Annotated in this window: 58 protein-coding genes and 2 riboswitches (1 of these 60 running past the window's edge); of the genes, 17 read left to right on the top strand and 41 right to left on the bottom strand. The window is 62.2% G+C overall.

Annotated elements, in window-relative coordinates:
• The 4 genes from ACINK1_RS11650 to glyS all read left to right on the top strand — a co-directional run.
• Positions 1–723, top strand: partial view of a glycine--tRNA ligase subunit alpha gene (locus ACINK1_RS11650; protein ID WP_376801952.1) — the 3' portion only. Its footprint begins 198 nt before the window's first position; only the last 723 of its 921 coding nucleotides appear in the window; the start codon falls outside the window, past its left edge; the stop codon is at positions 721–723.
• A 2-nt stretch (positions 724–725) separates the two neighbouring features.
• The gene (locus ACINK1_RS11645) at positions 726–1124 is read left to right on the top strand and encodes a glyoxalase/bleomycin resistance/extradiol dioxygenase family protein (protein WP_376801951.1); all 399 of its coding nucleotides are present in this window, start codon (positions 726–728) and stop codon (positions 1122–1124) included.
• A 64-nt stretch (positions 1125–1188) separates the two neighbouring features.
• On the top strand, positions 1189–1428 hold the full coding sequence (locus ACINK1_RS11640) for a CDGSH iron-sulfur domain-containing protein (protein ID WP_376801950.1): 240 nt from the start codon (positions 1189–1191) through the stop codon (positions 1426–1428).
• Between the two features lie 80 nt (positions 1429–1508).
• Positions 1509–3647, top strand: coding sequence for a glycine--tRNA ligase subunit beta (glyS, locus tag ACINK1_RS11635; protein ID WP_376801949.1), 2139 nt, complete (start codon positions 1509–1511; stop codon positions 3645–3647).
• 2 nt (positions 3648–3649) lie between these two features.
• On the opposite strand, the gene ACINK1_RS11630 is transcribed toward glyS, so the two are convergent.
• Complete coding sequence (locus ACINK1_RS11630) at positions 3650–4615, bottom strand: polyprenyl synthetase family protein (RefSeq protein WP_376802066.1); 966 nt, start codon at positions 4613–4615, stop codon at positions 3650–3652.
• 176 nt (positions 4616–4791) lie between these two features.
• Here ACINK1_RS11630 and ACINK1_RS11625 point away from each other — a divergent pair, with 176 nt between their 5' ends.
• From ACINK1_RS11625 to ACINK1_RS11615, 3 genes are all read left to right on the top strand, one after another.
• The gene (locus tag ACINK1_RS11625; RefSeq protein WP_376801948.1) at positions 4792–5022 is read left to right on the top strand and encodes a DUF2007 domain-containing protein; all 231 of its coding nucleotides are present in this window, start codon (positions 4792–4794) and stop codon (positions 5020–5022) included.
• Complete coding sequence (locus ACINK1_RS11620) at positions 5009–5749, top strand: tRNA1(Val) (adenine(37)-N6)-methyltransferase (protein ID WP_376801947.1); 741 nt, start codon at positions 5009–5011, stop codon at positions 5747–5749. The genes ACINK1_RS11625 and ACINK1_RS11620 overlap by 14 nt, the downstream gene beginning before the upstream one ends.
• A 62-nt stretch (positions 5750–5811) precedes the next feature.
• Positions 5812–6684 (top strand): neutral zinc metallopeptidase, encoded by an 873-nt coding sequence (locus ACINK1_RS11615; RefSeq protein WP_376801946.1) that lies wholly within the window; start codon positions 5812–5814, stop codon positions 6682–6684.
• A 6-nt stretch (positions 6685–6690) separates the two neighbouring features.
• Here the strand turns inward: ACINK1_RS11615 and ACINK1_RS11610 are convergent, their stop codons facing one another.
• From ACINK1_RS11610 to ACINK1_RS11570, 9 genes are all read right to left on the bottom strand, one after another.
• A complete protein-coding gene (locus tag ACINK1_RS11610) occupies positions 6691–7560 on the bottom strand; it encodes a 4-(cytidine 5'-diphospho)-2-C-methyl-D-erythritol kinase (RefSeq protein WP_376801945.1) in 870 nt (289 codons plus the stop codon).
• A gap of 7 nt (positions 7561–7567) precedes the next feature.
• Entirely contained in the window at positions 7568–8062 is a 495-nt protein-coding gene (locus ACINK1_RS11605) for an ATP F0F1 synthase subunit B (protein ID WP_376801944.1), read from the bottom strand.
• Positions 8059–8649, bottom strand: a complete 591-nt coding sequence (locus ACINK1_RS11600) for a F0F1 ATP synthase subunit B' (protein WP_376801943.1) — start codon at positions 8647–8649, stop codon at positions 8059–8061. Before ACINK1_RS11600 ends, ACINK1_RS11605 begins: the two co-directional genes overlap by 4 nt.
• A 58-nt stretch (positions 8650–8707) precedes the next feature.
• Positions 8708–8935: a F0F1 ATP synthase subunit C gene (locus ACINK1_RS11595; protein WP_376801942.1), complete on the bottom strand. Its 228-nt coding sequence runs from the start codon at positions 8933–8935 to the stop codon at positions 8708–8710.
• 48 nt (positions 8936–8983) lie between these two features.
• Positions 8984–9730, bottom strand: a complete 747-nt coding sequence (locus ACINK1_RS11590) for a F0F1 ATP synthase subunit A (protein WP_376801941.1) — start codon at positions 9728–9730, stop codon at positions 8984–8986.
• 45 nt (positions 9731–9775) lie between these two features.
• Positions 9776–10183 carry an AtpZ/AtpI family protein gene (locus ACINK1_RS11585; protein WP_376801940.1) on the bottom strand — a complete coding sequence of 136 codons (408 nt, stop codon included), beginning with the start codon at positions 10181–10183 and terminating at the stop codon, positions 9776–9778.
• Positions 10184–10344: 161 nt separating this feature from the next.
• The gene (gene smc, locus ACINK1_RS11580; protein WP_376801939.1) at positions 10345–13803 is read right to left on the bottom strand and encodes a chromosome segregation protein SMC; all 3459 of its coding nucleotides are present in this window, start codon (positions 13801–13803) and stop codon (positions 10345–10347) included.
• A 42-nt stretch (positions 13804–13845) separates the two neighbouring features.
• On the bottom strand, positions 13846–14493 hold the full coding sequence (locus ACINK1_RS11575; RefSeq protein WP_376802065.1) for a DsbA family protein: 648 nt from the start codon (positions 14491–14493) through the stop codon (positions 13846–13848).
• Between the two features lie 255 nt (positions 14494–14748).
• Positions 14749–15294 carry a DUF721 domain-containing protein gene (locus ACINK1_RS11570; RefSeq protein ID WP_395760134.1) on the bottom strand — a complete coding sequence of 182 codons (546 nt, stop codon included), beginning with the start codon at positions 15292–15294 and terminating at the stop codon, positions 14749–14751.
• Positions 15295–15376: 82 nt separating this feature from the next.
• Between ACINK1_RS11570 and mutY the strand changes: the two genes are divergently transcribed.
• A complete protein-coding gene (gene mutY, locus ACINK1_RS11565) occupies positions 15377–16492 on the top strand; it encodes an A/G-specific adenine glycosylase (RefSeq protein ID WP_376801937.1) in 1116 nt (371 codons plus the stop codon).
• A 46-nt stretch (positions 16493–16538) separates the two neighbouring features.
• The gene (locus ACINK1_RS11560) at positions 16539–17519 is read left to right on the top strand and encodes a hypothetical protein (protein WP_376801936.1); all 981 of its coding nucleotides are present in this window, start codon (positions 16539–16541) and stop codon (positions 17517–17519) included.
• A 12-nt stretch (positions 17520–17531) separates the two neighbouring features.
• On the opposite strand, the gene ACINK1_RS11555 is transcribed toward ACINK1_RS11560, so the two are convergent.
• Entirely contained in the window at positions 17532–18647 is a 1116-nt protein-coding gene (locus tag ACINK1_RS11555; RefSeq protein WP_376801935.1) for a site-specific DNA-methyltransferase, read from the bottom strand.
• 98 nt (positions 18648–18745) lie between these two features.
• Positions 18746–19384: a ribonuclease HII gene (locus tag ACINK1_RS11550; protein ID WP_376801934.1), complete on the bottom strand. Its 639-nt coding sequence runs from the start codon at positions 19382–19384 to the stop codon at positions 18746–18748.
• An 84-nt stretch (positions 19385–19468) separates the two neighbouring features.
• Between ACINK1_RS11550 and aroQ the strand changes: the two genes are divergently transcribed.
• A complete protein-coding gene (aroQ, locus tag ACINK1_RS11545) occupies positions 19469–20047 on the top strand; it encodes a gamma subclass chorismate mutase AroQ (protein WP_376801933.1) in 579 nt (192 codons plus the stop codon).
• Between the two features lie 13 nt (positions 20048–20060).
• Here aroQ and ACINK1_RS11540 read toward each other — a convergent pair whose 3' ends face one another.
• The gene (locus tag ACINK1_RS11540) at positions 20061–21170 is read right to left on the bottom strand and encodes a PA0069 family radical SAM protein (RefSeq protein WP_376801932.1); all 1110 of its coding nucleotides are present in this window, start codon (positions 21168–21170) and stop codon (positions 20061–20063) included.
• A gap of 91 nt (positions 21171–21261) precedes the next feature.
• Between ACINK1_RS11540 and ACINK1_RS11535 the strand changes: the two genes are divergently transcribed.
• A complete protein-coding gene (locus tag ACINK1_RS11535; protein WP_376801931.1) occupies positions 21262–21957 on the top strand; it encodes a TIGR04283 family arsenosugar biosynthesis glycosyltransferase in 696 nt (231 codons plus the stop codon).
• Positions 21954–22577, top strand: coding sequence for a DUF2064 domain-containing protein (locus ACINK1_RS11530; protein ID WP_376801930.1), 624 nt, complete (start codon positions 21954–21956; stop codon positions 22575–22577). The genes ACINK1_RS11535 and ACINK1_RS11530 overlap by 4 nt, the downstream gene beginning before the upstream one ends.
• A gap of 5 nt (positions 22578–22582) precedes the next feature.
• Here ACINK1_RS11530 and ACINK1_RS11525 read toward each other — a convergent pair whose 3' ends face one another.
• From ACINK1_RS11525 to ACINK1_RS11515, 3 genes are all read right to left on the bottom strand, one after another.
• Positions 22583–22744, bottom strand: a complete 162-nt coding sequence (locus tag ACINK1_RS11525; RefSeq protein ID WP_376801929.1) for a Flp family type IVb pilin — start codon at positions 22742–22744, stop codon at positions 22583–22585.
• Between the two features lie 258 nt (positions 22745–23002).
• A complete protein-coding gene (locus tag ACINK1_RS11520) occupies positions 23003–23161 on the bottom strand; it encodes a Flp family type IVb pilin (RefSeq protein ID WP_376803094.1) in 159 nt (52 codons plus the stop codon).
• 180 nt (positions 23162–23341) lie between these two features.
• Complete coding sequence (locus ACINK1_RS11515) at positions 23342–24175, bottom strand: uracil-DNA glycosylase (RefSeq protein ID WP_395760133.1); 834 nt, start codon at positions 24173–24175, stop codon at positions 23342–23344.
• A 98-nt stretch (positions 24176–24273) separates the two neighbouring features.
• On the opposite strand from ACINK1_RS11515, the gene ACINK1_RS11510 reads away from it, so the two are divergent.
• Positions 24274–25959: an electron transfer flavoprotein-ubiquinone oxidoreductase gene (locus ACINK1_RS11510; RefSeq protein ID WP_376802077.1), complete on the top strand. Its 1686-nt coding sequence runs from the start codon at positions 24274–24276 to the stop codon at positions 25957–25959.
• 13 nt (positions 25960–25972) lie between these two features.
• Here the strand turns inward: ACINK1_RS11510 and ACINK1_RS11505 are convergent, their stop codons facing one another.
• The 5 genes from ACINK1_RS11505 to thrB form a co-directional block, all read right to left on the bottom strand.
• Positions 25973–26689: a cytochrome c biogenesis CcdA family protein gene (locus ACINK1_RS11505; protein ID WP_376802078.1), complete on the bottom strand. Its 717-nt coding sequence runs from the start codon at positions 26687–26689 to the stop codon at positions 25973–25975.
• 18 nt (positions 26690–26707) lie between these two features.
• The gene (locus tag ACINK1_RS11500) at positions 26708–27106 is read right to left on the bottom strand and encodes a thioredoxin family protein (protein WP_376803093.1); all 399 of its coding nucleotides are present in this window, start codon (positions 27104–27106) and stop codon (positions 26708–26710) included.
• A gap of 109 nt (positions 27107–27215) precedes the next feature.
• On the bottom strand, positions 27216–28214 hold the full coding sequence (locus ACINK1_RS11495; RefSeq protein ID WP_376802080.1) for a threo-3-hydroxy-L-aspartate ammonia-lyase: 999 nt from the start codon (positions 28212–28214) through the stop codon (positions 27216–27218).
• Between the two features lie 80 nt (positions 28215–28294).
• Positions 28295–28750, bottom strand: coding sequence for a ribonuclease HI (gene rnhA, locus ACINK1_RS11490; protein WP_376802081.1), 456 nt, complete (start codon positions 28748–28750; stop codon positions 28295–28297).
• A 2-nt stretch (positions 28751–28752) separates the two neighbouring features.
• Positions 28753–29715, bottom strand: a complete 963-nt coding sequence (gene thrB / locus ACINK1_RS11485; protein ID WP_376802337.1) for a homoserine kinase — start codon at positions 29713–29715, stop codon at positions 28753–28755.
• Positions 29716–29811: 96 nt separating this feature from the next.
• Between thrB and ACINK1_RS11480 the strand changes: the two genes are divergently transcribed.
• Positions 29812–30711 (top strand): DMT family transporter, encoded by a 900-nt coding sequence (locus tag ACINK1_RS11480; RefSeq protein WP_376802082.1) that lies wholly within the window; start codon positions 29812–29814, stop codon positions 30709–30711.
• Between the two features lie 9 nt (positions 30712–30720).
• On the opposite strand, the gene ispH is transcribed toward ACINK1_RS11480, so the two are convergent.
• A complete protein-coding gene (gene ispH / locus ACINK1_RS11475; protein ID WP_376802083.1) occupies positions 30721–31701 on the bottom strand; it encodes a 4-hydroxy-3-methylbut-2-enyl diphosphate reductase in 981 nt (326 codons plus the stop codon).
• Positions 31702–31905: 204 nt separating this feature from the next.
• Between ispH and ACINK1_RS11470 the strand changes: the two genes are divergently transcribed.
• The gene (locus ACINK1_RS11470; protein WP_376802084.1) at positions 31906–32625 is read left to right on the top strand and encodes a hypothetical protein; all 720 of its coding nucleotides are present in this window, start codon (positions 31906–31908) and stop codon (positions 32623–32625) included.
• A 26-nt stretch (positions 32626–32651) separates the two neighbouring features.
• Here ACINK1_RS11470 and gcvPB read toward each other — a convergent pair whose 3' ends face one another.
• The 6 genes from gcvPB to ACINK1_RS11440 all read right to left on the bottom strand — a co-directional run bounded on the left by gcvPB (position 32652) and on the right by ACINK1_RS11440 (position 38815).
• Positions 32652–34220, bottom strand: coding sequence for an aminomethyl-transferring glycine dehydrogenase subunit GcvPB (gene gcvPB / locus ACINK1_RS11465; RefSeq protein ID WP_376802085.1), 1569 nt, complete (start codon positions 34218–34220; stop codon positions 32652–32654).
• Complete coding sequence (gene gcvPA / locus ACINK1_RS11460; RefSeq protein ID WP_395760132.1) at positions 34217–35566, bottom strand: aminomethyl-transferring glycine dehydrogenase subunit GcvPA; 1350 nt, start codon at positions 35564–35566, stop codon at positions 34217–34219. Before gcvPA ends, gcvPB begins: the two co-directional genes overlap by 4 nt.
• Before the next feature lie 8 nt (positions 35567–35574).
• A complete protein-coding gene (gene gcvH / locus ACINK1_RS11455; RefSeq protein ID WP_376802087.1) occupies positions 35575–35952 on the bottom strand; it encodes a glycine cleavage system protein GcvH in 378 nt (125 codons plus the stop codon).
• A 46-nt stretch (positions 35953–35998) separates the two neighbouring features.
• Complete coding sequence (gene gcvT, locus ACINK1_RS11450; RefSeq protein WP_376802088.1) at positions 35999–37129, bottom strand: glycine cleavage system aminomethyltransferase GcvT; 1131 nt, start codon at positions 37127–37129, stop codon at positions 35999–36001.
• A 52-nt stretch (positions 37130–37181) separates the two neighbouring features.
• Positions 37182–37270: riboswitch (glycine riboswitch) on the bottom strand.
• Positions 37271–37273: 3 nt separating this feature from the next.
• A riboswitch (glycine riboswitch) is annotated at positions 37274–37369 on the bottom strand.
• Positions 37370–37451: 82 nt separating this feature from the next.
• Positions 37452–37937, bottom strand: coding sequence for a peroxiredoxin (locus ACINK1_RS11445; protein ID WP_395760131.1), 486 nt, complete (start codon positions 37935–37937; stop codon positions 37452–37454).
• A gap of 56 nt (positions 37938–37993) precedes the next feature.
• Complete coding sequence (locus ACINK1_RS11440) at positions 37994–38815, bottom strand: protein-disulfide reductase DsbD domain-containing protein (protein WP_376802090.1); 822 nt, start codon at positions 38813–38815, stop codon at positions 37994–37996.
• Positions 38816–38986: 171 nt separating this feature from the next.
• Here ACINK1_RS11440 and ACINK1_RS11435 point away from each other — a divergent pair, with 171 nt between their 5' ends.
• The gene (locus ACINK1_RS11435) at positions 38987–39574 is read left to right on the top strand and encodes a YqgE/AlgH family protein (protein WP_395760136.1); all 588 of its coding nucleotides are present in this window, start codon (positions 38987–38989) and stop codon (positions 39572–39574) included.
• 7 nt (positions 39575–39581) lie between these two features.
• On the opposite strand, the gene ACINK1_RS11430 is transcribed toward ACINK1_RS11435, so the two are convergent.
• From ACINK1_RS11430 to coxB, 13 genes are all read right to left on the bottom strand, one after another.
• Positions 39582–40559, bottom strand: coding sequence for a bifunctional helix-turn-helix transcriptional regulator/GNAT family N-acetyltransferase (locus tag ACINK1_RS11430; protein ID WP_376802092.1), 978 nt, complete (start codon positions 40557–40559; stop codon positions 39582–39584).
• Between the two features lie 85 nt (positions 40560–40644).
• Positions 40645–43530, bottom strand: a complete 2886-nt coding sequence (locus ACINK1_RS11425) for an EAL domain-containing protein (RefSeq protein WP_376802093.1) — start codon at positions 43528–43530, stop codon at positions 40645–40647.
• Between the two features lie 249 nt (positions 43531–43779).
• Positions 43780–44355 carry a GNAT family N-acetyltransferase gene (locus tag ACINK1_RS11420; protein WP_376802094.1) on the bottom strand — a complete coding sequence of 192 codons (576 nt, stop codon included), beginning with the start codon at positions 44353–44355 and terminating at the stop codon, positions 43780–43782.
• Positions 44356–44370: 15 nt separating this feature from the next.
• Positions 44371–45654 (bottom strand): pitrilysin family protein, encoded by a 1284-nt coding sequence (locus ACINK1_RS11415; protein WP_376802095.1) that lies wholly within the window; start codon positions 45652–45654, stop codon positions 44371–44373.
• The gene (thrC, locus tag ACINK1_RS11410) at positions 45651–47060 is read right to left on the bottom strand and encodes a threonine synthase (protein ID WP_376802096.1); all 1410 of its coding nucleotides are present in this window, start codon (positions 47058–47060) and stop codon (positions 45651–45653) included. Before thrC ends, ACINK1_RS11415 begins: the two co-directional genes overlap by 4 nt.
• A 49-nt stretch (positions 47061–47109) precedes the next feature.
• Entirely contained in the window at positions 47110–47787 is a 678-nt protein-coding gene (locus ACINK1_RS11405) for an SURF1 family protein (protein WP_376802097.1), read from the bottom strand.
• Between the two features lie 47 nt (positions 47788–47834).
• Entirely contained in the window at positions 47835–48200 is a 366-nt protein-coding gene (locus tag ACINK1_RS11400) for a DUF983 domain-containing protein (RefSeq protein WP_376802338.1), read from the bottom strand.
• A gap of 100 nt (positions 48201–48300) precedes the next feature.
• Complete coding sequence (locus ACINK1_RS11395) at positions 48301–49164, bottom strand: cytochrome c oxidase subunit 3 (protein WP_376802098.1); 864 nt, start codon at positions 49162–49164, stop codon at positions 48301–48303.
• A gap of 31 nt (positions 49165–49195) precedes the next feature.
• Positions 49196–49819 (bottom strand): cytochrome c oxidase assembly protein, encoded by a 624-nt coding sequence (locus ACINK1_RS11390; protein ID WP_376802099.1) that lies wholly within the window; start codon positions 49817–49819, stop codon positions 49196–49198.
• Between the two features lie 3 nt (positions 49820–49822).
• Entirely contained in the window at positions 49823–49972 is a 150-nt protein-coding gene (locus ACINK1_RS11385; protein WP_376802100.1) for a CoxF protein, read from the bottom strand.
• A complete protein-coding gene (locus ACINK1_RS11380) occupies positions 49972–50952 on the bottom strand; it encodes a heme o synthase (protein WP_376802101.1) in 981 nt (326 codons plus the stop codon). Before ACINK1_RS11380 ends, ACINK1_RS11385 begins: the two co-directional genes overlap by 1 nt.
• A 39-nt stretch (positions 50953–50991) precedes the next feature.
• Complete coding sequence (gene ctaD / locus ACINK1_RS11375) at positions 50992–52602, bottom strand: cytochrome c oxidase subunit I (RefSeq protein WP_376802102.1); 1611 nt, start codon at positions 52600–52602, stop codon at positions 50992–50994.
• A gap of 50 nt (positions 52603–52652) precedes the next feature.
• On the bottom strand, positions 52653–53489 hold the full coding sequence (gene coxB / locus ACINK1_RS11370) for a cytochrome c oxidase subunit II (RefSeq protein ID WP_376803732.1): 837 nt from the start codon (positions 53487–53489) through the stop codon (positions 52653–52655).
• Positions 53490–53952: 463 nt separating this feature from the next.
• On the opposite strand from coxB, the gene ACINK1_RS11365 reads away from it, so the two are divergent.
• Positions 53953–54524 (top strand): invasion associated locus B family protein (locus ACINK1_RS11365; RefSeq protein ID WP_395760130.1); only part of this gene is annotated, 572 nt, incomplete at its 3' end.

Raw genomic sequence — 54524 nt, 5'->3', positions numbered from 1 at the left:
TCGCGCCGTCCCAAGGACGGGCGCTATGGCGAGAACCCCAACCGCCTTCAGCATTATTATCAATTTCAGGTGATCTTGAAGCCGAACCCGCCCGATCTGCAGAAACTCTATCTCGCCTCGCTGGCGCAGATCGGCATCGACATGGGAATCCACGATGTGCGATTCGTCGAGGATGACTGGGAAAGTCCGACGCTGGGTGCCTGGGGCCTTGGCTGGGAGTGCTGGTGTGATGGCATGGAAGTCTCGCAATTCACCTATTTCCAGCAGGTGGCGGGCTTTGAATGCGCGCCGGTGGCAGGCGAGCTGACCTATGGGCTGGAGCGCCTGGCCATGTATGTGCAAGGCGTCGAGAACGTCTACGATCTCAATTTCAACGGCCTCGAGGGCGCCGACCGGATCAGCTACGGCGACGTCTTCCTGCAGGCCGAGCAGGAATATTCGCGGCACAATTTCGAGCATGCCGATACCGGCATGCTGTTCAAGCAGTTCGAGATGGCCGAGAGCGCCTGTCACAGCTATCTGGCGGCGGGGCAAGCGGGAGACAAGCATCTGATGGCGCTGCCCGCCTATGACCAGTGCATCAAGGCAAGCCATGTATTCAACCTGCTGGATGCGCGCGGCGTCATCTCGGTGACCGAGCGGCAGGGCTATATTCTGCGGGTGCGGGAACTCGCCAAGGCGTGCGGGACGGCATACCTGCAGACGAGGGATGGTGGCAGGTGAAGATGCCTGAAATCAGTGGGCAGGCAACGGTCCTTCTGTCGCAAGATGTACCCCGCGCACTGGCTTTCTGGGAACGCATTTTTGGATTCAGCGTTGGCAACAGTTGGGGTGATCCGGTGAGTTTCACCATTCTCCGTCGCGATTCGGCACGAGTGATGATCGGTGCGGCGGCACCCGGCTACAACATCCCTCACATCCGGGAAGGACGGGCGGGTCTGTGGGATGCCTATTTCTGGGTCAATGATGCGAGAGGCCTGTTTGCCGACATCAAAGCGCGCGGCGCCGCTTTCGATCATGAACTTTATGAGGCGGAGTACGGCGTGCTCGAATTCACCGTGCGCGATCTGGATGGTCACAATATCGGTTTTGGCGAAGTCCTGCGCCTGACTGAGACTCAGTGAAAATCTGATACTTGCCTTCACCACCTTCAACGCCCATGTTGGCGCCGCTTCAGGAGAGAACCAGATGGACAAACCGGTCTGCGCCCAAAAAGAGCCCTTCCCCTATGATGTCGAAGCGGGAAAAGCCTATTTCTGGTGCTCGTGCGGGCGCTCGAAAAACCAGCCGCTGTGCGATGGCTCGCACATGGGCAGCGGCTTCATGCCGGTCAAATTCGAGGCCGCGACAAGTGAAACCGTCTATTTCTGCGGCTGCAAGGGCACCTACAAGGCGCCGCTTTGCGATGGATCGCACAAGCTTCTCTGAGCCAATCGCAAACTCAGGCTCGACAGGCAGCGAGGCGGGCTTTAGGGCTTTGGCCCCCGTGTTTTTCGTGAAGTCAAACGATGCCTGATCTTCTCCTCGAACTCTTCAGCGAAGAAATTCCCGCCCGCATGCAAGGCAAGGCGGCGGAGGATCTGCGAAAAGGTATCACCGACGGGCTGGTCGCGGCAGGCCTCACCTATGACAGCGCCAAGGCGTTTGCCACACCGCGCCGGCTGGCGCTGGTGGTGGGCGGCCTGCCGCTATCCTCGCCCGATCAGCGTGAGGAAAAAAAGGGGCCGCGCGTCGGCGCGCCCGATGCCGCCATACAAGGCTTCCTGAAAAGCGCCGGCCTTACCTCGATTGATCAGGCGACCATCCAGTCCGACGGGAAGAAGGGCGAGGTTTATATCGCGCTTATCAACCGGCCAGGCCGCGCCACCGTCGATATTCTGAGCGAGTTGATTCCGAATGTGATCCGCAGCTTTCCGTGGCCGAAATCAATGCGCTGGGGGAGCGCCTCGGTCTCTTCGTCGTCGCTTCGCTGGGTGCGGCCGCTGACGTCGATCCTGTGCACGTTCGGGCCGGAGACGGAGGCAACCGAGATCGTGCCGCTCGATGTCGACGGCATCGTTTCCGGCAATATCACCTATGGCCATCGCTTCATGGCGCCGCAGCCAATCATGGTGAGCCGCTATGAGGATTACGTCGACAAGCTTTTGAAAGCGAAGGTCGTGCTCGATGCCGAGCGCCGCAAGGCCATCATTCTGGCTGAAGCGCGCACGCTGTGCACAGCGCAGAACCTCGAATTCATCGATGATGAGGGGCTGGCGCAGGAAGTGGCGGGGCTGGTTGAGTGGCCGGTGGTGCTGATGGGGCGCTTCGATGAGGCCTTTCTCACCATTCCCGGCGAGGTCATTCGCGCCACCATCCGCGCCAACCAGAAGTGTTTCGTGGTGCGCCAGCCGGACACCGGAGCACTCGCCAACCGCTTTATGCTCACGGCCAATATCGAGGCGAGCGATCATGGCGCCGCCATCATCGGTGGTAATGAGCGGGTGGTGCGGGCGCGCCTGTCGGATGCGCGCCATTTCTGGCAGACGGATTTGGGAGCGCTGCCGGACGCCGGCGATTATGCGCAAGAGGCGGCGGCGCTCGGACTTGATCTTGCAAAGTCGCTCGATCAGCGCATGGGCAAGCTTGCCCATCTCAATGTGGTGTTCCATCAGAAGCTCGGCACGCAGGGCGAGCGGGTGCAGCGTATCGTGGCGCTGGCACGCCAGCTGGCGCCGCTTGTGGGGGCCGATCCCGATCTGGCGGCACGCGCGGCAAGCCTCGCCAAGGCCGATCTCACATCCGAGATGGTGGGGGAATTCCCGGAATTGCAGGGGTTGATAGGCCGGCGTTATGCCGAGCTGCAGGGCGAGCACCCGTCGGTTTGCGCGGCGATCGAGGATCATTACAAACCGCTGGGGCCGGGCGACCGGGTGCCGAGCGACCCTGTCGCGATCACGGTGGCCCTTGCCGACAAGCTCGACACGCTGGTGGGCTTCTGGGCGATTGACGAGAAGCCCACTGGTTCGAAAGACCCTTACGCGCTGCGCCGCGCGGCACTTGGCGTGATCCGGCTGGTGGTCGAAAATGGTATTCATCTTCGCCTGACTGACGCCGTGCCGCGCTTCGGCGAAGACCTCCTCTCCTTCTTTTATGACCGCCTGAAGGTGCAGCTCCGCGATTCCGGCGCACGACACGATCTGGTGGATGCGGTACTGGGCGCCGGCGGCGCGAGTGACGATCTCCTCCTCATCGTGCGCCGTGTCGAGGCGTTGGCTGCATTTCTCAAGAGCGATGACGGAACGAATTTGTTAGCCGGCTACAAGCGTGCGGCGAACATCCTCAAGGCGGAGGAAAAGAAAGACGGCACGACGTTCGACGGCGTGGTCGACGAGGCGCTGATCGCAGCGCGCGGCGCACCGGAAGAACAGGCTCTCGCCGCTGCTATTGCTGTTGCCCGGCAGGCGGTCAGCGACAAAATCACTGCTGGCAATTACGCCGGCGCACCCACCGCGCTCGCCGCACTTCGCCCTGCGGTCGATGCCTTCTTCGAGAAAATCCTGGTCAATGATCCCGACCCGGCGATCCGCGCCAGCCGCCTCAACCTGCTGGCGCGTTTTCGCGCCGCCACCTTGCCGGTTGCCGATTTCGGGTTGATCGCAGGCTGAGACTAAAACGCCCGCTCGACGGTGAAGTCGATGACTTCCTCAAGCGCCAGACGATGCTCGCCGACCGGACAGGATGCCAGAGCCGCGCGGGCGGAACTGGCATAAGAGCGGGCGCGGGCGATGGTCTCTTCAATCGCCTGGTAGCGGCGTATCAGGTCGGCGGCAATTTCAAGATCTCCCTCGCCTGCCTCGCCACCCTCGATGGCGCGCTGCCAGAAGGCACGCTCGCCCGGCGTTCCGCGCGCGAAGGCAAGGATTACCGGTAGCGTCACCTTGCCCTCGCGAAAATCATCGCCGATGCGCTTGCCCAGCATCGCCTCATGGCCGGAATAATCGAGGGCGTCATCGACAAGCTGGAAGGCCAGGCCAAGATCGGTACCAAATTGCGCCAGCGGGGCGCGCATATGGGGAAGGCCGGCAATCGTCGGGCCTACCTCGGCAGCCGCAGAAAACAGCGCCGCTGTCTTGGCGCCGATCACGGTCAGGTATTTGTCCTCGGTCGTGGTCATGCTCTTGGCAGCGGCAAGCTGCAAGACTTCGCCCTCGGCGATCACGGTGGCGGCGGAGGAGAGAATATCGAGGGCGTCGAGGGAGCCTACCTCGACCATCATCTTGAACGCCTGGCCGAGCAGGAAATCGCCAACCAGAACGCTTGCCTGATTGCCCCATACCTTGCGGGCGGTCGCCTTGCCGCGGCGCAGATCGGATTCGTCCACCACATCGTCATGAAGCAGTGTCGCGGTGTGCATGAACTCAACGGCTGCCGCGAGCTTTATGTGCCCCTCGCCGCGATAGCCGAACATCTGGGCTGCCACCAGCGTCAGCATCGGGCGCAGGCGCTTGCCGCCTGAATTGATCAGGTGCTTGGCAACCTCCGGGATCATCGCCACGTCGGAGCCGGTGCGTGACAGGATCATGGCATTGACGCGCGCCATGTCGGCGCCAACCAGGGCCACCAGACGGTCCATTCCGGTCAGTGATTGCTTTTCGAGAGGCAGCGCTAGGTTCAAGTCGACGATCTCCGGCGCTTGTGAAGCGCATCGAACTCAGCATAGAGAGGTGACAGCGCCGTCACAAGTCAACAGGCTGGCGCCATTTACCACGTCGGCTACGTGTTCCTGCCAAGCGATAAGGATACCGCGACATGCTTGAATTGCTGCGCAGCAATGACCCAGTGTTAATATCCGCCGCCCAGGCGCTGCTCGACGCGGCAGAGATCGGGCATTTTCTGTTTGATCAGCATGCAAGCATCGTCGAGGGTTCGCTGGGCGTGCTGCCACGGCGGCTGATGATTGATCGCGACGATGAGACGGCGGCACGACGCCTGCTGACGCAAGCAGGGCTCGGGGCGGAACTGCGCCATGGAGGTCAGTAAGGATCATCTGCTGGGCGGGCGCGTGCGCCTCAGGCAGGCTGTCGACGGTTATCGCGCCGGGCTCGATGCGGTGCTGCTTGCCGCATCCATTCCGGCCATGAGCGGCGAGCGTGTGCTCGATCTTGGCTGCGGCGCTGGCGCTGTGAGCCTTTGCCTGCTGGCGCGGGTGGGTGATTGCCATGTAACCGGCGTCGAGATCGATCATGACATGGCGCAGCTTGCGCAGGATAATGCCGCGCTTAATGGCTGGGAGGCGCGGCTGAGCATTGTAGCGGGCGACATCAGCCGGCGCGGGCTTCTGTCCGACCAGACCTTCGATCACATCATGGCAAACCCGCCCTTCCATGACAAAAGGCGCCATCGCCTGCCGCGACTGGAGCAAAGGGCGCAGGCGCTGGTTGAGGGAGAGGCTGGCGTGGACAAATGGTTCGCTGTCGGCCTGCGACGGGTGAAGCCCGGCGGCAGCCTGACCTTCATCCTGCGCGCTGATCGGCTCGATGAGGCTTTGGCGGCGCTTGGTGGACTTGCCGGGCGGATCACCGTTCTGCCGGTGCATTCGCACGCCGGCAAACCGGCGATCCGGGTGATCGTGCAGGCGATCAAGGAGAGGCGCACACCGCTATCGCTTCTGCCGGCGCTGGTTCTGTTTGACGAGAAGGGTGAGCAGAGCGGCGCGGCGCGGGATATTCTTGCCAATGGCGCGCGCCTGTCGCTTGAGGGCGGATGATCACCAGGCTTTCAGTGAGTGGCGAAAGCGGATAGGTTGCAGCCTGTTTTGGGAGACCATCGATGAAATGGGATGATTATCGTCAATCCGACAATGTCGACGATTACCGTGGCGGCGGTGGCGGCGGACTTGGCCGGGCGACGGGCGGCATCGGCATCGGTGGCATGCTGCTGATGGGTGTCCTTTATTTCGGCTTTGGTATCGACCCGAGCTTCCTGCTCAATAGCGGCCTGATCGGCGGGGGCGGGCAGGCGCCCACGCAGCAGAGCGCGCCGCGCCACGCCGACCCCAATGACCCGCTGTCACGCTTCGTATCGACGGTGCTGGCGACAACCGAGGATGCGTGGACGCAGGTGTTTCGTGAAAACGGCCAAATTTACGAAAAGCCGCGTCTCACTCTTTTCAGCGATGAGATCGCTTCGGGGTGCGGAGACGCTGAATCGGCCATGGGCCCGTTCTATTGCCCCAATGACCGGCGCGTCTATCTCGACATGGCGTTCTTCAACGAGCTTGCCACCAAATTCAAGGCGCCGGGCGAATTCGCCAATGCCTATGTGATTGGCCATGAGATCGGCCATCATGTGCAGAATTTGCTTGGCATTCTGCCCAAGGTGCAGCAGGCGCAGCGCGGTCTCGACAAGGCCTCAGCCAATGGCCTGCAGGTGCGTGTCGAACTGCAGGCTGATTGTTTTGCCGGGGTATGGGCCAACCGGGTCAATCGCATCAAGCCGGGTTTCCTCGACCAAAACGACATTGCGGCGGCCATCCGCGCTGCCTCGGCGGTGGGTGATGACACCATCCAGCGCCGCACCATCGGCCGTGTCGTGCCGGAGAGCTTCACCCATGGCTCGGCGCAGCAGCGCGCCTCATGGTTCCAGCAGGGCCTGAAGGCCGGCAAAATCGAGGCGTGCAACACGTTCCAGCAATCGCGTTAGGTGTCCTCAGCCGGACGCCAGCTTCACCACTTCGACCCACCAGTCGGCATGCGGTTGGCACACATGCTGTGAAGCCTGGTGCGCGGCAGCGCTCGTTTCGTAAAGCGCAACAACGCTGGCGCCCGAGCCGGACATGCGCACGAGAAGCGCACCTGTTGCCTGCAGCGCGGCGATAACCTCGCCGATCGCCGGCTCAATCCGGCATGCCGGCGGTTCAAGATCGTTGCGGGCAAGCTTGAGGCGGGCGATAAGGTCGCTGGCGTCGGCAATCGACGTCAGGTCGGGGTGGGCCTCGCCCGAACGGTCGCTTCCCGGCGCCAGACCAAGGGCTGAAAAGACAGCACGCGTCTCCACCGGCTTTCCCGGATTGACCAGGATGCCGGCGAGCGGCGGCAAATTGTCCAGGCGCTCAATCCTGTCGCCGATGCCGCGCATCATGGCCGGGCGCGGATCGAGGCACACCGGGACATCGGCACCGGTGGCGCGCGCCGCTTCAATCAGGCGCGGATCATCGAGCGCGAGATGATTGAGCCGGGCGAGCAGACGGAGGGCTGCGGCAGCGTCGGAGGAGCCGCCACCAAGCCCGGCTGCCGCCGGCAGATGCTTTTCAAGCGAGAAATGACCAAGCGTCAGCCCGTCAACACGCGCGACAAGGTTTCGCGCTGCTTTGATGACAAGGTTGTCAACGTCCGGACCGACAGCGCCAGCGCGCGGGCCGCTCACCGTAATGGCGAGAGGCAGACCCGGCGCCAGATGCAGCGTGTCATGGCAGCTTGCAAAGACCACCAGGCTTTCAAGGAGGTGATAGCCGTCAGCGCGCCTGCCCACAACATGAAGGCTGAGATTGACCTTGGCCGGCGCGCGTTCGCTCAGCATCGCTTGATCAGTTGAGGCGCGCCTTGACCTCGGCAATGGATCTGTCCATCAGCTCGTTTGACACCGCGCCCTTGAGCCGCCCGCTCAGCACTTTTTCAGCAGCGGCAATGGCGACATCGACGGCGACCGAGCGCACATCAGCGATGGCGCGGGCCTCCGCCTGGGCGATCTTGGCCTCGGCAGCCTTGGTGCGGCGCTGAATAGTGTCGACGAGCTGGGCTTCCGCCTCGACCTTGAGACGTTCCGCATCACGTCTGGCGCTTGACACGATCTCGCCCGCCTCACGCTCGGCATCGCGGGCTTTACGCTGGAAATCAGCGAGCAGTGCCTGCGCTTCCTCCCGCAGCCGGCGGGCGTCATCGAGATCACGCGCAATCGTCGCGGCGCGATCATCCAGCGATTTGGCAATGGTGCGATGGACGCCGGCTTTCAGTGCAATGGCAATGAAGATCACCAGCGCCACGCCGGTCCAGAACACCGGATCCTTGATGAATTCGATCATCGTCTTGTTCCCGGCAGATGCATGGAGCTGGCGACCGCCGCACCGATTTCGTCGCGTGTCGGTGCGCCTGTGAGCTTGGCCACAATCGCCTCGGCGCAGTCGGTGGCAATGGCGCCGACCTCGCCCAGCGCCTTGTCGCGCACCGCAGCGATGCGCTTTTCGGCGACAGCCAGATGCTGGGCGAGCTTTGCCTCTTCCATATCCTTTTTGCCGGCAAAGTCAGCGGCCATAGTCTGGCGCGCTTCATCAGCCAGTTTGGCGGCGCTGCGACGGGCATCGGCAAGCGCTTTTTCATAAGTCTGTTCGGCGGCACTCGCTTCATTCCTGAAGCGTTCCGCCTCGCTCAGATCACCGCTGATGCGCCCGCGACGCTCAGAGAGGATGCCGCCCACACGTGGTGCCCCCACTTTGGCCATGAACAGCCACAGCAGGCCAAAGGCGATCGCCAGCCACAAAAGCTGAGAGCCGAAGCTGTCAGGCTTGAAGGGCGGGAAAGAGCCATGGCCCGCATCATGCGCGACCTCGGAGTGAGGCGCGGCACGTGCCGCCCCCGCTGCCGGTGTCACATTTGTCGTCGGCGTTGCCATCAAAGGCCTCCGTCAGGGCGCATATCCGGCGCGGGTCGATGATCCGCGCCCCAGGAACTCAGAGCGCGAAGAGAAGCAGGAGCGCAATCAGCAGCGAGAAGATGCCGAGCGCTTCGGTCACCGCGAAGCCGAAGATAAGACGGGCGAACTGGCCATCAGCGGCAGACGGGTTGCGCAATGCCCCCGACAGGAAGTTACCAAAGATATTGCCGACGCCAACGGCGGCCCCCGCCATACCGATACATGCAAGGCCTGCACCGAGATATTTGGCTGCAATCGGATCCATAATCGTCACTCCTGTTGGAAGAAAAAGGTTGGAAAATCGATGGGCCGATCAGTGGCCCGGGTGAAGTGCATCGTTGAGATAGATGCAGGTGAGGATGGTAAAGACATAGGCCTGCAGGAAGGCCACCAGAAGTTCAAGAGCGGTGAGACCAACCGCCAGCGCCAGCGGCAATGGTGACAACACCGCCCACACGCCGGCAGCGCCGAGCGAGACCACGAAGCCGGCAAAAATCTTCAGCGCGATATGGCCCGCCAGCATGTTGGCGAAGAGGCGGACCGACAGAGAAATCGGCCGCGACAGGAAGGAAATGACTTCAATCAGCACCACCAGCGGCAGGATATAGCCCGGCACGCCCGAGGGGACGAAGAGTTTGAGAAAATGGAAACCATGACCAAGAACACCGACAATGATCACGGCCAGAAACACCAGCATGGCGAGCGCGAAGGTGACGATGATGTGGCTCGTCACCGTGAAGCCGCCGGGGATCATGCCGAGGAAATTGGTCACCAGCACGAACATGAAGAGCGAGAAGATCAGCGGGAAAAAGCGCATGCCTTCCTGGCCGGCCGACCCCTTCACTGTCGTTTCGACAAACTCATACGTCATCTCGGCCAGCGACTGCCATCGTGACGGCACCAGGGCGCGCGAACCGGTAGCGAGAACCAGGAAGGCCATCGTCAGGCCAACTGCGATGAACATGAACAGAGCCGAATTGGTAAAGGCGATCTCGACATTGCCGATCTTGCCGAGCGTCGCGATCGTCTCGATCTGGAACTGGTGAATAGGATCAGCCACGGTCTACCCTGCCCTTGCCCCGTCAGCCCGCAGGCTGCTCTCCGCTCAATCCTGGCGTGGCGGCCGGCCAGACCCCTTGGGCACAGCCATGCCGAAACCGCGCAGCATGTTCAACACCCCGGCACTGAAGCCGAGAAGCAAAAATACAATCAAGCCCCAGGGGCTTGAACCGGCGATGCGATCAAGGCCAAGACCAAGGATCACACCGACGATGACGCCACCGCTGAGATCGGCGGCAGCTTTGAAACCCTGGCCCATGCCGGCACTATCCGACCCGGTAGCGCCAATGCTGCCGCCGGCCAACCCCGCCTTCGCCGTCTGCGTGTCGAGACGGTCGGACAGATCGGCCATGCGCCTGGCCAGTTCCGCTTCCTGGTTTGAGGATGAGATACCGGTTGACTGAACCGGTGGCATCTCAGACGGCGTCTTCCCCGATTCGGAGCCTTTAGCCATGTTCACACCACGAAGGGCTCCCCCACATATCGACTATGGCGAAGCGCGCGCACCCTACTTAAGCGCCAAGTCCCTGTCAAGAAACGGAGCATTTGAATTAAGTTATTGTTCTTTCAATACAATTACCGTTTATCGAGGCCGGCGGCAGGAAGCGGTCCAGCTCATGCGGCCTCAATCAGGCGCTCAGCGCTTTCCAGATCGACAGAGACGAGCTGCGAGACACCGCGCTCAGCCATGGTGACGCCGAACAGGCGGTGCATGCGCGCCATGGTGATCGGATTATGGGTGATCACCATGAAGCGTGTGGAGGTGATTCGGGTCATTTCGATCAAGAGATCGCAATAGCGCTCGACATTATGGTCATCGAGCGGGGCGTCGACCTCGTCGAGCACGCAGATCGGCGCGGGGTTGGTGAGGAAGACGGCGAAGATGAGTGCGGTCGCCGTCAAAGTTTGCTCGCCACCCGACAACAGGGACAGCGATTGCTGCTTCTTGCCCGGCGGCTTGGCGAAGATATCAAGACCGGCTTCCAGCGGATCGTCTGATTCGGTGAGCACGAGTTCAGCCGCGCCACCGCCGAAGAGCGTCACGAAAAGGCGCTGGAAATGGGTGTTGACCTTGGCAAACGCCGCAAGCAGGCGCTCGCGGCCTTCCCGATTAAGCGTGCCGATACCCGTGCGCAGGCGGCGAATGGCGCCTTCGAGATCTTCCTTCTCGTGCTGCAACCCTTCAAGCTGGGCTTCAACTTCGCTTGCCTCCTCATCGGCGCGCAGATTGACGGCCCCCAGCCGTTCGCGCTCACGCTTCAAATTCTCCAGGCGGGTTTCAAGCTCGCCGAGGGCGGGCAAAGCGCGGTCGGTTGCAAAACCAAATTCAACCGGCAGACGGGCCGCCGGTACTTGCAGCGCGTCGAGAATAGCCACCTCAACCTGAGCGAGCCGCTCGCGAGCGGCTTCGTGGCGGGCTTCGGAGCGAACCCTGCGCTCGCGCATTTCACCAAGCGCCTGGCTGGCGGCGCGTGCCCTGCGGTCACATTCAGCAAGCGCGCTTTCGCCTTCAGCCAGCCGATCAGCGGCAAGGGTGCGGGCTTTCTCGGCGCCGTCGACCTCGTTGAGCAGCGCCAGGCGTTTCTCACGGATGAGGCCGGGCAGACCATCAAGCTCGTCATATTCGCCACGCGCATCGTCAAAGCGGCGGCGCAGATCGGCGACGTGCTCGCCAGAGCGTGCCTCGCGAGCCTGCCATTGCTGCTGTTCGGCGATGACGGCTGTCAGGCGCTGGGCGCGCAGCGCAGCCTCACGCGTCAAGGCCTGATGGCGCGCGCGCGCACTGGCGAGCGTGCCGCGGCAGGCATTGACCGCCAGGCGCAGTTCGGCGACCTCAGCTTCAATGGCAGCCGTGCCCGGCAACGCCGACAGTTCGGCGCTGAGCGCGGCATGACCCTGGCTTCCCTCGTGATGATCGCCAAGGATGCGGCGCCGGGCGTCGCCAAGGGCTGCGAGCTTTGCTGCCAGCGCTGCAGCCGCGCGCTCGGCATTTGCCTCATCCGCCCGGCAGCGATTGAGGTTTGCCTCGGCGGCACGCAGGCCGGCGCGCGCTGCCTGTTCAGCGGCAGCCGCGTCTTTCAGCGCCGCCTCCGTCAACCCATAGGCCGCGCGCACCCCTGCCAGCGTTTCGACAGCCGCAGCCGCAGCCGATTCGACGTCAGCAAGACGATTTTTTTCTGCCAGTCGACGGGCCGCCGCCGACGGCGCCTCAGCGGCGGCGACAAACCCGTCCCAGCGCCACAGATCGCCTTCCCGCGACACAAGACGCTGGCCGCTTTTCAAGCCCGATGCCAGACGCGGCCCCTCGGCGCGTGTCACAAGCCCGATCTGCGACAGGCGGCGGGCGAGCGCAGGTGGCGCGTTGATGTGGCTGGCCAGCGCTTCGACCCCGGCGGGCAGCGCCGGATCGTCCTCACTGAGGGGGCTTCCCGCCCAATGCATGGACGCCGCCGGATCGATTGCCGCATCAAGATCATCGCCAAGGGCAGCGCCCAGAGCTGCCTCATACCCTCTGGCAGCGGTGATCTCTTCCAGAACGGGCCGCCAGCGCCCGCCTGTGGATTGCGACAGGACCTTGCGCAAGGCCTGCGCTTCGCTGCCGAGGCGCGCTGCATCACGCTCGGCATCGCTTAACGGGCCGCGCGCTGCGGTTTCACTGTTGCGGGCCAGCGCCAGGGTAGCTTCGCTCTGTTGCAGTGTGGCTTCGCTGAGCGACACCGCCTCGGCGGCGCGCGCAACGGCAGCCCTGGCAGCTCCAACCTGCCCGTCGGCAGGGGCATTTGCGGTGAGCGCGGCGATGTCGGCGCTCACCCGGTCGCGTTCACCGGCAAGGCGCGCCAATCGCTCGCCCAATTCACGCAGCGAGCGTTCCATCTGCTGGCGTCGCGCCAGCGTGTCGGACAGTGTGGCGACACTTCTGGCGAGCGCCTGCTCACGATCCTCAAGCGCCATTTCCTCGTCTTTGAGTTCAACGCCTGCCGCCGCCTCCGCTTCACTCCCCGCAGCGATCAGCGTCTGCAATTCGTCCCCTTCAGCGGCAAGGCGCGCCAGCGCAACCGCCGTATCAGCGCTGATGGCCGTCTCGCGCGCTATATCAGCCTCAAGCTGGGTGATGCGCTGGAGGGCCGATTCAGCTTTTTCCCGCGCGCGCTTCTCCTCGGCATCAAGCCCCTCGCGGGCAAGCGACAGGCGCTGCAAAGCCGCTGCTGCCCGCGCTTCTGCCTCGCGCAAAGCCGGCAGAGCAAAACTCGCGCGTGCATGCTCGGTCGTGGCTGCGGCTTCCTTCTCGGTTGCTGCCGCAACCGCGCGCACATCCAGCTCGGCAAGCCGGCCAGCCTCGTCGCGCTGTTCCCTTGCCTCGCTATGGCGGCAATAGAACACGAGCGCCTCGCTTTCGCGGATTTCACCCGACAATTGACGGTAGCGGCCCGCCTGACGCGCCTGCTTTTTCAGCCCCTCGAGCTGGCTTGCCATCTGCTGCAGAACGTCCTGCAGGCGTTCGAGATTGGCCTCCGCACCCTTCAGGCGCAGCTCGGTTTCGTGGCGGCGCGCGTGCAGGCCGGCGATCCCGGCCGCCTCTTCGATAAGACGGCGGCGCGATTGCGGCTTGGCACTGATCAGCTCGGCAATCTGCCCCTGGCGCACCAGGGCTGGCGAGCGGGCGCCCGATGAGGCATCGGCAAACAGCAACTGGACATCGCGGGCGCGCACATCGCGGCTATTCACACGGTAGCTTGACCCGCCGTCGCGCTCGATACGCCGCGAGACTTCGAGGTGATCGGCGTCGTTGAAAGCTGACGGCGCGGTGCGGGAGGTATTGTCGAGGTAAAGCGTGACTTCAGCGCTGTTGCGCGAGGGACGCGTGGTGGTACCGGCAAAGATCACCTCGTCCATGCCACCAGCGCGCATGCTCTTGGTGGAGCTTTCGCCCATCACCCAGCGCAATGCTTCCGTGAGGTTCGACTTGCCGCAGCCATTGGGGCCGACGATTCCCGTCAACCCCTGCTCGATCAGGATATCGGTCGGCTCCACGAAGGATTTGAAGCCAGCAAGGCGCAATTTAGTGAATTTCATCGACGCACTCCACTCCCGTCAGGTGCGTCGCAAACAGGTCGGTCAGCCTGCAACCAAGGATCCGACGATCTTGTCCAGTTCGTCAAAACTCAAGGCGCCGCGATAGACCTGCCCGTTGATAAACAGCGTCGGTGTCGAATTCACCCCGAATCGCTGCGATGCACGGTCACGTTCAGCATTCACTCCATCGAGGAGCGACTGATTGCGCAAGCAGGCTTCGAAGGATTCCTGTGTGAAACCGGTCTGGCGGGCAATCTGCAGGAGGGCTGCGACCGGATCATTGGCGCCTGCCCAGTTGCGCTGCAGACGATAGAGCACGTCAATCATCGGAAAATAGCGGTCGCCAGGGGCGCAGCGGGCAAGAATTGACGCACCCGCCGCCAGCGGGTCGAGCGGAAACTCTCGAAAAATAAGCCTCACGAGGCCGGTATCGATATATTTTTCCTTCAGTTTCGGCAGGGTTTCGGTATGAAACGCGGCGCAGTGCGGGCAGGTCATCGAGGCGTATTCGATGATCGTCACCTTGGCGGTTTCAGCCCCAAGCACCTTATCCCCCAGAGGGCCGGGCTTGTTCAATTCCGCCGCATTGATGCCGGCAGCACGCGCGCTGCGCACAACATCAAGGCGCCCCTCGACGACTCTCATATCCGCGCCTCCTGCGAGCGCGAGCCCGCTGGCGGCCAAAACCATATTGCGACGGGTGACTGTCACGTCATCGTTCTCCTCATGAACGCGTTCAGAAAGCCAAAATCAGAGCACCGGCTGACGAAATCGCTCTATTTTAAGAAAAGGAAGGTCGTTTTGCACCCGCTCTCACCAGACTGCGATCAGGTGCTCAGTTAACCTCGACTATAAACAAGACATCTCCCCTGCCAAATCAATTTGGCAGACAAGATGATCACGAACACGGCTTTAATCTATTGAAATCACTTGCAGCCCCTCGCGTCAAGAGCGCTGTGGTCGGGACGCGACGCCTGCCGCCAGACGTCCAAGAGCCCGGCGCAGATCGTCGTCTTCAAGCGAATCGAGGCCGGAAACCATGCGGAGGGGAGCCTGCGGAGGGATGGGCGGAATGGCGGGGGCGGGCTTGCGCTCAACGGGGCCCTGGCGGATCGACACCCGGGTGACGGCCTGCCAGCCAAACAGAAGATTGACCCGCTCGATCAGGACCGGGGCTGCGAATTGCAGGTCAAGCGCCAGCGCGCTTTCACAGGCGATCACCAATGTTGCGCCGAGGCGGCGCGGTGGCAGATCGCTTCCATCGGGCGTGTCACTGCGCCGTGGCCATTGGATACGCAGGGGCCGGGTGGCGCGCGCCAGTTCGGGACCCGCCAGTTCGCTCCAGCGCAAGATGATCTGCGCCGTCGCCAGCCCATGCTTTTCAGCCAGCGGCGCCATTACCTCGCCAGCCAGATCGGCAAGCGAACGGCTGGCGGGTTTCCAGCGCATCGCCTGTTTCTTTTGCTCGGATGAATCGCTTTTTCCCGCCACCTTGTCATTTTGCGCTTTTTACAGCGCGAGGCAAATCAGGCAGCGTGCAATCTCCAGCCAGGTGTCGACGAACAGGATGAAGATGCAACAGGCGGCAATGAGCGATGGTCAGCAGCGCCGTCGCCGGCACGCATCCAGGTCCCTGCTTGCCTGGTATGACCGCCATCGGCGTGTCCTGCCATGGCGGGCGCCAGCGCATGACATTGCCGATCCCTACCGGGTGTGGCTGTCGGAAATCATGCTGCAGCAGACGGTCGTCAAGGCGGTTATTCCCTATTTCGACAGCTTCACCCGGCGCTGGCCCACCCTTGCCGATCTGGCGGCGGCGCGTGACGACGAGGTGATGGCGGCATGGGCGGGGCTTGGCTATTACAGCCGCGCCCGCAAGCTTATCGCCTGCGCCAAAGAGGTCATGGAGCGGTTTGACGGGCGGTTCCCCGACGATGAAGCCGCATTGCTGGCGCTACCGGGCATCGGTCCCTATACGGCAGCGGCGATCAGCGCCATCGCCTTCGGACGGCGCGCTGTGGTGGTCGATGGCAATGTCGAGCGGGTGATCGCCCGGCTGTTTCGGATCACAACGCCCCTGCCGGCGGCGAAACGGGAGATCCGTGAGCGCGCTGCGGACCTGACGCCCGCCGGGCGAGCCGGCGATTATGCCCAAGGCATGATGGATCTTGGCGCCACCATCTGCACACCGCGACGACCGGCCTGCGACCGATGCCCGCTGATGGCGATGTGCGAGGGAGGACAAGCAGGCGATGCAGAAGATTTTCCCCGCAAAACACCGAAGCGGACCAAGCCACAACGGCGTGGCCTCGTCCATGTGGCGTTCAGGGGCGGCGATGTGCTTCTCACACGCCGTCCGCCGCGCGGGCTGCTTGGTGGCATGGTCGCTTTTCCAAGCACCCCGTGGACCGAGCCAGCGGCTGGCGACATTCAGCCCCCGCCTCAGCTCGTACCCTTGACGCACGGCAAGTGGCACGAGGTTCCAGGTGACGTGACCCACGTCTTTACCCATTTCACCCTGTCGCTCACCGTCTGGATCGCGCAGATTGACGGCGATACCATGGCGCCTGCGGATATGTGGTGGTCGCCGATCTCGCAGCTTGAGGAGGCTGGATTGCCAAGCCTCATGCAAAAGGTGGCGCGCCACCCGCACGTCGTGTCGTGGCTGCGTCGTCAATCTGTTACGTAAGCTCTTTAGCCAGATTTCCGCCCCGAACCGCACGGAGAATGATCAGATGACAAAGCGCCTTGCACTCGCGGCCATGATGGCGACATTGCTGGCTGGCGCGGCGCCGGCGGTTGAGGTTGGCAGCAAGGACGCCTTCGATTTCATCGCCTTCGGCGACATGCCCTATTCGCTCCCGGATGATTACCCGGCGTTCGAAAAGGTGCTGGCGCGGATCAACGCCGTGAAACCAAAATTAGCGATCAATGTCGGCGATATCAAATCCGGCTCATCACCCTGCACGGATGAGAACATTCTCAAAATCCGCGATTATTTCGAAACCCTCGAAGTGCCGCTCCTCTATTCGATCGGCGACAATGAATGGACCGACTGCCACCGCGAGCGGGCCGGAAAATTCGACCCGCTGGAGCGTCTGGCGCGGCTGCGCGAATGGTTCTTTGCCAGCGACAAATCGCTTGGCAGGAACAAGGTGACGCTGGTGCGCCAGGCCGACGCCATGCCGGAATTCAAGACCTATGTGGAGAATACGCGCTACGAACTCAACCGCGTTGTTTTCGTGCAACCGCATATTCCGGGCTCTAACAATGGTTTCGAGGCGCAGAACCCCAAGACGGCGCTGGAATATTTCGACCGCGACAAGGCAAATATCGCCTGGATCAAGGCAGGCTTCGACCGTGCCAAAGAGATCAATGCGGCGGGTGTCGTCATCTCGTTTCAGGCCAATCTGTGGGATATTCGCCAGACTTTCCCGACAATTCCACCCGCCTCAGCTTTTCTGCGTTCGATCAGGGCGATCGAGCGTGGCGCGCTCGATTTTGGCAAGCCGGTGCTGGTCATTCATGGCGATGAGCATGAATTCCTGGTGACGCCTTTTCTCGACACGTCATTGAAGCTGGTTCCCCGCGTCACCCGCCTGCAGGTGATGGGCGAGAAGACCATGGGCGGCGTGCGTGTCATCGTCGATCCCAACGACCCGGACGTCTTTGTCGGGTTCAACCCCTTCTACGTCGACAATCCAAAGAAGAAGTAAGCTTTAGCGCGATCAGGCGGCAGCGGCGCGCCTGATCTCGCCGCGAATATCGTCAATCGGGCACAGTTTGCCGGCGCGGTTCACATGCCAGAACGTCCAGCCATTGCAGGCGGCGGCTCCCTGCACATGGGCGCCGACACGGTGAATGGAGCCGGTGAACCCGTCCACCGTCAGATTGCCATCGGCCTTGACGAGGGCGTGGTGGCGTCCCTTGGCGTCGCTGAGCCTGGTGCCGGGGGCGATCAGTCCCGCTTCCACCAGGCAGGCGAAAGCGATGCGCGGCTCGTCGCGTTTGGCGATGGCCGGCTCCAGCGCTTCGTCCGGCGCGGCCTCGACAGCGGCAAGGCGCGCGGCTGCCACCTCGGCATAGGCCGGATCGCGCTCAAGGCCGATGAAATGGCGCCCGAGACGCTTGGCGACAGCGCCCGTCGTGCCTGAGCCGAAGAAGGGATCAAGCACCACATCACCGGGCTTGCTGGCAATCGACAGGATGCGGTGCAAAAGCGCTTCGGGTTTCTGCGTCGGGTGGGCCTTGCGCCCCTCGGCATTTTTGAGGCGCTCGCCACCCGTGCAGATGGGAAAGAGCCAGTCGGAACGCAGTTGCAGATCCTCGTTTCCGGCTTTTGACGCCTCATAATTGAAGGTGTAGCCGCGAGCATTCTGATCGCGGCTTGCCCAGATCATCGTCTCATGGGCGTTCTGCAGGCGCCGGCCACGGAAATTCGGCATCGGATTGGTCTTGCGCCACACCACGTCATTCAAAATCCAGAAGCCTAGATCCTGCATCATGGCGCCGACGCGAAAAATATTATGATAGGAGCCGATGACCCATAGTGTGCCCTGGGGCTTCAAGACCCGCCTGCAGGCAAGCAGCCAGGCGCGGGTGAAGGCGTCATAGGCCTCAAAACTCGAGAAACGGTCCCAGTCATCATCAACCGCATCGACTTTCGAAGCGTCGGGGCGATGCAAATCCTGTGATAACTGCAGATTATAGGGCGGATCGGCGAAGACGATATCTACACTGGCGGGCGGCAAATTGCCCATATGGGCGACGCAATCGCCAAGCAGGATGGTATCGACAGGCAAGGGGGACGAGGACACCGCCTCGCGACGACGCTTTACCGACATGACGCAACTCACCAACGCTTGTTCGCTGCTGACCGCGACGGGCGGGCAACGGCACTTATGGTGAAGGGAAAGAGTCGATGCCCGGTAAAGGAACGCAGTTAACAAGTTGCTGCTGATGATTGACGGAGCCGCAGCGCATCGGCGACGGGGGCAAAGCCTGCGCGGTGGATGGGGGTTGGGCCGAGGCGGCGGAGCGCCTGCAGGTGGCGTTTCGTGCCATAGCCCATATGCTGCTCGAAACCATAGCCCGGATAATCGTTCGCCAGCGTCTGCATGGCGCGGTCGCGGGCGACTTTGGCGATGATGGAGGCAGCGGCGATTGCTGCATATCTGCCATCGCCGCCGATGATGGCGCTGGCAGGCGCATCCAGCCCCGGCGGCACGTCACGTCCATCAACGACGAAGGCGATGGCGGCGCGCGACAGGGCGTGGGCCGCACGACGCATCCCGGCAAGCGTGGCGCCACGGATGTTCAAGGCCGCGATGTCGTCTGTCGACATAAAGACAAGAGATACGGCCTCGCCCTCGGCCATGATGCGCGCGAAGAGTTCGTCACGACGGGACGCGGTGAGCTTTTTCGAATCATCGAGGCCGGGGATGGGCCGGCGAGGATCAAGAAGAACGGCTGCCACCACCAGCGGGCCGGCCAGCGGGCCACGCCCGGCTTCATCAATGCCCGCCACCCCCTCGTCCAGGATGAGCGATATCGGGCGGGCTTGGCGGGCGGGGCGCATCATGCGAGATATTTACCCACACTCTGGTCCTGTCGACAGAAAAAGTTTTGCTCCCCGTCCCATTGTCAGAGACCGAAGGAGGATATCGTGATCGTTCGTGCAAAGATCGGCCGAACGGTGATCATGGCCTTGATCCTTGCTCTGACGGGGCTGGTGCTGCCGGCGCCGCTCGCGCAGGCAAGCGATGATGGCGCGGTGAAAAAGCTCGTTGGTCTCGTGGTTGAGCGGCCGCAGGTGATGCCGGGCGTTGCCATGAATAAATGGAACAGCGGGGCGGCGATTGAAGATGCAGTGCGCGAGCAACTGGTGGTGGAGGCCGCGATCATAGCGAGCCAGGGGCATGGTCTTGATCCGGCATCAATCGGGCACTTCATGCCGGCGCAGATCGAGGCGGCAAGAATCGTGCAGTCGGGCCTTGTCCTGCGCTGGGTCCAGGAGAAGCATGCGGCCTTCGCCGCGCCGCCTGATCTGGCAACCAGCATCCGCCCGGAACTTGACCGTCTGACACCAGCATTGCTGGCAGCGCTTCAGCCAGCCCTCAGCGCATTGCGGCGTGATGGGCTGGACGCCTTGATCACCGTCAGCCATGCCGTACCTGCCACACTTGGCCCGGCGCTGGCGGTGGCGGTGGCGCCGGTGATCGAAGCGGTGCGCAAGGTGCCGTGACGGGATGGTGTTTCTAAAACAGTGAGAGCTGGCCGCCTGCGAGCACAGGCCGGCGGAAATGGCTGGTGTCAAGCCTTGTCCGCGTGCTGCGATAGCCAAGGCGCCGGAGCGCTGCCTGGAAGCGCCGGGCGATCATCCACGCATAGGGGCCCTCGCCGGTCATGCGCTTGCCGAAGGTCGCGTCATAATCCTTGCCGCCGCGCATGGCGCGGATGATGCTCATGACGTGGCGATAGCGGTCCGGTTCGTGCGTCATCAGCCATTCGGTGAACAGGTCGCGCACCTCGCGCGGCAGGCGCAGCATCACCCAACCGGCCTCGCGCGCGCCAGCCTCATAGGCTTTTTCGAGGATCGCCTCGATCTCGTAATCGTTGAGCGCGGGGATCACCGGGGCAATCAGCACCGTGGTCGGGATGCCGGCCGCGCTCAGCCGGCTGATCGCCTCCAGCCGGCGTTTGGGGGTTGAGGCCCGCGGCTCCAGTGAACGGGCGCGGCGATGATCAAGCGTCGTCACCGATATCGCCACCTTGGCGAGATTGCGCGCCGCCATGCGCGCCAGAATATCGATATCGCGGGTCACCAGCGCCGATTTGGTGACGATGCCGACCGGATGGCCGGCGCGCTCGAGCACTTCGAGAACGCTGCGGGTCAGTTTGCGCTCGCGCTCGATGGGCTGATAGGGGTCGGTCGCGGTGCCCAGCGCGATGGTGCGTGGTTCATAGCGCGGATTTGCCAGTTCGCGCTCGAGAAGGTCGGCGGCATTGTCTTTCGCCACCAGACGGGTTTCGAAATCAAGCCCGGGCGACAGCCCGAGAAAAGCGTGGGTTGGCCGCGCAAAACAATAGACGCAGCCATGCTCGCAGCCGCGATAGGGATTGATCGAGCGGTCAAAGGAAATATCAGGCGATTCATTGCGGGCAATGATCGCCCGCGCCATTTCAACCGCCACCTCGGTGCGGAATGCCGGCAGCGTGTCGACACTGCCCCACCCGTCATCTTCCTCGTGACGCTTCAAAGCCTCAAAGCGACCGACGGCATTCGACACCACGCCACGCCCGCGACGGCGCGATTCAGCGATGTGATTGTCGCCTGGCAAAGAGTGGCGGATTGCAAGCTGGGTCATTGCAATGTTCTATCTTTGTTCTTTGTTGTTTGCAAGCGGCCTGCGCATTTCCTGCTTGCTCACGGCGCCCGGTTCTCGGCACTGTGGCGCCATGATCAGCGTTATCATCCCCACCTTCAATGCCGCCCAGGACCTTCCGGCAACGCTATGCGCGCTGGTGCCGGCTGCGGCCGACGGCCTGGTGCGCGAGGTCATCGTTAGTGATGGCGGGTCGCAGGATGAAACACTCACCATCGCCGATGCCATGGGCTGTGGCATCGTTCACAGTAACAAAGGGCGTGGCACCCAGCTTGCCGCCGGCGCCGCGCAGGCGCGCGGGCCCTGGCTTCTTTTCCTGCATGCCGATACCCTTCCCGGCCCTGGCTGGGAGCAAGAGGTGTCGGCCTTTATCGAACGCGCTGACAAGCAGGACGATGACAGGGCTGCGTGCTTCACCTTTGCCCTCGACAGTTTCGGCGTGAAAGCCCGCCTGCTCGAAGGAATGGTGGCGCTGCGCTGCCTCGTCTTCGCGCTTCCCTATGGCGATCAGGGGCTGATCATGCGCCTTGGTCATTACCGCCAGCTGGGAGGCTTCCGGCACATACCGTTGATGGAAGACGTCGATATGGTCCGGCGTATCGGTCGCCGGAACCTGCAGATCCTGCGCACCAGGGCCATCACCAGTGCCAGGCGTTATGAGAGCGACGGCTATGTCGGGCGCAGCCTGCGCAATCTCTCCTGTCTTGCGCTCTACCTGCTTGGCACTTCTCCGGAAGCGCTGATGCGTCACTATCAAGGACAAAAATGACGAGGTCGCCTGTTCGCCAGCGCAAGGCTGGAAGGTCGCGGCCCCTGCTGTTCATCATGGCACGGCTGCCGATTGCCGGCGCCGTCAAGACAAGGCTGGCGCGACGGATCGGCGCTATTGGCGCGGTGTCGCTTTATCGTTCATTGCTGGCCTCCACCTTGCGCCGGGCGGGGCAAGACAAACGCTGGCGAACGATCCTGGCCGTCACGCCGACCACCGCGGTTCACAGTCCGTTATGGCGACGGCTGGCGCCCGGCTGCGAGGTATTGGCACAAAGCTCAGGCGATCTCGGCCATCGTATGGGTAGCCTGCTGGCCCATGCGGGAGCTGCGCCGGCGGCGGTCATGGGGAGCGATATTGCCGATGTCAACGCCACGCATATCGCGGCGGCGTTCAGCGCCCTCAAGGGCGCCGACGCTGTGATCGCCTATGCCGAAGATGGCGGATTCTGGTTTTGCGCGGTCAAGGGCGTCACACCACGCTTTCCGGCCGGAAAAGCAGGCGCCTTTGCCGGTATCGCCTGGTCGCGCAGCGACAGCGGAGAGTTAACCAGAAAAGCGCTGCAAGCGAAGGGATTTCGCGTCGCCAGCGGGCCTATGCGGCGCGATGTTGATGAATGAAACGCCTATTTGACGTTGTTTTGGACCTTGGTAAAGAGCGCGTTTAAATTGGTACCAAGGCCGTTGACCGCTACGATGACGGTTACCGCGATGCCGGAGGCAATCAGAGCATATTCAATGGCGGTCGCACCCTTGTTACAGCCGATAAACCGGGCGATTGCGTTCATGCCGCTCACTCCTTGCGCGATAATCGTCACGGGAGCCGTTATCCCGCGTCTCTTCGCTTTTATATTTGACAGGCGTTAATTGAACATTGAATGCCGCCCTAAATTAACGCGCCGAATATATAAAAATTATAATTTTAATTTTTGATTTTATTTCAATTTAACAATAATAAACGAATACAAAAAAAGCAGAACAAGCCGCAAGACTTGCTCTGCTTTATGTCAGCATACGTGATCAGATAGAGTTGATCGTATCGCTTATTACAGGGCATCCTTGACTTTGGTGAACGCCGCGTTGAGGTTGGTACCAATGCCCTGAACGGCGCCAATAACAACAACCGCGATGCCAGCAGCAATCAAACCATATTCAATTGCCGTCGCGCCGCTCTCGCAGGAAAAAAATTCGCGCATCTTGTTCATTCAGCTCACTCCTTGTGCTTACTTTCCGCCATGGCGGAGCCAGATAATCTTCTTGTCCGGCATGTATGCAATTTAACCGCTGATCTTTGAAATTCGGTTAAGTTATTCAATTAAATTGAATTAACCTCATATATTTTTCGATTTGCGTCGTTTCGTGCTTTCAACGCGCTGACCGCGCCATCAGATCCGGCGCAAAGCTTGATGAACTTCCATAAAATCGTTCCATATCAATTTCTTGGAGAGGGGGTTTCGTAACAGATAAGCCGGGTGAAAGGTCGGCATGGTGGGCAGGACAAGCTGTCCCATGTGCAGGCTCAGCCATTTCCCGCGTTGCTTCACGATACCGAGAGAGGAGCCGGTCAGGGCGGAATTCGCCGCGCCACCGAGCAGGACAAGGCATTTGGGTGCCGCCAATTCAATCTGACGTTCGATGAAGGGCCGGCAGATTGCCAATTCCTGAGGCGTGGGTGTGCGGTTGCCTGGCGGGCGCCACGGTACAACGTTGGCGATATAGACCTTGCTGCGATCAAGGCCGATCGATGCCAGAATGCGATCAAGCAATTGCCCGGAGCGCCCGACGAAGGGTTTGCCCTGCAGATCTTCTTCCCGCCCTGGCGCTTCGCCGACCAGCATCAGGGCTGAACCGGCAATGCCGTCGGCAAAAGCAAGCTGGGTTGCGGCTGCCTTCAAAGCGCAGCCCTCGAAGGCGTTCATCGCCTCGCGCAGCTCGTCAAGGCTCATTGCTGCGGCGGCCAGTCGGCGCGCCTCGGCGATGCCGGGTTCACCCTCGATGGCCGGCGCCGAGGGCGGCGTGGTGCTGGCGCGAGGCGATGGCGGCACTATCAGGGAAGCAGCTGCGGCTGACCTGTACGGGGAAGCGGGTGCGGCATTGCCCAGAGCGAAGCGGTCGAGCGGAGTTTCGCCAATAGCGCAATCAACGCCCATGGCGATATACCAGTCAAGCAGTGCTCTTGCCTGCGCAACGGACATTGCCTCTGTCGCAGATACCTGCATGAATCGGACCCGACTGACGTGAAGCAGGATAAAATGGTCGCAAGCCTGATGGCGCGCTGCTACATCGGATTTAAACAAACGCGAGGGGAGTGGCAAGAATGAGCCAGAATTTGACCGATAAGCCAGCGCGCGACCAGATGGACTACGATGTGGTGATTGTTGGCGCCGGACCGGCAGGTCTGGCCGCCGCCATCCGTCTCAAACAGCTGGCGATGGATAATGGTGCCGAAATTTCGGTGGTCGTCGTCGAGAAGGGCTCGGAGCCCGGCGCCCATATCCTGTCGGGCGCCGTCATTGACCCGGTCGGCATCAACCAGCTTATCCCCGACTGGAAGGAGAAGGGTGCCCCGATCACCACGCAAGTGAAGGATGACCGCTTTCTCTTTCTTGGCACCTCGATGGCGATTCGCCTTCCCAACTGGATGATGCCGCCACTGATGAATAATCACGGCAACTATATCGTCTCGCTGGGTGAGGTGGTGAAATGGCTCGCCGGCGAAGCAGAGGCGCTGGGTGTCGAGATTTATCCGGGCTTTGCCGCAGCCGAATTGCTTTATGACGAGACGGGCGGTGTGGTCGGGGTTGCTACCGGCGATATGGGTGTTGCCAAGGATGGCAGCCTCAAATCGACCTTTACCCGTGGCCTGGAGCTGCGCGGCAAATACACGCTGCTCGGCGAGGGCGCGCGCGGTCATCTCAGCAAGCAGGCGATCGCCCGCTTCGACCTGTCACAGGGGCGCGAGCCGCAGAAATTCGGCATCGGCATCAAGGAAATCTGGGAAGTAGCCGCCGACAAGCATCAGCCCGGTCTGGTGCAGCACAGTTTCGGCTGGCCGCTCGACAACACGACAGGCGGCGGCTCGTTCCTCTATCATTATGGCGAGCGGCTCGTTGCCGCCGGCTTCGTCGTTCATCTCAACTATACGAACCCCTACCTGTCACCATTCGATGAGTTCCAGCGCTTCAAAACGCATCCCGGCATCCGCAGCGTTTTCGAGGGCGGCAAGCGTATCGCCTACGGGGCACGCGCCATTACCGAAGGCGGGTATCAGTCGGTGCCCAAGCTGACGTTTCCCGGCGGAGCGCTGCTCGGGTGTGCGGCGGGCTTCGTCAACGTGCCGCGCATCAAGGGCAGCCATAACGCCATTCTCTCAGGCATGCTGGCGGCCGAGCATACGTTCACGGCGCTGCAACAGGGGCGCGCCCATGACGAACTGGCAGCTTATGAGGAGGCGTGGCGGACCTCCCCGATCGGTCAGGATCTGTGGCGGGTGCGCAACGCCAAGCCGCTATGGTCGAAGCTTGGCACCTTCATCGGCATCGCTATCGGCGGCTTTGACATGTGGTGCAACACCTTCGGCTTTTCACTGTTTGGCACCATGAAACATGGCAAGGCCGATTTCGCCACGCTGAAAACGCTGGCGCAGTCATCACCCATCGATTATCCGCGCCCGGACGGCAAAATCAGCTTCGACAAGCCAAGCTCGGTCTATCTCTCCAACACCAATCACGAGGAAGACCAGCCGGTGCATCTGCAGTTAAAAGATGCCAGCATCCCGATTGGCCGCAACCTGCCGCTCTATGGCGAGCCGGCGCGGCTCTATTGCCCGGCAGGTGTGTACGAAGTGGTTTACGCCAATTCCGAAACGAAAAGCGATCCGCGTTTTGTCATCAATGCGCAGAATTGCGTTCATTGCAAAACCTGTGACATCAAGGACCCCGCCCAGAACATCAATTGGGTGACGCCGGAAGGTGCAGGCGGGCCGAATTACATCGGCATGTAGGGCGCCAGCCCGGTCAAAGGCTGGTGGTGATGTCGATCAGCCAATCCGGCATACGGGCGACGAGGAACGCTTCCATCGTCTTGTCGAGGCCGGTGAGGACGATGAGGCCGATTGCAACAAACAAAAAACCGGCGGCGGGTTTTACCCAGCCCGCAGCCGACAGCAGCGTGTTGCGCCGATCCATGATCGCAGCGCGCGAGCCATAGGCAAGGATCATCAGAATGAGCGTCGCGCCAAGGCCAAAGGCCAGCATGCGCAGCGCGGCTGGAGCAAGCCCGCCCGATTCGGCTGCCAGCGCAATCGCCGCCCCGAGCGACGGCCCGGAACAAGGCGACCACAAGGCCCCCGCCAATGTTCCGAAGAGAAACGGACCGGCGAGGCCTTTTGCTTCCACCCGCCCGGCCAGTGCATTGGCACCCGTGGCGATACCGGCGGTTGCGAGCGCCATACGCTCCTGCAGCGGTTTAACCAGCAAAACGAGACCAAAGAGGACAAACATCAGCGCGGCCAGCTGACGCAGCACATTGGGCGTGATGCCAAGACCAATGCCGATGGTGGCGATGAAGAGACCAAGCGCGGTGAACGACAATACCATGCCGGCGGCAAAGGCTACCGGCCCGAGCCGGCCTCCACTCATGGTTCCCGCCAGCACGAGCGGCAACATGGGGAGAACACACGGGTTCAGCGTGGTTAAAGTCCCGGCGAGAAAGGCCAGGGCAAGCGCTGTCACGTCGACACTCCCCGGTCGTCAGACCGCGGCGGTGATGCGGGTGCGGATTTCACCGGCGCGGGTCACACCGACAAATCGGCTTGCTTCGTGGCCGCCCTTGACGACGATGATCGTTGACTGGCTGGACACGCGATTGGCGCGCAGGAAATCGAGGTCCGTATCAAAATTGACGCGAACAAAGCGCACGCGGCTGAAAGCCGCTTCGCCTGCCATCTGGTCGAGCGTCACCAATTGGCGGGTGCAGGTCGGGCACCAGTCAGCATGAACGTGAATGACGATGGTGTCGCCATTCTTCAGCATCTGCGCGAATTCTTCCGCTTTATAATGGAGGAAGCCCGCCGCAGCCTCGGCAGCGCGCATCAGGGGTACAAGGGCAGCGCCTGTGATCAACGCAAGGAGCGAACGGCGGTTCATCATCGACCTCAATCTTTATCTACGTTACAATACGTATCTCGCAGAGTTTGGTACACGGGATGATGTACTAAATCATTAAAGCCTTGCCGTTCTAAGTCACGATTGCGCGATTTCACGCCACCAGCCGCGCAAAAGCGGCAAGATCGACATTGCCGCCGCTGATGATAACGCCAACCCTGCCCCCCGGCCATGTCTGCGCGGCGTGAGCAAAGGCGCCCGCCGCTGCCAGACAGCCCGTCGGCTCGACGATCATCTTCATCCGCTCGGCAAAGAACCGCATTGTCTCAACAAGTTGCGTGTCATCAACGGTCAGAACATCGCTCAAATCGCGACGGATGATGGCAAAATTGCGCGCTCCCAGCGCCGTTGTCTGCGCGCCGTCGGCAAGAGTGCGCGGCACGGTGATTTCAACGATTTTACCGCTGCGGAAGGATTGCTGACCGTCATTGCCGGCTTCCGGCTCGACGCCGATAATGGCTGCTGACGGCGACAAAGCGCGTGCGGCCAGCGCGCAGCCGGCGACCAGCCCGCCGCCGCCCATGCAGATCAGCAATGCGTCAAGCGCACCTGTCTCCTCGATCAGTTCCTTGGCAGCCGTCCCCTGCCCGGCGATGATGTCGGCATGGTCGAAGGGCGGGATCAGCGTCAGCCCCTGCTCGTTTGCCATGGTCGTTGCGAGGTCATGACGGCTATCCTTGTAGCGGTCGAAGCGGATGACGTGAGCGCCATAGCCTTGCGTGGCGGCGACTTTCATCGCCGGCGCGTCCTCAGGCATGAGGACGGTGGCGGGAACGCCAAGAAGGGAGCCGGCAAGGGCTATCGCCTGCGCGTGGTTGCCGGAGGAATAGGTGAGCACGCCTGCCTTCCTTGCCGCCGGCGACAGCAGCGATATCGCGTTATAAGCGCCACGAAATTTGAAGGCGCCGGCGCGCTGAAAATTCTCGCATTTGAAGAAGAGTTCGGCCCCTGCCCGCTTGTTCGCGGCGCGCGACGTCAGGACGGGCGTGCGGTGAGCAACGCCGGCAAGACGCCTGGCGGCCGCCTCGACATCGGCATAGGTCGGGATGTCCGTTCCGGGTGTCATTATCTGTGCTGCGGCGGTGTGCGGCATCGGTTACTCCTGATCAAGGCTGCCGCAAGGTTAGAGCCTGCACGGTCATATGCCAAATCAGCTTTGGCGCAGGGTGAGGGCTACCCTTGCTCGCGCAAGCGCTTGATGGCAGCGCGCGCCAATTCGTCCACGCGCTCATTCATCGGATCGCCGGCATGTCCCTTGGTCCAGTGCCAGGCGATGTCGTGGCGCGCGACCAGCTCATCGAGGCGCATCCACAGATCGGCGTTCTTCACCGGCTTTTTCTGTGCCGTCTTCCAGCCATTGCGTTTCCAACCATGGATCCACTGCATGATGCCGTTACGCAGATATTCGCTGTCAGTGGTAAGGTCGACCGACATCGGCCGGGTGAGGGCTGCCAGCGCCTCGATGGCGGCCATCAGCTCCATGCGGTTATTGGTCGTGTCAGCCTCGCCCCCGGAGAGCTCGCGCTCGCTCGCGCCCCAGCGCAGGACCGCCCCCCAGCCGCCCGGCCCCGGATTTCCCGAACAGGCGCCATCGGTGAAGATGATCACGCGCTTTGCGGTGTCAGTCATGCTCAAAGACCATAATCGGCTGGCGACATCATGCGCCGATGGAAGCGGTTTTTCCGCCAGTATTCGACCGGATCAAGACGCTTCACCAGGGCACCCGGCGGCGTATTGATCCAGTCATAGAGGCGGGTGGCGAGGAAGCGCATGGCGGCACCACGGCTCAGCAGCGGGAACGCTGCTTTTTCAGCGTCGGCCAGCGGCCTGATTTTGCTGTAACTCTCCACGAGTGCGCGCGCCTTGGTGATATTGAGCGAGAAATGATCGGCTTCAAAACACCAGGCATTCAGACAGATCGCCAGATCATAGGCGTAGGCGTCATTGGCAGCGAAATAGAAATCGATGAGCCCCGACACCTGCTTGCCGATGAAGAGGACATTGTTGGGAAAGAGATCGGCGTGAATGACGCCGCGTGGCAGGTCGGATGGCCAATGGCGCTCCAGGAAGGCCATCTCATCCTCGATGTCCTCGGCAAGCCCCAGCGCCACCTCGTCGGCGCGCTCACCCACAGCTGCAATCAGCGGGCGCCAGGCCATGACCGACATGGCGTTTGGCCGTGCTAATTCATAATCGGCGCTCGCTTCATGGAGGGCGGCGAGGGCTGCACCCACAGTCGCGCATTGTTCCGCACTCGGGCGGCGCACCGACACACCGTCGAGAAAACTCATCATCGCCGCCGGGCGACCGGCGAGCCGCTTCAGGCTTTCACCCTGGCGATCGACGATCGGCATCGGGCAGCGCACGCCCTTGGACGCCAGATGGCGCATCAACCCCAAAAAGAAGGGCAAATCCTCGCTTTTTGTCCGCTTCTCGTAGAGGGTGAGAATAAACCGGCCACCTTCGGCATGGAGCAGATAGTTGGTATTCTCAACACCTTCAGCGATTCCCTTGAAAGACAAAGGCATGCCGATGTCGTAAGCCGCCACGAAGGACGACAATTCTTCATCCGATACATCGGTATAGACTGCCATCCCCACCACAGCTCCGCGCACCATGCCGCATCCGGTGGTAGCCTTGCTTATCCACGACGTCAAAACGCCCACCAGACCACCAACCGGGTTTCACACATGTTCGAATGGCTATGGGCCGTCTTCACCGTCACCGCTTCCGCCGCGCAGACGGTGCGCAATGGCGTACAGCGCAGCCTGACCAAAAGGCTCGGCACGGTCGGCGCCACCCATGTACGCTTTCTCTACGGGCTGCCCTTTTCCCTGCTGTTTTTGCTGATCGTCTGCCTGACGTCTGGCGCCGCGCCGCCAGCGCCCGATGTCACCTTCCTGCTGTGGGTGGCGCTTGGCGCCTTCGCGCAGATCCTCGCCACCGGCCTCATGCTGTCGGCAATGAACGAAAAGTCGTTCGTGGTGACGACGGCACTCACCAAGACCGAGCCCATTCACGTGGCGCTCTTTGCGGTTGTCGTTTTGGGCGAGCATCTGTCAGCGCTGGCGGTGATGGCCATCCTGATGGCGACCGGCGGCGTGCTGATGATGTCGTGGCCGGCCGGAACAGAAACCAGAGGCTTCAAAGCCAATGCCCGGCCTGCCCTGCGCGGTATTGTGTCAGGCGCGCTGTTTGGCGCGGCCGCCGTCGGCTTTCGTGGCGGCGTGTTGTCGCTTGAGCACACGAGCTTTGTGTTACGGGCGACCACCACGCTTGTCTGGGGGCTGGCCTTCCAGGCCTTCAGCCTGTCAGCCTATCTGGCGGTACGTGACCGCCAGGTACTCATCGGCGTCCTCAAGGCGTGGCGCTCTTCATTGCCGGCTGGCTTCACCGGGGCGCTTGCCTCGCAATTCTGGTTTCTGGCGTTTGCGCTTGAACAGGTCGCCCGCGTGCGCACGCTGGCGCTTGTCGAGGTGATCTTTGCCTGGGCCTTGTCACGCAAGGTCTTCAGGCAGGGCACGACGGGCCTCGAGGCGGCCGGGCTTTTGCTCGTCGTGCTTGGCGTGGGGCTGATCCTCAACAGCTGAGGGCGGCTGCTAAACCGCCGGCTCGGGCTGGGCTACGTCGCGCAACTGGCGCGGCAGCGGGAAAAAGACATGTTCTTCCGATGTCGAGACCTGGTCGATGGTGATGTCGTAGCGCTCGGCGAACGCCCCCATCACTTCCTCGACCAGGACCTCGGGCGCCGAAGCGCCCGCCGTCAGGCCCAGCGTCTTGATGCCCTCAAAGAGGGACCAGTCGATTTCAGCCGCGCGCTGGACAAGGTAGGAGCGGGCGCATCCGGCGCGCTCGGCAACCTCACGCAAGCGCAGCGAGTTCGAGGAATTGGGGGCGCCGACAACGATCAGCGCGTCAACCTGCGGGGCTACCACCTTCACCGCTTCCTGACGGTTGGTGGTGGCGTAGCAAATGTCCTCCTTGTGCGGTCCGGTGATCGAGGGAAAGCGCTGCTCAAGGGCGAGGATGATGTCATGGGTGTCGTCGATCGACAGCGTCGTCTGGGTGATGTAGGCGAGATTGCCTTCATCGCGCGGCGTCAGCCTTGCGACATCATCAACCGTTTCGACAAGCTGGACGGCGCCATCAGGCAATTGACCCATGGTCCCGGTCACTTCGGGGTGGCTGGCGTGACCGATGAGGATGATGTCGCGGCCGCGACGATGATGGATCTCGGCCTCGCGATGCACTTTCGTCACCAGCGGACAGGTGGCGTCGATGGCGAGCAGATTGCGGCTGGCGGCCTCGGCAGGAATTGATTTCGGGACACCATGAGCCGAAAAGATCACCGGATGATCATCGCTGGGCACCTCGTCGAGTTCCTCGACGAAAATCGCGCCCTTCTGCTTCAGACTCTCCACCACATAGCGGTTATGGACGATTTCGTGGCGCACATAGACCGGCGCGCCGTATTTTTTCAACGCCAGTACCACCACATCAATGGCACGCACAACACCGGCGCAGAAGCCACGCGGCGAGCACAGGATGATGTTCAGCTTGGGTTTTTCAGCGCTTGCCATGAAATTTCCTTGTCTTGACGGCACAGGAGCAGCGATAAGCTCCGGTCAAGTGGCGCATATCAGGCGCCTGCCTGCCTGTTTGGTTGCAACGCTTGCCATGCTAGGACACGAACGCCCCCAGCATGGCGGCAATGGAGATGTCTATCCATGGTCTGCGCGGATCGCAAGCGAGTGATGATTGCCCGACTACACCAAGGAGTCGCAGTGACGGCCTTCCTGACGCTGGCCGGATGCAGCGCGTTTGGTATCGGGGCAAGCCCGCCTGCCGCCCAGACGCCCGCAACCATCGAGGGATCGGGAACAGTTGCGGGCCAGACGGCTGCGCCGGCGGCCAGCCAACCCTCGCTCGCCGACCTTCCAACCAATGCCCGCCCGGGCTGGCTGCAAGGGATTTTCGGCGCTCCTTTAGCCGTTCCTGGCGACCCCTCCGCGCCAAAGCTGGCGCCGGGGATCGTTGCTGTCAGCTGCCCCAATGTGGAAATCCGCGAAGGTACCGAGACCCTTCGTACCTTCCGCGCAGGTGCCGGTGAGGCGGCGGAAGCGCTGGTGTGGCAGGCCACACTTGGCAAGTTGGCGCGTGAATGCCACACGCTGGGTGCTGACAATAATTACGCCGGAAGTTACCGTGTCGGCGCCGTCGGCCGCCTGCTGCTGGGGCCGTCGGGATCGCCAGGTAACTACCAGGTGCCGGTGCGGATTGCTGTTGTGCGGGGGGATGATGTCCTCGATTCCCGCCTGACCCAGGTGAGCGTATCGATACCGCCCAATGAGGCGCAGGCAAATTTTTCAATCGTCATCGACAATTTCAAAATCACCCGCGATCCCAGCGATAAACTCTCCGACCTGCAGATATTTGTGGGCTTTGATCCGGCACCTCCGCCGGCAGCACCCAAAACGGCACGTAAATCGCGGGCCCGCAGCTAGGGTCCTGACCTTAAGGCCCGCCCCGTCTAATCGGTGTCCCGCGGCAGTGGGGCGCGGGGCTTCCAGCGCAAAACGGGCTGGCGGGCAGCGCGCGTCTCATCAAGGCGACGGCGCGGGCTGAGGCGCGGGGCGGAAAGAAAGCGTTCTTTCTCGCCCGCCCTCACGGCCAAAGCGAGATCGCGCATGGTCGCAATGAACAGGTCAAGCGAGAGCTTTGATTCCGATTCGGTTGGTTCAATCAGCATGGCGCCATGGGCGACCAGCGGGAAATAGATGGTCATCGGATGGTAGCCCTCGTCGATCAGCGCCTTGGCGATGTCGAGCGTGGTGAGGCCAGTGCCTTTCAGCCAGGCATCATCAAACAGCACCTCATGCATGCAGGGCTGGTCGCCGAAGGGCTGGGTCAAGAGGTCGCTCAGCCCGGCGCGGATGTAATTGGCGTTGAGGACGGCATCCTCGGATGCCTGCTTCATGCCATTGGCGCCGTGGGAGAGCATGTAGGACAATGCGCGCACATACATACCCATCTGGCCGTGGAAAGCGGTGAGGCGACCGAAGGGGGCGTGATCGCCGTCGCGCGCCGTATCCTCAACGAGGCGCAGGCCCCTGCCATCGCGGAGCAGATAGGGCGCCGGGGCAAACGGGGCGAGAGCTGCCGACAGGACCACCGGCCCAGCCCCCGGACCGCCGCCGCCATGAGGCGTCGAAAAAGTCTTGTGCAGGTTGATGTGCATGGCATCGACACCCAGATCGCCCGGACGCGCCTTGCCGACGATGGCGTTGAAATTGGCGCCGTCGCAGTAAAAATAGGCGCCAGCCTCGTGCACGGCCGCGGCAATCGCCACGATCTCGGCCTCGAACAGACCGCAGGTGTTGGGATTGGTCAGCATGATTGCTGCGACATCGCCATCAAGGGCTGCTTTGACCGCATCCGCCCGCACCATGCCATCAGCGCCGGCTGGCACCGAGCGCACGCTGAAGCCGATCAGGGCGGCCGTTGCGGGGTTGGTGCCATGGGCTGAATCAGGCACGAGCACCACCTGACGCTCGTGCTCGCCACGGGCAGCCAGTGCCGCCTTGATCGCCATCATTCCGCAAAGCTCGCCATGGGCGCCTGCCTTGGGGCTCAGCGCCACCGCGTTCATGCCCGTCATCTCGATCAGCCAATGCGACAGCATCTCCATGAGTGCCAGCGCGCCGGGCACGGTTGATTGCGGCTGCAATGGGTGGATATCGGCAAAGCCCGGCAGGCGCGCCATCTTCTCGTTTAACCGTGGATTGTGTTTCATGGTGCAGGAGCCTAGCGGAAACAGCCCCGAATCAATGCCGTAATTCTTCTGGCTGAGGCGCACATAATGGCGCATCGCTTCCGGTTCGCTGAGGCCGGGGAGGCCGATCGCGCCCGCTCTCTCCAATCCGCCAAGGCGCGGCACGAAAGCCGCCGGCTCCTCAAGGTCAACGCCGGTGACATCATGGCGCCCGATCTCGAAAAGAAGCCCTTCTTCCTGCTGCAGCGCCCGGTTGGCGGTAAAGGTTCGCGCCGGGCTGATGCCGGTCGTTTGTGATGGGGCGGTGGGGCGACCTTCGGAATTCATGCGAGCACCTTTTTCATTGCCGCAACCAGCCTGTGGCGATCGTCATCGCTGTTCATCTCGCTGGAGGCGACGAGCAGCAGATCCTTGAGGTGCGGGCGCTCCGGTTCGAGGCGTGATACCGGTACGCCGGCAAGCACGCCCGCCTGCGCCAGGGCTTCCACCAGCGTTGCCGCATCGCCAGGGACGCGCAGGGTGAATTCATTGAAGAAGGAATGGTTCAACACCTCCACCCCTTTGACGTCACGCAACATGTCGGCAAGCCTGACCGCATGCGCATGATTGAGGTGCGCAAGTCGCTTGAGGCCTGTTTCGCCCAGAAGCGCCATGTGGATGGTGAAGGCAAGGCAGCACAGGCCGGAATTGGTACAGATGTTCGATGTCGCCTTGTCGCGGCGGATATGCTGCTCGCGGGTCGACAAAGTGAGGACAAAACTGCGCCTGCCATCGGCATCAACCGTTTCACCGCACAGGCGTCCGGGCATCTGGCGGACGAATTTCTGCCTTGTGGCGAAGAGCCCCACATAGGGGCCGCCGAAATTGAGGCTGTTGCCGATCGACTGGCCTTCCGCCACCACGATGTCAGCCCCCAGCGCGCCCGGGCTTTCAACCAGCCCGAAGGACACCGCTTCACTCACCACCGCAATCAGCAGGGCGCCAACGCTGTGGGCTTTGGCGGCAATCGGCCGCAGATCGATGATCTCGCCATAAAAAGACGGCGACTGCACGACGACGCACGACGTGTCAGCATCGATGGCTGCGAGGATATCCTCGCTGCTGCCCGCAATGGCCGGCACCATCGCCTCCACATCATCGCCCGCCATGCGCGAAAGCGTTTCAACAACCGTGCGATAATGGGGATGCAGCGTGCCCGACAGGACGGCCCTGGCGCGCCTGGTCAGGCGATGGGCCATGAGGACGGCTTCGCCGGTGGCCGTCGAGCCATCATACATCGAGGCGTTCGCGACCTCCATGCCGGTCAGCAACGCCACCTGCGTCTGGAATTCGAAGAGGTAGTGCAGCGTCCCTTGCGCGATCTCGGGCTGGTAGGGGGTGTAGGAGGTGAGGAATTCCGAGCGCTGGATGAGATGATCGACGCTGGCCGGGATGTGGTGGCGATAGGCGCCAGCACCGACGAAGAAGGGCACATCTCCAGCCGCTTTATTTTGCGCCGAAAGCCCATTGAGCAAGCGCTCGACATCACATTCGCCGCGCCCCGCCGGCAGCTCCATCAGCCCCGGCAAACGCTTGTCAGCAGGGATACCGACGAAGAGATCATCCATCGACGCGGCGCCGATTTTGGCCAGCATGTCGAGACGTTCAACAGCGGTGAGCGGGAGATAGCGCATGGAACGCCTCAGCCCAGGGTTTCGACATAGGCGTTGTAGTCTGCCTCGCTCATCAGGACATCCATCTCGCCGGCATGGGCAAGCGTCATCTTGAGGAACCAGCCCCCGGCCAGCGGCGACGAATTGACGATTGCTGGCGTATCGGGAAGCGCCTCATTGACCGCGACCACCACGCCCGTCAGCGGCGCATACACTTCAGACGCCGCCTTAACTGATTCAACAATTGCCGCCTGTTTGCCCCGCTCAAGCTTCGCGCCGACATCCGGCAATTCGACAAAGACCACATCACCGAGCTGCTTTTGCGCGTAATCGGTGATGCCGATGGTCGCGATATCGCCGTCGAGGCGGACATATTCGTGATCTTTGGTGAAACGCAGAGACACCATGGCAAGGCTCCGTAAAAGGGTGGGATCAAGTCGCCGGCCGCGCTGTTCAACCGGCCCGGGCATAGCGATGCGGCACAAATGGCATAGCGGTGACGAGGGCGTTGAGACGCTTGTCGCGCACCTGCACATGAAGCGCTGTTCCGGCCACTGCATGCGTCGGGGGGAGGTAGCCCATGGCGACAGGCCGCCCGACTGTCGGGCTAAAACCGCCGGAGGTGATGATACCGATCCTCAGGCCCTTCGCCGGATCTAGGATGGCGCAGCCTTCGCGAGCTGGCTGGCGGCCCTCAACGATGATGCCAACGCGCTGGCGTTTCATGTCACCGGCAAGCTCACCCATCAGCCGTCTGGCGCCAGGAAAGCCTCCCTCCTGACGCCGGCGCTTGGCGACCGAGAAGGCAAGCCCCGCCTCGATCGGCGAGGTTGTCTCGTCGATATCGTGGCCGTACAGGCAAAGGCCGGCTTCAAGGCGCAGCGTATCACGGGCGCCAAGGCCTACCGGGCGCACATCATCCTCGCCCGTCAATACCGCCCACAGCCGCGGTGCATCGCGGGCGCCAAGCGCTATCTCGAAACCGTCCTCACCGGTATAGCCGGAGCGCGAAACGACGCAATCGATACCGGCCAGTCGCACGTGGCGCACGCTCATGAAGCTCATGGCCGCTAATGTCGCCTCGTGCTCGGCTAGAACCGCCGCCGCTTTCGGGCCCTGCAGGGCAAGCAGGGCGCGATCCTCATGGGCGAGCAATCGCACGACGGGTGGCAGGGCGCTCATCATATGCGCATAATCGACCGATGCGCGGGCTGCGTTGACGACGAGGGCGAGGCGGCCATCATCGCCGCCACGGCTCACCATCACATCATCAATGATGCCGCCAGACGGGTTCAATAACTGCGTGTAGCGCTGCTTTCCCGGCTCAAGGCCCAAAATATCCGCGGGCACCAGCGCTTCAAGCGCCCGCGCCGTCGTCTCGTGATCGGGGCCGACCAGCTCAGCCTGCCCCATATGGGAGACATCGAAGAGACCGGCATTCCCGCGGGTCCAGTTGTGCTCGGCGAGAATGCCATCCTCGTAGTGAAGCGGCATTTCATAGCCGGCAAACGGTACCATGCGCGCGCCAGAGGCACGATGGGCCATCACCAGCGGCGTCTGCTTCAAAGAAATATCAGCGGCCATGCGCGGTTCCCGACAAGAGACAGCGTGCCGGATCATGCCCGGTTCGCGCCCCCTCTGTCTGGGAACCTGAGAGATTTCGCCGCATCGCTACAACGCGGCTTGCACCCGTCGGTGAACGGCTGTGGCCGTTGCTTTCCAGAGTCAATAACACGCGCGGTCCGGTTGCCTGAGCGTTTCCGGGGCGGTTGCGCCTTCGGCGCCAGTCGGGAATACCCGGCTGGTCTCTCCCGCGTGTGCTGCCTGACGTGCCGCCAGACGCCTTCGATCATAGCGCGCCGATTACAAAGATCAAAGGCTGATCGAGCGAAGCCGGCAGAGTATTTCAGATTTCCTTCAGAAGCGCGACGGCGCTCGACGCGTCAGCCTTGGAAGGCACGTCCTCGACATTGAGGACCTTGACGACACCATCATCCACCAGCATCGCATAGCGCTTCGAGCGGATGCCAAGACCAGGAACTGTCGCATCAAGATCAAGGCCGATGGCCTTGGCAAAAACAGCCGCGCCATCAGCCAGAAACACGATCTTGTCGCCAGCCCCCGTCGCTTTCTTCCATTCGTTCATCACAAACACATCGTTGACGGCGGTCACAGCGATGGTATCGACGCCCTTGGCATGAAGCTCTGCCGCATGCTCGAGATAGCCCGGCAGATGATTACGGTGGCAGGTGGGGGTAAAGGCACCCGGTACGGCGAAGAAGGCAACTTTCTTGCCCTTGAAGACATCGCTGCTCGCAAGGTCAGCAGGGCCATCGGAACCCATGATCTTGAACTTCACGTCGGGTAGGCGATCACCAACTTTAATCGTCATCTGTGTCTCCGGCTGCAGCATCGTTGCTCCAGCCTCCTGACATAGACGGTCATCGTCTATCCGTCGAGTGTATGCGCTTCCTCCACCGCCGCGCGGCGGCTGACGATGGTCACGAGAATAGGAGAAGCAGGCGGTGCGGCGGATGGCCCGCCAAGGCTTACTGAAAATCGCTTCAAAGGCCCGGACGAAGCGACCTCGACCGCCATCCCCAGATCAAGATCGACCTGCCCCTCGACGGCTACAAAGTCAACGCCACCCAACGCATCCACCGCAAACTCGATACGCCGTTGATCAGCCAGATAGCGCCAGTCCCGGATCATGGTTCCCGCAGGGACGCGGCGGGGCACACGCGCTCGGGCGCGCTCGATCAACGCGGCGGCGTCATCAGCGGGCGAGCCGGACGCAAAGCGCAGCCGCGCCTGGCTTTCGGCTGGAATACAGATGCGCTCGCACACCCCATACGTCAGATCAAGGACAAGCTCGACGTCACTGGCCGGATCGGCGGGTATCACCTCGACCGGGAAAACAACGTCACCGGTATAGCCCAGGAACATACCCGGCCCTTCCCCCAGACGGCTCGGTGCCGGGTAGGAGACAATGACCGATTTCGCATTGAGAGAGGCGCTCCAGTCAAAGATCGGCGGGATACCGCTCCCGCCGGGCAAGCGCCAATACGTCTTCCAGCCCGGCTGCAACGACAGCTGGACACCGGCAAGAAGGCGCCCCTCGCCGTCACGTCCGCCGGCGAGCAGGCGCATGCGCGCCGGCAAGGCGTCGCTGGCATGGCTTCGTCCCATCCATTGCGAGCACACCGCCATCAGCCCGGCGGCGGCACCAGCACACACATCGCGGCGACGGGTGGAAAAGAACATCGGCATCCCGTATCCCTACGCCAGATAATTCGAAAAAACGATGAACAAGCTCGTGACGCCCACGTGAAGCGGGTTTGAGCGGGGTCGACTGGCGCGGTGTATGATGCTCGGATATTCCATAAGGGCGGTGAAACCGCTAGGCTGACACCCATGAAGCTGACCTAACTTCTCGAACGCCTGACTGGTCCGGGCTATCTCGACGGCCATTTTCTGGTGGCGATGCCGTCGATGCCCGATCCGCGCTTCCAGCGCGCGGTGATCTATATATGTGCCCATTCCGACGCCGGGGCCATGGGCCTGATCATCAATCATCCGGCCGATGACATCCGGTTTTTCGATCTGCTGGTGCAGCTCAACATCATCCCTGAAGGAACGGACATTACATTGCCGCCGGGGCATGGCGCGATCTGCGTCGTCAAAGGCGGGCCGGTTGAGCCGGCGCGCGGCATCGTCCTTCACTCCGATGATGTTATGATCGCCAACGCGACGATGGCGATGGATGACGGGGTCTGCCTCACCGCGACGCTTGATATCATTCGCGCCATTGCCGCCGGGCAAGGGCCGCGTGACGCCATTCTGGCGCTTGGCTATGCCGCCTGGGCGCCGGGGCAGCTCGAGCGTGAATTGCAGGCCAATGGCTGGCTGGTCTGTGCCGCCGACCGCACGCTTGTGTTCGATCCCGATATTTCAGGAAAATACCAGCGCATCCTGCGCCATCTCGGCGCCGATCCGACCCATCTGTCATCGCAGACCGGTCACGCCTGATCGCTCGTCAATCGCTCTCCAGCGATAATTCCCACGTCTCGCCCACGAGATGATGGCCGAAACTGTCATGAGGCTCGCTTGCGGTCAGGACAAAGCCGCGACGCACATAAAGCGCGCGCGCAGCGACAAGAATATCGTTGGTCCAGAGAACAAGGCGGCGATAGCTGCGAGCCTTGGCGGCGGCGATACAGTGATCGACCAATCGTCCGCCAAGTCCAAGACCGCGCGCCTGCGGCTCCACCAGCAGAAGGCGCAGCCTGGCGGCATCAGGCCCGGCCCTGACCAGCATCACACAGCCGAGAAAGGCCCCGTCGCGCTCGGCAATCCAGCAGCCATCATGGTCGGGAGCGAAGTCACGGATGTAGGTGCTGGCGATCTCGGCCACCAGAGCTTCGAAGGCGCGGTTCCAGCCATAGTCACGCGCGTAGAGCACGGCGTGGCGGTGAATGATGAGGCCCAGATCGCCGATGGCGGCGTCGCGGATGACGATGGGCGATGGCGCGGCGGCGGCGAGGATGTGTTCCGCCGTTGCCAGTGCGGTGATGAGAATTTGTCTGACGTCGCCTGGCAACGGCTTCAACATGGCGGCGACGTCATGGTCGGCTTGATGATCCAGCGAGCGGAAGAGCGCCTTGCCGGCCCTGGTCAATTTGATGATGGCGCGGCGGCGATCGTGCCGATCTGTCTCGCGCCTGATCCACCCGGCCTTTTCGAAGCGCGCGAATGTGCGGCTGAGCTGTGCGCGATCAAGGGCAAGGAGGCGGGCAATATCGACGGCGTGGCTTCCCTCACCGCGCGCCAGCTCGTAGAGGATGCGCGCCTCGGTCAGCGTCAGGCTGGTTCCGTAGAGGCCGGGCTCAAGAAGGCCGGCATGGCGCGTGTAGAAGCGGGCAAAGCGGCGAAGCGCTGCGACTGACGCGCGTGGCACATCAGTGCCGCCGACGTTATCCCGGCCGGTGGAACCGGGGGGCTCATCTGCAAGCATGGGGCATCCTCTCGCGCGACGTCCGGGCAACAGAGGTCGAGATTCATGCGATTGGTTGATGATGTCAACTAATTATATGCACGCCTTACTGCGCGGCAGCCAGCCTTGTGGCGCCACGCAGATGGAGCGTCGCATGGTCGGCATTCATCGGTTGCCCGAAGGCATAGCCCTGGGCATAGAGGCAGCCGAGCTGGCGCAATTCCAACCCGTCGGAGACGGTTTCCGCTCCTTCCGCCACCACGTCCATTTCAAGGTCGTGAGCAAGGGCGACGATCGAGCGCAGGATGGCGGGGCGCTTGCCTGACCCGTCGGGATGGACGAAGGCGCGATCGATCTTCAACGTATCGAAGGGAAAGCGCTGCAGATAGGACAGGCTTGAATAGCCGGTACCGAAATCGTCCAGCGACAAACCGACGCCCAGTTCCCTCAGGCGCACGAGAACCTGGGCGGCGAATTCAGGGTTTTCCATCACCAGACTCTCGGTGATCTCAAGCTTCAGCGTTGCCGGGTCGATCCCGGTTGCCGACAAGACGGCGCCCACGTCATGGGCGAGATCCTGGCGCAGCAATTGCCGGCTTGATACGTTGACTGCCATGGTGAGCGGGTGCGCGCTGGGAAAATCGCGTTGCCAGATTGCGAGCTGCTGGCAACTCTGCTGGAGGACCGCTTGGCCGAGCTCGACGATCACGCCACTTTCTTCCGCGATCGCGATGAATTCGCCGGGCGAGATGCGCCCGCGTCGCGGATGCTCCCAGCGCACCAGCGCCTCGAAACCGGCAATCGTCTGATCGGCAAGACGTACCACGGGCTGGTAAAAGACGCGAATTTCGCCGCGCTCCACGGCGCGCCGCAATTCGCTTTCGACCATCAGCCGGTCGCCGCTGCTCGCGCGCATGCTCGGCTTGAAGGCTTCGATACGGTCAGCGCCGCCTTTTTTGGCGTGATACATCGCCAGTTCAGCGTCGTTCAGGATGTCCTCCCGCCCGTGATAATGATCATCATGGATGGCAAGCCCGATCGAGGCGGTCAGGAATATTTCACGCTCGGCAAAGCTCAGCGGCTGGCGAATGGCTCGCCGCAGGCGATCGGCGAACGCGGCAATCTGATCTGTCTCGGATTGTGACATGAGAATGATGCCGAACTGGTCGCCGCCGATGCGCGCCAGCGTATCTTGTGGCTCGATGAGGCGCGACAGGCGGCGGGCGATGGTCATCAGCATGCTGTCGCCGGCGGCAAGCCCCACTGAATCATTCACCTGCTTGAAGCGATCAACATCCACGACAAAGACGGAAGGGCGTATCTGTGCGTCCGTCTGGGCACGCACCATGGCGGCAGAGACGCGGTCGAGAAACAATTCGCGATTGGGCAGGCCGGTCAGATTATCGTGAACAGCATCATGGAGCAGGCGCTCCTGGGCAATGCGCATGTCGGTGACGTCGGCGAGTGTTCCGACACAGCGGATCACCTCGCCGTCGGAGCCCACAACAGGGCGGGCGCGCAGATGAAACCAGCGATAATGCCCTTCATGATCGCGCAGGCGGAAATCCTCATCGACACGACCGCGCCGCGTTTCGAGGACGGCATCGAGGACGGCGCGAAAGCGATCGCCATCGCTTGGGTGCAGGCAATCAAGCCAGCGCGCCGGCGCCACCAGCAGCGTGCCGCGCGGCAGGCCCAGCACCTGTTCAGCCTCGGAGCTGACGAAAATGCGGTCGCGCAAAACGTCCCAATCCCACACGACATCGCCAGCCCCGATCAGCGCGAGCGCACGGCGCTCGCCATCGCTCACCGATGAGGGGGCCAGCGGCCCGCCGGAAAAAGCGTGCTGCATCACCGTGAAGCCGACGAGGAGCACGATCAGCACCAGCCCACCGTCGAGCGCCGCCGCGACCACATCGTTGTTGAGAGTGCCGAACACGGTTGCCCCTGCCGCGCCGATCCACAGGGCCAGCAAGACCCAGCAGGGAGCCAGCATGATGGCGCGGTCATAATGGCGCATGATCGCCAGCCAGACGATGAGGCAAAGGCCGACAATCGCGGTGGCGGCCGTGGAAAACCGGGCAATCGTTGCCGCCAGCGGCGGGTCGTAGAGCGACAGCCCCACCAACGCGCCAAGCCCGACCAGCCACAGTCCGACAACCCAGACAAAGCGCACATGCCAGCGGCCGAGATTGAGATAAGCGAAGAGAAAGATCAGAAGCATGGCCGAAATCGCCACTTCGGCGCCGGCGCGATAGATCCTGTCGCTACTCGCCGCCGCGTTGAAGACTTTGTGCCAGAAACCGAAATCAATGCACATATAAGCCAGAACGGCCCAGGCGAGACCGGCCGCCGCTGGCAGCATGGTGGTTCCCTTGACGAGAAACAGGATGGTGAGGAAGAGCGCGGTCAGCCCCGCAATACCGATCACGATCCCCTGATAGAGGGTGAATGAATTGACGGTATCCTTGTAGGCATCCGGTTCCCACAGATAGAGCTGCGGCAGGCGGCTGTCGCGCAATTCGGCAACGAAGGTCACGGTCGAGCTCGGATCAAGAGTGATCAGGAAGACATCGGCCTGGCTGCTGTACTGGCGATCGGGGCGGAACCCCTGGCTCGGCGTGATCGATTCGATGCGCGGGCCGCCAAGATCAGGCCGATAAAGCCCCGACCCGGACGCACGATAAAACGGCGCGACCAGAAGGCGGTCGATCTGCTCATCCGTCTCGTTTGACAGCGCAAACACTGCCCAGCTCGGCGACGGGCGTGACGCGCTGGCGCGCACTTCGATCCGGCGGACGATGCCATCGGTACCAGGCGCGGTCGACACCGATAATTGCTCGCCGCGATCCCGGTAGAATTCAATGGCCCGGCCAAGATCGATCGCGTTGACATCGACAGCGACGCTCACAGCGTCAAGCGCTGATGCCGGCCCGGCGATTGCCAGGGCGAGCACACATGTCACGATCCGAACGAGGTCAGAAAACCGCAACCGTTCCTCCCGCGCCCATCGCGCATGCTGCGAATGCCTAGAACATGTTGCCAGAAAGTGGAACCGGTAATTCAATCGCCATATGCCCCGCGATTTTGCACATGATGACGGCGTGGGCGGCCTGACGGGCGCCTCCGCCCGGCACGGGCCTCAGCCATCGACAGCCGATCGACAAGCTTGCGCTTCACGCCCAAGAGTGTTCCCGGCGATCGATCACCGCCAAGAGGCGCGTCGTCATCGAGATCAGCCTCACGCGTCCTCAGCAAGGCGGGCGAAGAGCAGGTGATCCTGCCAAGCGCCAGCAATACACAAATATTTTCGTGCGTAGCCTTCGCGCTGGAATCCGACTTTTTCGAGAAGGGTCATCGACGCGCGGTTATGCGGCATGGTGGCCGCCTCGATGCGATGCAGCCCCATTTTGCCGAATACATGAGGGAGCAATGCCCGCAGGCTGGCGCTCATCAGCCCCTTGCCGGCATAGGGCGCGCCCATCCAGTAGCCGAGCGCGCAGGTCATGGCGACGCCGCGACGGACATTCGACAGCGTCAGGCCGCCGACCAGCGTCGCGTCGGCAAAGATGAAAAAGCTGTAGGCGGTATCCTCACGCATTTCCTGCCCGTAACGCCTGATACGACGGCGGAAGGCAATTTTTGTCAGATCATCCGCCGGCCAGGTTGGTTCCCACGGGGTCAGAAAGGCGCGGCTCTGGTGGCGCAAGGCCGCCCAGCTGTCGTAATCGCTCGCCAGCGGCACACGCAAGATGACCCCCTGTCCGAGGATCGGTGCCATCGTTTCGCCCAGACCGATTGTGCGGAACAGCGTCATTGCCGATGCGGCTCCTCAATGTTGCGGGCGCGGCTTTTCAGGCATCACCGCCTCAAGGCCACCCAGCGCACTTTCCGGGCCGATGGCGGACAGGGCAAGCCTGCCGTCCTCGATAATACGCTGGGCGGAGGCGTGCACCTCGTCGACCGTCACCGCATCAAGGTCAGAAATGACGGTGGCGGCATCGCGCAGCTCTCCGAAGACAAGGAGCTGGCGGGCCAGGCGATCGGCGCGTGCCGAGGAGTTCTCAAGGCTCATGATGAGGCCGGCGCGCAGCTGCGCCTTGGCGCGATCAATTTCCTCACGTGTGCATTCGTGCGCAGCTCTCGCGGTCTCCTCGCGGATGACGGTTACGAGATCAACCACGTCCTCGGGCGCGGTCGCGGCATGGACGCCCAGCAGGCCGATGCCGGCATACCCCCACTGAAAAGCCGAAACATTATAGCACAGCCCTCTTTTTTCGCGGACCTCCTGGAAGAGGCGCGAGGACATGCCACCGCCCAGCAGGGTAGCAAAAATCCGCGCCGCATGGACCTGGTCGTCCTCGACGCCGACGCTGGGGAGGGCAAGGGCGATGTTGACCTGCTCAAGATCGCGGCGATCAAGCACGGTGCCGCCAATGAAGCGGGCCTGAGGCAGCGACGCGGCCTGACCGCTCGGCAGGGAGGCGAAATGGCGCGTCACGTCAGCGACAAGCGCGTCGTGATCGATGGCGCCGGCCGCAGCGATCACGACGTCGCCGGCCACATAATGACGACGCAGGAAACCCTCGATATCGGAACGGGTAAATCCGGCAACCGAGCGATCGGTTCCCAGAATGGACCGGCCAAGCGGCTGATTGGTGAAGGCGGCGGCCTGGAGACTTTCGAAAACGATATCGTCCGGTGTGTCCTGGACGGCAGCTATTTCCTGGCGGATGACGGCCTTTTCGCGCGCCAGATCATCGGGGGCAAAGACGCTGGCGGTGACGATGTCAGCCAGAATATCAAGTGCCAGCGGCAGATCATCTTCAAGGACGCGGGCGTAATAGGCGGTCTGTTCCATCGATGTCGCGGCGTTGATATCGCCACCGACCGCTTCGATTTCCTCCACGATATGACGTGCGCTGCGCCGGCGCGTGCCCTTGAAGGCCATATGTTCGAGGAGGTGCGCGATCCCATGCTCATGGCCGGCCTCAACGCGGGCACCGGCGCCAACGAAAACGCCCAGCGAGGACGATGCGAGACCGGGCATGCGCTCGCTCACAATGCGCAAACCGTTATCCAGCGTGGTGAGGCGGGGCGGCGGAAGGTCAATCATGCCGCAATTCCTCCGGCGATACGGCAATGATCAAGCACGTAGCGCTCGACGATTGCCTGGTCATTGGGAAGCACCGTCAGGCGCTCGGGAGCTGTCCGCTGTGCGGCCAACGCCAGCGGCAGGGGGGGGCGGACACCGCACGCCGCCTCGACCGCATCGGGAAATTTTGCCGGGTGGGCGGTGGCGAGCAGGATCTTGATCGCGTCAGCCTCGGCGCATTTGCGCAGCACCACCGCACCAACTGCCGTATGCGGGTCGAGCACATAGCCCGACGCGGCATGGACGGTCCTGATTTCGTCCGCGACTTCGGCCTCGCTGGCATGGCCTGCTGCAAAGAGCGCACGTATAGAGGTGAGCGCCTGCGGGGAGAGGGCGAAGCTGCCCTGCTGTTTCAGCGCCGCGAAGGCGTTACGGATGATGGCCGGATCGCGGCCCTCGGCCTCAAACAGCAGGCGCTCGAAATTGGACGACACCTCGATATCCATCGATGGCGAGGTGGTGGGCTGCACACCGGTGACCGTGTAATTGCCGCTCGCCACAGTCCGCGCCAGTATATCGTTGCGGTTGGTGGCAATGACCAGCTGGGCGATGGGCAGACCCATGCGATGCGCCACATAGCCCGCAAAAATATCACCGAAATTGCCCGTTGGCACAACAAAGCTCAGCCGCCGCGACGGCGCACCCAGGGCTGCGGCGGCGGCCACGAAATAAACAATCTGGGCAAGAATGCGCGCCCAGTTGATCGAATTGACGGCAGCAAGCTGCACACGCTGGCGAAACGCCTCATGCGCAAACATCGCCTTCACCATCGCCTGGCAATCATCGAAATTGCCGGCGATGGCGAGGGCATGGACATTGGCTTCGCCGGCGGTCGTCATCTGGCGGCGCTGCACCTCTGAAACGCGCCCCTCGGGATAGAGAATAAACACATCAGCGCGCGCCCGGCCGCGAAAGGCCTCGATGGCCGCGCCACCCGTATCGCCCGAGGTGGCACCAACGATGGTGACACGCCCATCGCGCTTCTCCAGCGCGTGATCCATGAGGCGCGCCAGCAGCTGCATCGCCACATCCTTGAAGGCAAGCGTCGGCCCATGGAAGAGTTCCAGCAGGAACGCGTCGGGCGTCATCTGGACCAGCGGGCAGACGGCAGGGTGGCGGAACGTCGCGAACGCCTCGCGGCAGGCAGTGGCGATGACGGCTCGATCAACCTCGCCGGCGGTGAAGCGCGCCACAATATCGGCAGCTATCATCGCAAACGGCTTGCCGGCGAAGCCGGCAATCTCGCGCTCACCAAAACGCGGCCATTGTCGCGGCAGGTATAGGCCTCCATCGCTCGCAAGCCCGCTCAACAGAACGTCCTCGAAGCCGAGTTCAGGCGCGCTTCCGCGTGTCGAAATATAGCGCATAGGCACTCCGTTTGACCGCTCCGTCACGGATCGGGGCATCCCTCTTGCCTCAGGCGGAGCGCCGCTTCAACCGTTCGATGATGAAAAGCGATGAAACGACGAGAAGCGTCAAGGCCAACGCCAGCCAGGTGATGGCGTATTCGAGATGGCGATTGGGAAGGACTGGCGGGCGCGGAACGATCACCGGAACCCCGCCCGGATTATTGCTGATCTGATCGAGCGAAAACGGCGCCACGGCGCCAAGCGATGCGGAGAGCGCCATCATTTGCGGATCGCGGGTGTACCAGGCGTTGGCGGCAGGATTGTCGGTGGCGGCAAACCATCCCGCCACCTCGCGCGGGCGCACCCAGCCCTCGATCTGCACCCGCCCGGCTGGTGGCGCAGGCAGCGCTGCGTCAGGGGCGATGCGACCGCGATTGACAAGAATGATGCCGCCGCCATCGACGTCGAGAGGCGTCAACAGCAGCCAGCCCGCCTGCGCCTGCCCGGCAGCATCCTCGTGGACGGTATAAAGGCGGAACACCGGCACTGGTCGAAACTGGCCGGTGAGTGTCACGCGCTGGAAAAAGAGAACCTCAGGCGTCAGGTCCCGCCATGCAGCTTGCGGCCATAATGCCTGCGCTGGCGGGGCGCTGCGGGTGGCTATAGCGCCGATCAGCTTGTCCTTTTCCGCCTTGCGCGCCAATTGCCAGACACCCAAAGCGCACAGGAGCAAGAAAGCAGACATGATTGCAAGCAGCAGTGGCCACCAGGCAAGGCGAAGGTGAGCGGCGCTCATGACATGCGCTCAAGCCGCCCCTCCCGGGCAGCGTTGCGGTACTGAAGGGCGATCATCGTGCCTTTCAGCGGGCGCAGAATGGCAAGCGCCAGAAACGTCGCCAATGGCAGCCACAGCATGAGATGAACCCAGATGGGCGGATGATGGCGCAGCTCCAGCATGAGGGCGGAACCGATGACGATAAAGCCGACGATCATCATGATGAAGACCGCTGGCCCATCGCCCGCATCAGCGAAATCAAACGACAATCCGCAGACCTCACAGCGCGGCTGGAGGGTAAGAAAGCCCGCAAACAGCTTGCCCTCACCGCAATGAGGACACGCGCCGGTGAGGCCAAGTGCTACGACCGGGCGCGCCGTCATGGGACGGGTCGGCGTTGCGGGAGCCGGATCGACGATTGTCATGCCCGAACTCCGGTGCAAGGGGCAAGCGGCGCGCTGTGCGCCGCTCCATGGTGTGATGTCAATGGCCGGCTGCGACCGAGCTGCCGGAACCCCAGACATAGATGCAGGCGAAGAGGAACAGCCACACCACGTCGACAAAGTGCCAGTACCAGGCGGCGAATTCAAAGCCCAGATGCTGCTTGGAGGTCATCTGCCCAAGATAGGCACGCACCAGGCAGACAGCGAGGAAGATGGTGCCGATGAGGACGTGAAAGCCGTGAAAGCCGGTCGCCATGAAGAAGGTGGCGCCGTAGATGTTCCCGGAAAAGCCGAAATGCGCATGGCTGTATTCCACGGCCTGGAGGGTGGTGAAGAGCGCCCCGAGCGCCACCGTACACCACAGGCCCTGCTTGAGACTGGCGCGGTCATCTTCGAGAAGTGCGTGATGCGCCCAGGTGACGGTTGTTCCCGACAGCAGCAGGATCAACGTGTTGAGGAGCGGCAGGTGCCAGGGATCGAAGGTCTGGATGCCGTGGGGTGGCCAGGTGCCGCCCGTATGGGCAATGCGCGCCGTCATTTCAGCTTGGTCGGGATAGAAGGCAACAGCGAAATAAGCCCAGAACCAGGCAACGAAGAACATCACTTCAGAGGCGATGAAGAGGATCATGCCGTAGCGATGATGCAGCTGCACCACGGGCGTGTGGTGGCCCTCGCTCGTTGCCTCACGAATGACGTCCACCCACCAGCTGAACATCACATAGAGGATACCGAGAAGTCCGGCGAAGAACAGGAAACCGCCGGCGCTGAAGCCCAGCAATGTCAGTTTCTTCATCCACATGACGGCGCCTACCGCCATGACAAAAACGGCGCCGGAGCCAACAAGCGGCCACGGACTTGGCGCGACGAGGTGGTAGTCGTGGTTGACGGCGTGGGTGTCGGCCATGGTCAGTCAGCTCCCCTAGGAAAGGCCACGCTCACGGCGCCGGCGCGGCTTGGGCAGGTAATGCCGAAGAGCGCACCGGCTGGCGGGCGGGAAAGAATGTATAGGACAAAGTGATGGTGTCGAGCGAGGCAAGATTTATATCCCCTGCCAGCTCCGGATCGACATAGAAACTGACCGTCAGCTCGGCGCTTTCATACGGCCCGAGCTTTTGCTCGGTGAAGCAGAAACACTCGACCTTGAAGAAGAAAGCGCCGCTCTGCGGCGGGGCGACGTTATAGGATGCGGTGCCCACCGTATCGCGCGCCGACAGGTTGGTGGCGCGATAGGTTGCCAGAAACGGCTCGCCGACGCGCAGGACGGTTGGCGTCGTCACCGCTTCAAAACGCCAGGGAAGGCCCGAAGCGACGTTGGCATCAAAGCGCATTGTGATATCGCGGAGGACGCCGGCCTTGCCCGATGAGGGAAGCGTTGCGGCGATCTGCGGCGTGCCGCCAAGCCCCGTTGCCCGGCAAAAGAGGTCGTAAAGCGGCACCGCTGCATAAGCCAGACCGAACATGCTGGCAAGGAACAGGGTGCATATCAGAGCAACGCGGCGATGCTGGCGGACCAGATCAGTTGGCACGGCGGGGGCGTGATTGGACAGGTCGTTTGCCATCGCTCAGATCGCCCGGTTGAGCAGGGGCACGCCCTTGACGAGCGTGATGATGAAAAACAGGATGACGAGCGACACCAGACTGAACGCAAGCGCCATGTTGCGCTGGCGCAGGCGGCGCGCGCTTTCTTCCGGCGAGAGCGGCTGGCGCGCCATCAACCGGCCATCCAGCCGGCAAGTGGCGCCATCAGCGGGGACACGCCGCTGATATGCTCGACCAGCAACAGCACGAAGAGCAAAAAGAGGTGAAGGATCGACAGCGCGAAGAGCTGGCGGGCGGCCTGCTCGGCCTTCCCGCCTTGCCGCAGCCGGTAAACGCGCCACGCTCCCACACCAAAACACAGAGCCAGCAGCATGGCGATACCACCATAAAGCAGCCCGGCAAAGCCGCAGGTCACCGGCAACAGCGTCGCAGGCAGATAAAACGCGCTGTAGACGATGATCTGGCGACGCGTCTCGTCGCTGCCGGCAACAACCGGCAGCATGGGTACGCCGGCACGGGCGTAATCGTCGGATTTATAGAGGGCGAGTGCCCAGAAATGCGGTGGCGTCCACAGGAAGATGATGAGAAAGAGGATGACCGGCGGCAGTGACAGATCGCCCGTCATGGCTGCCCAGGCGACCACCGGCGGCATGGCGCCGGCAGCTCCGCCGATGACGATGTTGAGTGGTGTCGTGCGCTTCAGCCACTGCGTGTAAACGACGGCATAGAAAAAGATCGTAAAGGCCAGCAGAGCAGCGGCGAGCCAATTGGCAACGAGACCAAGAACCAGCACCGAACCCGCCGACAGCATGATACCGAAGGTGAGCGCTTCATCATGGGTGATGGCGCCACGGGGCAGCGGCCGGCCGCGGGTGCGCGTCATCAGCGCATCGATGTCGGATTCAAACCACATATTGAGCGCGCCCGAGGCGCCGGCGCCTATCGCAATCATCGCCAGCGCGATCACGGCAAGTGCTGCGTGGATATGGGTTGGTGCCATCACCATGCCAACAAGGGCGGTAAAGACGACCAGCGACATGACGCGCGGCTTCAGAAGCGCGATGTAGTCGCTGACCATCGCATCGCTCACGGCAATGCCGGCGGCAGGGCTGCCGCCACCAGGCACCGCATCGCTATCGGCGATGTAGGTCATGACCTTCCAGACCGGGCGCCCTCTCAGGCGCCCGTCCCCTCATTTGATGCGTGGCAAGGTGCCGAACTGATGGAATGGCGGCGGTGAGGGCAGCGTCCACTCGAGCGTGGTCGCGCCTTCCCCCCAGGGATTGTCACCAACCCGGCGCCTGGCGGAAAACGCCTCCACCATGCACCAGGCAAAGGCCAGCATGCCGGCAATGACAATGAAGAAGCCGGCGGACGACACAAAATTCCAGTAAGCGAAGGCGTCCGGGTAATCAGCATAACGGCGCGGCATGCCCTGGAGACCGAGGAAATGCTGCGGGAAGAAGATGACGTTGGCGCCGACGAAGAACAACCAGAAATGCAGATTGGCGATCTTCTCGTTGTAGGAATAGCCAAACATCTTCGGGAACCAGTAATACCAGCCAGCAAAGACACCGAAGACGGCGCCCAGCGACAGCACATAATGGAAATGCGCCACGACGTAATAGGTCGCGTGCAACACGCGATCAATGCCGGCATTGGCGAGCACCACGCCGGTGACGCCACCCACCGTGAACAGGAAGATGAAGCCGATTGCCCATAACATCGGGGTGCGGAATTCGATGGAGCCGCCCCACATGGTGGCGATCCATGAGAATATCTTCACGCCGGTTGGCACGGCGATGACCATGGTGGCGAAAACGAAATAAGCCTGCGTGTCGACATCAAGCCCCACCGTATACATGTGGTGCGCCCACACCACGAAGCCGACAACGCCGATCGCCACCATCGCATAGGCCATCCCCAGATAGCCGAAGATCGGCTTCTTCGAGAAGGTCGAGATGATGTGACTGATGATGCCGAAGGCCGGCAGGATGAGGATGTAGACTTCCGGATGACCGAAGAACCAGAAGAGATGCTGGAAGAGCAACGGGTCGCCGCCGCCTTCGGGCACGAAGAAGGTGGTGCCGAAATTGCGGTCGGTCAGAAGCATGGTGATGGCGCCGGCCAGAACCGGCAGCGACAGCAGCAGAAGGAAGGCGGTGATGAGAATCGCCCAGGCGAAAAGCGGCATCTTGTGCAGCGTCATGCCGGGCGCACGCATATTGAAGATGGTGGTGATGAAGTTGATGGCGCCGAGGATCGACGAGGCGCCGGCAATATGAAGCGACAGGATGAGGAAATCCATCGCCGGGCCGACATGGCCGCCCGCCTGACCGCCCGACAACGGCGCATAGAACGTCCAGCCGGCACCAACACCCAGGCCACCTGTCGGGCCTTCGACAAACATCGAAATCAGCGCAAGCGCAAATGATGGCGGCAGCAGCCAGAAGGAGATGTTGTTGAGGCGCGGGAAGGCCATATCCGGGGCGCCGATCATCAGCGGCACGAAGAAATTGGCGAAACCGCCGATAAACGCCGGCATCACCATGAAGAAGATCATGATGAGCCCGTGATAGGTGGTGAAGACGTTGAAGTCGTGGGCGTCCTTGAAGATCTGCAAGCCTGGATGCATCAGTTCGAGGCGGATACCGCCCGACAATATCCCGCCAACCACACCGGCGAACATGGCAAACCACAAATAAAGCAGGCCGATATCCTTGTGATTGGTCGAAAACAGATAGCGCGCCAACCCCGTTGGATGGTGGTCGTGGGCGTCATGGGCTTCAGCAGCACTTGCCATTCTAGCTTCTCCTGAGGCGCCTCGCGGACCCCTCTAACCGATTAAATCCGTCAGCGACCAGCCTGCTGGGCGTTTGCCACGTCCAGCGATTGACTGGCTGCAAATTTCTTCTTGGCGCCATCAACCCAGGCGGCAAATTCAGCCTCGGGCAACGCTCTGACCGCGATCGGCATGGACGAATGATCCTTGCCGCACAATTCGTTGCATTGTCCGTAATAGACACCCGGGCGCTCGACCTTGAACCAGGCTTCGTTCAGACGTCCAGGAACGGCCGTGACCTGCACGCCGAAGGAGGGAACGAAAAAGGCGTGGAGCACATCCTGCGCGGTAACCTGCAGACGGACCACCTTGCCGACCGGCACGACCATTTCATTGTCGACAGCCAGCAGACGCGGCTGATTGACCGGGTCTTTGCGGTCCTTGTCCTGCACAACATAGCTGTCAAAGGCAAAATTGCCGTGATCAGGATAGGCATATCCCCAATACCATTGATAGCCGATCGCCTTGACGGTCAGATCAGCCTTCGGTGTCGTCTGCTGTTCGTAGAGCAATTTGAAGGAGGGAATGGCGATAACGATGAGAATGATGATCGGCGCCAGCGTCCACACCACCTCGATGACAACGTTGTGTGTCGTCTTGCTCGGGACAGGGTTGGCGGAGGCACGGAAGCGGATGGCGCAATAGGCAAGCAGCGCCAGAACCAGCAAGGTGACGGCAGTGATGATGGGGATCAGGATGGACGAGTGAAACCAGGCGATATCGCTGGCGACCTGGGTGGCGGCCGCCTGCAGATTATAGCCGGCGGACACCGGCTGTGCAGCATGCGCCGTGTCACCTGATGCTGCTGCCAGCGCTGCGACGCCCAGAGCGATAAAACGACGAAGCATGATCCAGCCCTTCCAAAACGGTTCATTGCGGGCATCCGGGCGATGCGCTGCACCCGACAAAAGCCCAATTCTCCTCTGCGCCTACACCAGCCGGGCCATTGTCTCAAGCCCTTGTGACCGGCGCTGACAATTCCACCACACCATAAGATCACACGACGGAGGGAAACGCATCAGTCCGCATTTCCAGATTCATATGATTTTTTAATCCAACCAGCCATGAAAGCGCTCAAATTGCCGGGAAAACAAGTAGGAGGCGCGAGGTTGGCCTGCGGCAATTGCGCGCGAGAATTACCATATTCGACCAAAGTATTTATCTTTACCTGTACCGGCCTGTGGTGCCATCAGGGGCCTGCATGCGAGGATTTGGCGAGCTGGTGGTGTGGCCACTTGACTTGCCTTGGGCCAATGTTACGCCGCATCGCTTGGCGCGCAGGCAGGCGGGACGAATCAGGGAGACCCGACGATGACAGGTGGTTTAGTCGTGTGCGCCGGCGGTATGGCGCGATACCGTGCGTGCGCAGCGGTGGCGCTGCTCGTGCTGGCGCTGTCAGGCGTCCTCATCTTCGTGCCGCATGGCGCGTCCGCCCAGCAGCCCAAGGCGCCAACCGCGCCGGCAGCCCCGCTCACGCCGCCCCAGGTCGCGCCCTCGCAGCCTGCCCCTGCCGCGCCCACCAACAGCGCCATTCGCGCCACGTACGGGGCGTGGCAATTGCGCTGCGAGACGCTGCCCGGCGCCCAGAGCGAGCAGTGCGCGCTCGTGCAGACCGTATCGGCAAGCGACCGGCAGAATGTCGGCCTGCTCATTCTCGCCTTTCGTACCGCCGACAAGAAGGCGAGCCTGCTCAGGGTGATTGCGCCACTCGGTGTGTTGCTGACCAGCGGGCTTGGCCTGCGCATTGACGATGTGAATGTTGGCGCTACTGATTTCGTGCGCTGTCTGCCCAATGGCTGCGTGGCCGAAGCCCGGTTGACTGACGAATTGTTGGGCAAGCTGAAAGCGGGAAAAGCAGCCACTTTCATTATTTTCCAAACGCC

It is taken from the genome of Raskinella chloraquaticus (SeqCode), assembly GCF_021731865.1.
Lineage (GTDB): Bacteria > Pseudomonadota > Alphaproteobacteria > Rhizobiales > UBA4765 > Raskinella > Raskinella chloraquaticus.
This window is presented reverse-complemented; position numbering and strand designations above follow the sequence as displayed.

Excerpts from the sequence above, each read along its gene's own strand:
- ACINK1_RS11645 (WP_376801951.1), top strand. The coding sequence starts at position 726 with ATGCCTGAAATCAGTGGGCAGGCAACGGTCCTTCTGTCGCAAGATGTA.
- ACINK1_RS11640 (WP_376801950.1), top strand. The coding sequence starts at position 1,189 with ATGGACAAACCGGTCTGCGCCCAAAAAGAGCCCTTCCCCTATGATGTC.
- glyS (WP_376801949.1), top strand. The coding sequence starts at position 1,509 with ATGCCTGATCTTCTCCTCGAACTCTTCAGCGAAGAAATTCCCGCCCGC.
- ACINK1_RS11630 (WP_376802066.1), bottom strand. The coding sequence starts at position 4,615 with ATGGACCGTCTGGTGGCCCTGGTTGGCGCCGACATGGCGCGCGTCAAT.
- ACINK1_RS11625 (WP_376801948.1), top strand. The coding sequence starts at position 4,792 with ATGCTTGAATTGCTGCGCAGCAATGACCCAGTGTTAATATCCGCCGCC.
- ACINK1_RS11620 (WP_376801947.1), top strand. The coding sequence starts at position 5,009 with ATGGAGGTCAGTAAGGATCATCTGCTGGGCGGGCGCGTGCGCCTCAGG.
- ACINK1_RS11615 (WP_376801946.1), top strand. The coding sequence starts at position 5,812 with ATGAAATGGGATGATTATCGTCAATCCGACAATGTCGACGATTACCGT.
- ACINK1_RS11610 (WP_376801945.1), bottom strand. The coding sequence starts at position 7,560 with ATGCTGAGCGAACGCGCGCCGGCCAAGGTCAATCTCAGCCTTCATGTT.
- ACINK1_RS11605 (WP_376801944.1), bottom strand. The coding sequence starts at position 8,062 with ATGATCGAATTCATCAAGGATCCGGTGTTCTGGACCGGCGTGGCGCTG.
- ACINK1_RS11600 (WP_376801943.1), bottom strand. The coding sequence starts at position 8,649 with ATGGCAACGCCGACGACAAATGTGACACCGGCAGCGGGGGCGGCACGT.
- ACINK1_RS11595 (WP_376801942.1), bottom strand. The coding sequence starts at position 8,935 with ATGGATCCGATTGCAGCCAAATATCTCGGTGCAGGCCTTGCATGTATC.
- ACINK1_RS11585 (WP_376801940.1), bottom strand. The coding sequence starts at position 10,183 with ATGGCTAAAGGCTCCGAATCGGGGAAGACGCCGTCTGAGATGCCACCG.
- smc (WP_376801939.1), bottom strand. The coding sequence starts at position 13,803 with ATGAAATTCACTAAATTGCGCCTTGCTGGCTTCAAATCCTTCGTGGAG.
- ACINK1_RS11575 (WP_376802065.1), bottom strand. The coding sequence starts at position 14,493 with ATGGTTTTGGCCGCCAGCGGGCTCGCGCTCGCAGGAGGCGCGGATATG.
- mutY (WP_376801937.1), top strand. The coding sequence starts at position 15,377 with ATGCAACAGGCGGCAATGAGCGATGGTCAGCAGCGCCGTCGCCGGCAC.
- ACINK1_RS11560 (WP_376801936.1), top strand. The coding sequence starts at position 16,539 with ATGACAAAGCGCCTTGCACTCGCGGCCATGATGGCGACATTGCTGGCT.
- ACINK1_RS11555 (WP_376801935.1), bottom strand. The coding sequence starts at position 18,647 with ATGTCGGTAAAGCGTCGTCGCGAGGCGGTGTCCTCGTCCCCCTTGCCT.
- ACINK1_RS11550 (WP_376801934.1), bottom strand. The coding sequence starts at position 19,384 with ATGATGCGCCCCGCCCGCCAAGCCCGCCCGATATCGCTCATCCTGGAC.
- ACINK1_RS11540 (WP_376801932.1), bottom strand. The coding sequence starts at position 21,170 with ATGACCCAGCTTGCAATCCGCCACTCTTTGCCAGGCGACAATCACATC.
- ACINK1_RS11535 (WP_376801931.1), top strand. The coding sequence starts at position 21,262 with ATGATCAGCGTTATCATCCCCACCTTCAATGCCGCCCAGGACCTTCCG.
- ACINK1_RS11530 (WP_376801930.1), top strand. The coding sequence starts at position 21,954 with ATGACGAGGTCGCCTGTTCGCCAGCGCAAGGCTGGAAGGTCGCGGCCC.
- ACINK1_RS11525 (WP_376801929.1), bottom strand. The coding sequence starts at position 22,744 with ATGAACGCAATCGCCCGGTTTATCGGCTGTAACAAGGGTGCGACCGCC.
- ACINK1_RS11520 (WP_376803094.1), bottom strand. The coding sequence starts at position 23,161 with ATGAACAAGATGCGCGAATTTTTTTCCTGCGAGAGCGGCGCGACGGCA.
- ACINK1_RS11515 (WP_395760133.1), bottom strand. The coding sequence starts at position 24,175 with ATGCAGGTATCTGCGACAGAGGCAATGTCCGTTGCGCAGGCAAGAGCA.
- ACINK1_RS11510 (WP_376802077.1), top strand. The coding sequence starts at position 24,274 with ATGAGCCAGAATTTGACCGATAAGCCAGCGCGCGACCAGATGGACTAC.
- ACINK1_RS11500 (WP_376803093.1), bottom strand. The coding sequence starts at position 27,106 with ATGATGAACCGCCGTTCGCTCCTTGCGTTGATCACAGGCGCTGCCCTT.
- ACINK1_RS11495 (WP_376802080.1), bottom strand. The coding sequence starts at position 28,214 with ATGCCGCACACCGCCGCAGCACAGATAATGACACCCGGAACGGACATC.
- rnhA (WP_376802081.1), bottom strand. The coding sequence starts at position 28,750 with ATGACTGACACCGCAAAGCGCGTGATCATCTTCACCGATGGCGCCTGT.
- thrB (WP_376802337.1), bottom strand. The coding sequence starts at position 29,715 with ATGGCAGTCTATACCGATGTATCGGATGAAGAATTGTCGTCCTTCGTG.
- ACINK1_RS11480 (WP_376802082.1), top strand. The coding sequence starts at position 29,812 with ATGTTCGAATGGCTATGGGCCGTCTTCACCGTCACCGCTTCCGCCGCG.
- ispH (WP_376802083.1), bottom strand. The coding sequence starts at position 31,701 with ATGGCAAGCGCTGAAAAACCCAAGCTGAACATCATCCTGTGCTCGCCG.
- gcvPB (WP_376802085.1), bottom strand. The coding sequence starts at position 34,220 with ATGAATTCCGAAGGTCGCCCCACCGCCCCATCACAAACGACCGGCATC.
- gcvPA (WP_395760132.1), bottom strand. The coding sequence starts at position 35,566 with ATGCGCTATCTCCCGCTCACCGCTGTTGAACGTCTCGACATGCTGGCC.
- gcvH (WP_376802087.1), bottom strand. The coding sequence starts at position 35,952 with ATGGTGTCTCTGCGTTTCACCAAAGATCACGAATATGTCCGCCTCGAC.
- gcvT (WP_376802088.1), bottom strand. The coding sequence starts at position 37,129 with ATGGCCGCTGATATTTCTTTGAAGCAGACGCCGCTGGTGATGGCCCAT.
- ACINK1_RS11445 (WP_395760131.1), bottom strand. The coding sequence starts at position 37,937 with ATGACGATTAAAGTTGGTGATCGCCTACCCGACGTGAAGTTCAAGATC.
- ACINK1_RS11440 (WP_376802090.1), bottom strand. The coding sequence starts at position 38,815 with ATGCCGATGTTCTTTTCCACCCGTCGCCGCGATGTGTGTGCTGGTGCC.
- ACINK1_RS11430 (WP_376802092.1), bottom strand. The coding sequence starts at position 40,559 with ATGCTTGCAGATGAGCCCCCCGGTTCCACCGGCCGGGATAACGTCGGC.
- ACINK1_RS11420 (WP_376802094.1), bottom strand. The coding sequence starts at position 44,355 with ATGACGCTGTTCCGCACAATCGGTCTGGGCGAAACGATGGCACCGATC.
- ACINK1_RS11415 (WP_376802095.1), bottom strand. The coding sequence starts at position 45,654 with ATGATTGACCTTCCGCCGCCCCGCCTCACCACGCTGGATAACGGTTTG.
- thrC (WP_376802096.1), bottom strand. The coding sequence starts at position 47,060 with ATGCGCTATATTTCGACACGCGGAAGCGCGCCTGAACTCGGCTTCGAG.
- ACINK1_RS11405 (WP_376802097.1), bottom strand. The coding sequence starts at position 47,787 with ATGTCTGCTTTCTTGCTCCTGTGCGCTTTGGGTGTCTGGCAATTGGCG.
- ACINK1_RS11400 (WP_376802338.1), bottom strand. The coding sequence starts at position 48,200 with ATGACGGCGCGCCCGGTCGTAGCACTTGGCCTCACCGGCGCGTGTCCT.
- ACINK1_RS11395 (WP_376802098.1), bottom strand. The coding sequence starts at position 49,164 with ATGGCCGACACCCACGCCGTCAACCACGACTACCACCTCGTCGCGCCA.
- ACINK1_RS11390 (WP_376802099.1), bottom strand. The coding sequence starts at position 49,819 with ATGGCAAACGACCTGTCCAATCACGCCCCCGCCGTGCCAACTGATCTG.
- ACINK1_RS11385 (WP_376802100.1), bottom strand. The coding sequence starts at position 49,972 with ATGGCGCGCCAGCCGCTCTCGCCGGAAGAAAGCGCGCGCCGCCTGCGC.
- ACINK1_RS11380 (WP_376802101.1), bottom strand. The coding sequence starts at position 50,952 with ATGACCTACATCGCCGATAGCGATGCGGTGCCTGGTGGCGGCAGCCCT.
- ctaD (WP_376802102.1), bottom strand. The coding sequence starts at position 52,602 with ATGGCAAGTGCTGCTGAAGCCCATGACGCCCACGACCACCATCCAACG.
- coxB (WP_376803732.1), bottom strand. The coding sequence starts at position 53,489 with ATGCTTCGTCGTTTTATCGCTCTGGGCGTCGCAGCGCTGGCAGCAGCA.